Origin of the sequence: Chromobacterium haemolyticum (assembly GCF_002081825.1) — a bacterium.
GTDB lineage: Bacteria > Pseudomonadota > Gammaproteobacteria > Burkholderiales > Chromobacteriaceae > Chromobacterium > Chromobacterium fluminis.
This window is the reverse complement of the sequence record NZ_MUKU01000021.1, coordinates 1-57,671: the sequence shown is the minus strand read 5'-3', so window position 1 is coordinate 57,671 and position 57,671 is coordinate 1. Positions and strand designations below refer to the sequence as shown.

Here is a 57,671-nt window from a genome sequence, read left to right as displayed (position 1 = left end):
ATATCGGCCGCATCACGCTGGAACGCCCGGCTGAATGGCTGGCGTGGGAAAAGCGGGCCAAGGAGTTGGCCGCTATCCGCGCCGCGGAGCGCGAAGCCAGGCAACAGGAGAGGGACAGCAAGAAATCCGGCCGCCGTTGAGTCGGCGTCCCTTCTCGCTCCGCCCATGCGCGGCCCGATTCCGGGCCGCGTTTTTTTGCCGGCTTAGAGCGGTTGGCAGGGCTCGCTGAACCCATAGCCCACGCCCCTGGCCGCCAGAATGGGATTGTGCTGCGGCGCGATGCCGCTGAGTTTGCGACGCAGCCGGCTGATCAGGGTTTCCAGCCGGCGTTCATCGTAGTGCAGGTAATTGACCCCCAGCGCTTCCGCCAATTCGCGGCGGTGCGCCGGTTCCGGCGCGCGCCGCAGCATTGCGCTCAGCACTTGGTGCTCCGCGTGGGTCAGGTGCAACTGCAGGCCGTTGGGCGCGGTCAGCATGCGGTTGGCGGCGTGGTAGCGCCATCCGGCGGCGCGTTCCGCCGCGTCGCCGTCCAGCCGCCGCAGCACGCTGGCCAGCGTGGCCAGCAATTCCGCCAGCGGCGTGGGCTTGACCAGATAGGCGTCGGCGCCTTGCTGCAAGCCTTGAACCTTGTCGTCCAGCGCGCCGCGCGCGGTGAGCATGACTTGTCCCAGGCCGGGGTGGCTGGCGCGCAGCCTCCGGCTAAGCGCCATGCCGTCGATATCGGGCAAGCCCAGATCCAGAATCAGCAAGCGGCAGGGATGCTCGGCCAAGTGCCGCTCCAACTCCTGGCCGCAGGCCAGGCCGGTGGCTTGATAGCCGCAGCGCTTGAGTTGGAACAGCAGCTCTTCGCGCAGGTCTGGATTGTCTTCAAGCAAGGCTATGTGCGTCATGAGCGGCTTTCGGTAGATGCAAGATGAAACTGGCGCCGTGCGGCCAGTTGGGGTCCAGACCCAGTTCGCCGCCGTGCTGAACGGCGATGCGCCGCGCCAGATGGAGGCCTAGTCCCAAGCCGGGACGGTTGCTGGTCTCCGCCAGCCGGGTGAAGCGCTGGAAAATCGCTTCTTCCTGGCCCGGCGCGATGCCGGGGCCGTGGTCGCTGATTTGCCAGACGACGCGGTCGGCTAGGCGGTGGACGCCGATCTGAATGGGCGTGTCCGGGTGCGCGTATTTCAAAGCGTTCTCCATCAGGTTCTGCAACAGCACCGACAGCAGCTGCGCGTCGCCGTAGAGCGGCATGCGCGCTCCGCCGCTTTGCAGCCAGAAACGGCCTTGAGCGTTGTTTTCCAGGTGCTCCAGCGTTTGCCGGGTCAGTTCCAGCAAGTCCAGCGATTGTTTATGCAGCCCGGAGTCGATCATGCCGGCACGGCCATGCTGCTCGGCCAGCAGCATCAATTCCTGCATGCGCTGCAAGGCGCGTTGGATGCGTTCGTGGCGGGCCTGGCGCTGAGCCAGCACCGTCGGCGCCGGCGCGTCCTCCTCCAGCAGGCGCAAGCTGCTGCTGGCGGCGTCGATGATGGCTACTGGAGTGCGGATTTCATGGGTGATCATTGCCAGCAGGTCTGCCTGTTCCTCGCGAGCCTCTCGTTGGCGCAGGCTGTCAGCCTGGGCCTGGCTGGCCTGATGCAGGGCGTCGATGCGCTCGCGCTCCAGCGTGCGCATGCGCAGGAACAGGCCGATGTAGAGCAGGGTGATGGGCGGCAGATCGGCCAGCCGGCCGTATTCCTGGATCCAGGATTGATAAGGAATATGTCCCAGATGCAATAACAGAGCGGGGATGTTGAGCGCCAGATTGGTGGGCAGGTGCAGCGCGATCAGGCGATCGCCGCTGCCGTTGCGCCGCCACAGCCGCCAGCAAACCGGCAGGGTAAGCAGATTGATGACGATGATGGCGTAAAGCGTGACCGGAATGCTGTAGGCCAGGCCAAACGGCCAGAACAGCGCGCACAGCACCGTGGCTGCGCCGGTGGCGGCCTGCAGTTGATATAGCCGATAGGTGCGCGGGTAGTCTCGCTTCAGCTCCAGCAGATGGGCGAAGTAAGCGCAACCCAGGATGACGGCGGCGCCCAGGCCGACGTAATTGCATAGCAGCGCGATCTTGGGCTGTTCCGGAAACAGCAGCAGGCGGGCCATGCCGTCGGTGGCGAATCGATGGCAGGCCACCGCCAGGATGTAGCCGAACAGCTTGGCGTGCTGCGCTTGGCGGGTGATCAGCCAGGCCGCCAGCGCGATCAGCACCATGGTGAGCATATAGCCGTAGATCAGACCCAATTGCAGCAGGCGCTGATTGTTGTGGGCGACCAGATCCGGCTCGCTCCACAGGCGCGGCTGCGCGTTCAGAGCCAGCGACTGGATCTTGATGAACACAGTCTGCTCGCGGGCCTGCAGGGGAAAGCTGGCCGCCATCAACGGCAGCTCCATAGCGGACATCGGCAGCCAGGAACCGATGCGCTGCCCTTGCCAGCCGCCGTTGGGCAGGGGCTGGAATAAGGTTAAGCGCGCCAAATAGCTGGGAATCAATTCCAGCCAAGGTCGTGGCGGTAAATCATGAAGTTCGAGCCGTAGCCAGCAGGTGTCGTGGCCGTAGCCGCGCGCCAGTTTGCCGTCCGGCAGCGGCTGGAAACGCGTCTGCCAGCCGGCGCTGGCGACGCGGTCTATGTCCAGTCCTGCGTCGGCGGAGCAATAGACGCCGGCGTCCCGCTCGCTGAAGGTCTGGAAGCCGGCGTGAGCGGCGCCTCCCATTAACAGCAGGCACAGCAAGAGTATCGACAGCGCGCGTGTCATCGGGACAATAGCTCGAAATACGGGGTTGGGGCGACATTGTGACGGCAATGTCATTTTTTGTCAGTGCTTACGCAAAAAATTAAAACAGGCACCGCTAGCGTAATAAATAATGACTTTGTAATGACATGTCCAGGTGGACAGTTTTAGCGGCGAACAGGGGAGGGGGCTGGTTTTAACGTTGCAGCAGCCATAAGCCGACAAGGGCCACCAGCGCGCCCACGGCTTGCGCCAGCCACGCCGACCAATGTTTGCCCGGCTCCAGGCAGGCTTCTTCGGGATTTTGCGGATTGTAGAACACCTGTACGGCTTGGCCCGCCGGGTAGCGCTGCACGATCTCTAGCGCTTGTTGATCACTGCCGCCGTAGCCGGGGTTGGGAAAGCGCAGCCGCTCGGCGTGGCGTACGCTGCCGGCCACGAGGTATTCATAGCGCACGACGGCGCGGAATTCCCTGCGGTCCGAGCTGTCGCCGCCGCGCGCATGGCGCCAGTCCACTTCGCTGGAGACGATCTTGCCGACGACGCTGGGCCAAGCGGAAGCCTGCTGGGCTTTGGCGGACTGCTGCCACAGATAGACGGAAATGGCCAAGCCGATGGCGATGACCAAGAGGGCGATGACTTTTTCGCTCATGGGGAACGGGCGTTTCGGTGAATGCGTCGGCGCGGCAGCGGCAGCTTGGCCCTAAGCCTATACAGCAGCGCCCAGCCGAACAGCGCGCTCAACGCCGCCAGGATGAATTTGGCGCTGCCGATATCGCTGTCGCCGCCCTTGATCAGTACGGACTCGGCGGGGCTGCGCGGGTTGTAGTAGACGGTGATCGCCTTGTCGGCGGGAAAGCGCCGCGTCAGGTCGTCGGCGTTGCTGCGGTCGCCGGGCAGCGCGTTGTCGACGGCGAACAGCCGGTCGCTGTGATAGACCTGGCCGCGCACCGTGTACAGGTATTGCACATGGGGTTGCCAGTAAAGTTGGTCGGGATGCTCGGGGCTGGACTCCACCAGCATGCGGCTGCTCTCCACGTGGCCCGGCGCGCTGCGCCATTCGCGCAATTGATGGCTGGGCGTCAGCAAGACCGCGATCAAGCCCAGCAGGCTGGCGAGAAAGGCCAGCATCAGCGCGCTGACCCGGGCTTGCGGCGAGAATTTCATGATGGATTCAGACGGCTTGGCCGGGGTGCTCGAACCAGGTTTGCAGGATGGCCTGGGCCGCCACCTGATCCAGCGCCGGCTTCTGCTTGCGGCCGCGCACGCCGGCTTCTTCCAGCATGGATTCGGCCACCACCGAGGTCAGCCGTTCGTCCACCAGCCACACCGGCAGGCCGTAGCGTCCCTTGAGCCGGTTGGCGAAGCGGCGAGCCAGCTGCGTCATCTGGTGTTCGGTGCCGTCGATGTGCATCGGCAGCCCCACTACCAATTGCGCTGGTCGCCATTCCGCGATTAAGGCGGTTATGGCGGCGAAGCGCGCGTCGTTGATTTCCGTGTCTATGGTGATGAGCGGGTGGGGAATGCCGAGCAGGGTGTCCCCGACGGCGACGCCGATGCGGCGCTCGCCGAAATCGAATGCCAGGGCGCAACCTTCAGGCATGGCCGACATCCGTGGACAATAGGGAGGGGTCGAAGCCCAGCAGAGCCATGGCGGCGTCGTAGCGCTCCTCGCAAGGCAGGCCGAAGATGATGTCAGGCCGAGCAGGCACCGTCAGCCAGCCGTTGTCGGCGATCTCCTGTTCCAGCTGACCGGCGCTCCAGCCGGAGTAGCCCAGAGTGATCAGCATGCGGTCCGGCTGCTTGTGGTTTTCGGACACCGCCATCAGCACGTCCTTGGACGTGGTCAGCGCGATGTCGTCGGTGACCAGCAGGCTGGACTGCCAATTGCCCACCGGCATGTGCAGCACGAAGCCCCGGTCCGGCTGCACCGGGCCGCCGAAGTAGACCGGCTCGGCACGGAGCGAGTCGCCGTCCAGCGGCAGATCGATCTGATCGAACAACTGCGCCATGGCGATGCCGGAAGGCTTGTTGATGATCAGGCCCATGGCACCGTGCTCGCCGTGCTCGCAGACGAAGACCAGCGAGCGAGAGAACAGCGGGTCCGCCATATTGGGCATGGCGATCAAGAATTGATTGGACAACGATAGCGGTTCCATGCGGCCATTATGGCATAAGTGGGCTGCCTGGGTAGATGCGGCTGCGCGACGCGCAACAGGTCCGCGCGCGACGCGCGCCTGGCGCGGGCAACTGCTAAAATGCCGATTTTCGCCCAGCCATTGCGAGGACATCTTGCGTCTCACCCACATCAAGCTTGCCGGTTTCAAGTCATTCGTCGATCCCACCAGCATTGCCGTGCCCGGTCAACTGGTGGCGGTGATCGGCCCCAATGGCTGCGGTAAGTCCAATGTGATAGACGCGGTGCGCTGGGTGCTGGGCGAGTCCTCGGCCAAGCAACTGCGAGGCGAATCGATGCAGGACGTGATCTTCAACGGTTCGTCCACGCGCAAGCCGGTCAGCCGCGCCTCGGTGGAACTGGTATTCGACAACGGCGACGGCGCGCTCACAGGCGCCTGGGGCCAGTACGCGGAAGTGGCGATCAAGCGGGTGCTGACCCGCCAGGGCGAATCCAGCTACTTCATCAACAACCAGCAAGTGCGTCGCCGCGACATCACGGATCTTTTCCTCGGCACCGGCGTGGGCGCGCGCGGCTACGCGGTGATCGAGCAGGGCATGATCTCCCGGATTATCGAGGCGCGCCCGGAAGAACTGCGCGCCTATCTGGAAGAAGCCGCCGGCGTGTCCAAGTACAAGGAGCGCCGCCGCGAGACTGAACACCGCATCGCGGACACCCGCGCCAACCTGGAGCGCATCGCGGACTTGCGGCAAGAGCTGGAACGGCAGGTGGAGCGCTTGTCCGAACAGGCGGAGGTGGCGGCCCAATACCACGATCTGCGCGGCGCGCTGACCCATAAGCAAAACCTGTTGGCTCTGGCGCGACGCGAAGAGGCCGCGCGCAACGAGGCGGCGGCGCGCGGGGAACTGGCGCGCATTGAAACCGAAGAAGCGGCGCTGGAAGCGGCGGTCACCCATGTGGAGGCCGAATCCGAAACCGTGCGCGAAAGCCATTTCGCCGCCAGCGACGAAGTGCACGAGGCGCAGCAGCGCTTGTTCGAGGCCAACGCCCAACTGGCGCGGCTGGAAGAGGCTCAGCGCCATCGCGAGCAGAACCGCGCCCGCGTCGACCGCGAACTGGGCGCCGTGCGCACCGAGCGCCAGGTGCTGGCCGAAAGCCGCGGCCAGGTGAAGGCCGAACTGGACGATTGGCTGCCGCGGCGGGAAGAAGCGCAGATGCGGCTGGAAGAGGCGCAGATGACGCTGGAGGACGGCGCCGACGAACTGCCCACCGCCGAGGCGGAATACCGCGCCATCGAACAGCAGTTGAACGGGCTGACCGCGCAGCAGGCCAAGCTCAGCCGGGATCGGGACCTGGCGCGCCAGAACGGCGAGCATCAGCGTCGCAATCTGGAGCAGCTGTCCGGCCGCGAAGACGCTTTGCGCCGCGAACTGAGCGATTTGAATTTGCCGGACCAAGAGCGGCAGCAAGCCGCCGCCGCCGAAGTGGCACGCGCGCGCGGCGCGCTGGAGACGGTGCGAGGCCGGCTGGTGGCCGACGAGGCCAAGCAGGCTGACCTGGCCGCCGAGCGCGAAAAACTGGACGAGCAACTGGCCGCGCTGCGCGGTGAGCAGGCGCGCGCCGAAGCCGAAGCCGCCGCGCTGGCCGGGATGCTGGCGCGCGAGGCGGCCAGCGAGCAATTGGACGGCTGGCTGCAGCGCCGGGGCCTGGCCGAGGCGCCGCAGTTGTGGCAGAGCCTGCAGGTGGAGCCTAAATGGCAAGCGGCGCTGGAAGCGGCGCTGGGCGAGCGCCTGGCCGCGCGCGCCGCCGCGTTGTCCGGCGAATTGCCGCCGGCGGCGCTGGCGCTGGCGGACGGCGCGACAGTGCGGGATTGGGAAGCGGAGCGTTCGTGGCCGACGCTGTTGCAACAGGTGCGAGCCGCCCAACCCTTCCAGGCCGCCTTGCAGGACTGGTTGGCCGGCGTCTACCTGGCCGGATCGTTGGATGAGGCGCTGGCCTTGCGCGAACAATTGCCGGCCGGCGCTTGCCTGCTGACGCCGGAAGGCCACCGCGTTTACGCCGCCAGCCTGTGCCTGCACGCCGAAGCCGGCGGCGACGGCCTGATGGCGCGCAAGGCGCTGCTGGAAGCGGCCCAGTCGCGCTTGGAGACCTTGTTGCCGGAAATCGACGCCTTGCAGCGGCGTCGCGAATCATTGCAAAGCCGCGGCGGCATGCTGGCCGAGGCGGTGCGGGCGCAAAAGGGCGCGCTGACCCGCTTGGAGGCGGAACTGAACGCGGCAACCCTGGAGCACGTCAAGCTGGACCAGGCCGCGCGCCAGGGCGCGGCGCGGCTGTCGGCGATCGAGGCCGAGCGCCGGCGCATCGCCGACGAGGGCGAACTGGCCCGCCAGAGCATCGCCGAGGCGGAAATGCTGGGCGAGGAGACGGCGCTGACGCTGGAAGAGCTGACGGTGCAGTTGGAAGACATGCGCGTGGATCGGCTCAACGCCGAGACCGGTTTGCAACTGGCGCGCAACAAGACCCGCGACGCCGAGCGCATGCTGCATGAGATCAAGCTGGAAATGAGCACCGCCGAGCAGAAGGTGGCGGAGCTGGCGCGGCGGGGCCGCGAGCTGGACGAGCGCGATCAGCAACTGGCCGAGCGCTTGGAGACTCTGGCCGAGGAAGCCGAGGCAGTGGAGGAAGCGGTGCCGGAGGAGGCCTTGCAGCTGGCCCTGGCCGAACGCGAACAACGCGAGCACAGCCTGGGCGCGGTGCGCGACCGGCTCAACGGCCTGACCGAGAAGCTGCGCGAATTGACTCATCAACAACAGCAAGCCAACGCCGCCTTGCCGGCGCTGCGCGAAGCGCGTTCGGACTGGCTGCTCAAGCACCAGGAAGCGCGGCTGGCGATGGAGCGTTTCGCCGAAGAGCTGGCCAGCGCCGGCGCCGACGAAGCCGCGCTGATGGCCGATCTGAGCGAGGCGGTGAAGCCGAACGCGCTGGCGGCCGAGATTGCCCGGCTGGCGCGCGCGTTGGAAGGGCTGGGCGCGGTCAACCTGGCGGCTCTGGAGGAACTGGATGAAGCCAGAAAGCGCGGCGACTATCTGGCCAACCAGTCCGAAGACCTGAATCAGGCGATGGCCACCTTGGAAGAGGCGATCGCCAAGATAGACGGCGAAACCCGCGAGATGCTGCAAGCCACTTACGATGCGGTCAACACCAAGATGCGCGAGTTTTTCCCCACGCTGTTTGGCGGCGGCCGCGCCGAACTGGTGCTGACCGGGGAGGACCTGCTGGACGCCGGCGTACAAATCATCGCCCAACCGCCGGGCAAGAAGAACAGCACGATTCACCTGCTGTCCGGCGGGGAAAAGGCGTTGACGGCGATGAGCCTGGTGTTCTCGCTGTTCTCGCTGAACCCGGCGCCGTTCTGCCTGCTGGACGAGGTGGACGCGCCGCTGGACGACGCCAATACCAGCCGTTTCTGCGATCTGGTCAAACAGATGTCGGAGCGAACCCAGTTTCTCTATATTTCCCATAACCGCCTGACCATGGAAATGGCCGAACAACTGGTGGGCGTGACCATGCAGGAGCAGGGCGTCAGCCGCATTGTGGCGGTGGACATCGTGGAAGCGTTGAAAATGCGGGAAACCGCCTGAGAGCCTGTTTAAAGTCTGCTGTGTGTCAGCGGGATGGATGGAGAAAGGGCGTTGAAACCGGCTTCGAAATGCTCATGTGCCAGTTGATCATTCCGCTTCCTCAGCCGTTTTCGCCTTGTCTCGTCTAGTTTTAGCTTTCCGCAAACTGTTTTCGTCAGTTGCAATTTGACGGCGCGCAAACAGGAGCGCGCGCGCGAATGGCATACTGCGCAGCTTCCCGGCGGCAGCGGCCGCCGGGCGATATCATTGCTGGATGAATGGGCATGACCGTAAGCATCAAGCGTTGGGAACCTGAAAACCCTATTTTCTGGCTGCGCCGCGGGCGGCGCATCGCCAATCGCAATCTCTGGCTGTCCATCCTGTCGCTGCATCTGAACTTCAATATCTGGATGATGTGGAGCATGGTGGTGGTCAACCTGCCGGCGGTTGGGTTCGCGCTCAGCAATCAGCAGCAGTTCCTGCTGGTGTCGATTCCGCCGCTGGTCGGCGCCTTGATGCGGCTGCTGTACTCATGGATATGGAGCTGGGTGGGCGGCGGCCTGTGGCTGGGTATTTCCACCTTGCTGCTCTTGCTGCCGGCTTTGGGCGTGGCCGCGGTGGTGCAGGATATTTCGACGCCGTTCCCCATGTTGTTGCTGGTGTCCGGCTTGTGCGGCATTGGCGGCGGCGCCAGCGCTTCCCATCTGTCCAATACCAGCTTTTTCTTCCCCAAGGCGGCCAAGGGGCTGGCGATGGGGCTGAACGCGGGCCTGGGGAATTTGGGCGTGTCGGTGGCGCAGCTGGCGATTCCGGTCGCCATTCTGCTGCCCTTATTCGGCGGCATGCCGCAGATCTGGGGCGTCGGCGGCGCCGTGCACCCGGTGTGGCTGCAAAACGCTGGCTATCTGTGGCTGCCCTTCATCGTCGTCATCGCGCTGACCTGCCTGTTGTACGCGCATGATCTGCCGAAACTGCGCATCACGCCGCATGACCAACTGGACGCGATGCGCGATCCGCACACTTGGTATATCTGCCTGCTGTACATGGGCAGCTACGGCACTTTCCTCGGCTTCGCCGCCGCCTTCCCACTGCTGGCGCGCAATATGTTTCCGCTGATCGACGTCACGCCCTACGCCTTTATCGGGCCCATGGTCTGCGCCTTGTCGCGGCCGCTGGGCGGCTGGATGGGAGACCACATCGGCGGCGGCATCGCCACCATGCTCAGCAACGGGGTGATGGCGCTGGCCACCGTCGGCGTTTATCTGAGCATGCCCTCCGCCGGCAACGGCGGTTCGTTCTGGTTGTTCCTCGCCATGTTTCAGTTGATTTTCTTCGCCGCAGGCGTGGGCAACGGCTCGTCTTTTCAATTGGCGCCCAAGGTTTTTCTGTTGCAGGCCGGCCAGCGGGCCAAGGCCGCCGGCCTGGACGTTGCGGAAGCTTATGCGCGCGGCGGCCGCCGCGGCGCGTCGGCGATGAACGTCAGCTCGGTGATGGCGGCGTTCGGCGGCTTCGTGATTCCCAAATCCTTCGGCAGCGCGCTGGCCGCCTTCGGCAGTTTCCTGCCGGCTTTCGGCATGTTCTTTGTGTTTTATCTGGTGTCCATGCTGGTGGCTTGGTGGCATTACAGCCGGTCGGACAGCCGGATGCGCTGTTGAGGCGAGAGATGGGCGCGCGCCCTGTATGCTGGGCCCTGCTGGCGTCGCTGGCGCTGCACGCTTTGTTGTTGTTTGCTTGGCAAGGCCGTCCGCCGCCGCCAAGCGTTGCCGCGTTGACGCTGAGACTGGCGCAGCCCGCCGGCGGACCATCGCCCGCCATCGCTCAGAAGGCGGCCAAGGCCGGCAATAAGGCCGGCGACAAGCTTGACAATAAAGCGGCGGCCAGGCCAAGCGCCAAACCAAGCGTCCGTTTTACGGCGCCTTCGCTTTTGCCGGAGGCCGGCCTAGCCGCGCCGGCGGCAGCCGCCGTTGAGTCAGCAGGCGTCGAGGGGGCGAAGAGCGGGGCCGGCGCGCGGTCGGGAGGCGGCAGTGCGTCGCAGGGCGGCGCGGACAGCGTGGCATTGTACCGCGCGGAATATCTGAACAATCCGCAGCCGGAATACCCGGAACGCTCGCGGGAAAACGGCGAGCAGGGCACGGTTTTACTGCGGGTGGGCGTTAGCGCCGCCGGCCGCGCCGGCGAGGTGACGGTGGCCGTCAGCAGCGGTTATCCGCGGCTGGACCGAGCGGCCAAGGCCGCGGTGGAGCGCTGGCGCTTCGCGCCGGCCAAACGCAACGGCCAGGCGGTGGATTCGGTGTTGATTGTGCCGGTGCGTTTTCAGAGCCATTGAGCCGCGAGCGCGGCCGGAGTTTAAAACGCAATGGCGGCGAGGGCGCGGGCCGCATCGCGGGGCCGCGTCTCGCCGCCGGGTAAAGGGCGGTGACGGCTAGGGGATCCTAAGCCGTGACTTCTTCCTGCTCCTCCAGGGCCAGGCTGAAGCCTTCGCGCAGGCGGCCCAGTTCCTGGCAGAAGCCGGACAGGTCGTGTTCGCCAAAGCGTTTGAAGGCGATCTGCATATAGTCGATATGAGCGGGGAAGGCCTGATCGAACAGACGTTCGCCGTGTTGGGTCAAGGAAACGAACACGCTGCGACGATCGTTGGGCTGCATGGTACGGGTAACCAGACCCTTGTCTTCCAGCCGGTCGATGACGCCGGTCAGCGTCCCTTTGGTGATCAACGTACGGTCGGACAGCTCCTTGCAATTCATGCCCTTGCTATGGCCCAAGGTGGCGACCACGTCGAATTGCGGCGGAGTCAGGCCCAGCTGACGAATGTGCTGGCTGGCAAACTGTTCGAATGCCTGGTAGGTGCGCGCCAGCTCGTGGACCACCGGAAGGAAACTGGCTTGAGAAGTGTTTTTCATCGATCTATCCCTTGCTTTCCTAAGCAGTGTTTAAGACGATTTGGAATCATTCATTTGCATGAACACGAAATATTCTGGCACGAGATATTTCAGAGCGCCCCTGTCAGAAATGTCATCTGCCGGACCTTCCAGCACTGAAAATGACGTTCCGCTTCCATTTGGCCCGCTTGCGGCGGGCCTGATTCGAGACGTTGAACGGCCGGCTGGAGCCGTTCTACGCGGTCCGATGGAACCAGCAGGGGCGATTCGGCATCCAATTCAGGTTGCGAACCCGGTTTGAAGCACCAAATTGCCCGCATCAGCTATCGCCCCGGCTTGGTTACGCTGGCGGCAAGGCATTTACGGCTAAATTGCCGCCAAATGATGCGCAAGCTGAGGCTTTCGTTATAATAACCGTGGTCTATCACCGTTCTCGACTGGCCGAAACGCCAGATTCGAACGGTTTTGTTGCCGAATACTTAAAGGGAGGCTGTCGGCCTGGCTATTGCCGAAAGACGCCGCATCGCGCATTGAAAGATGCGTCGGCGCGCGGCGAGGAGGCTGCCGACGGCTTCGATTATTCGCCTTAATGCGGACTGGCTGATGAGCGAATTACAGATTGGTGTATTGATACTGGGCGGCGCGGTGATCGCTCTGGTGTACGGATTCAATGCTTTTCAGGAATGGCGTTTTCGCAAGAAGACTCGCCAGGCCTTCACGCGCGGCCACGACGACGTGTTGCTGGACGTACCCAAGAACAATGTGCGCGACGGCGTGAAGCAGGACCGGATGGAGCCGGTGCTGGTGGACGCCTCGCCGGAGCCGGACGACTACGCCGCCGCTTACTTTGAGCCGCAAATCCCCGCGGAGCCGGCGCGAGCCGAGTCCGACCGGCCGCGCGAGGCGGTTTTTGACGCGGTGCCGGTGATGGAGGACGAGGACGAGGACGAGGCACCGCGTATGGACTCCGCCGATCACCAGGCGCTGGTGGTGGCGATGCTGGACCCGTCGCTGGACTTCATCGCTGAAGTGGTGTTCCACGCGCCGCACGAGCTGGCGGCGATTCCGCGCTTCAACGTGGGCAAGCGCACCCAATTGATAGGCCGCACGGAAAAAGGTCTGTGGAAGCCGGCCGAAGCCTTGCCCGGCACCCGTTACAAGCAGATCAACGTCAGCATGCAGATGGTGGACCGCAGCGGCGCGGTGACTGAGCAGGAACTGGCTGGTTTCTGCCAACAGGTATCGCGTTTCGCCGAGGAGCACGACGCCGCGGTCAGCTTCCCGCAACGCCAGCAGAAGCTGGTGGCTGCGCGCGAACTTGACCGCTTCTGCGCCGACGTGGACGTGTTGATCGGCATCAACATCGTGCCGCAAGGGCCGATAGAAGGCACGCGTCTGCGCAGCTTCGCCGAGGCCGCCGGCCTGCAGCTGGAGCCGGACGGCGCCTTCCACTACCTGGCGGACTCCGGCAACACCCTGTATTCGCTGATGGCGGCTGACCAGATGCCGTTCACCTTCCACACCTTGCTGGACAAATCCTTCCCGGCGCTGACTCTGTTGTTCGACGTGCCGCGCGTGGCCGGCGGCGTCGAGGTGTTCGACCGAGCCGTGTATTTCGCGCGCCAGTTGGCGCAGGAGTTCGACGCCCAACTGGTGGACGACAACCGCCGCCCGCTGTCCGACGCCGGCCTGACCCGCATTCGCGAGCAATTGCTGCACATCTACGGCAGCATGGACGACCGCGGCATCGCTCCGGGAAGCGTGGCCGCCTTGCGACTGTTCGCCTGAGGCCGGCCCTAGGCCCCGGTGTTGCCTTGCCGTTCAGCCGCTACACTGGGGTGATCGGCCCGTTTGACCATCTACCGTTTCCAAGGCCGGCACCATGCCGGCTTTTCTTGTTTGAGCCCGATTGAACATGACCACCCTCATTCCGCAACAGCGCGTAGCCGAACTGCATCAACTGCTGAATCGCTACGGCCACGAATACTATGTGCTGGACGCGCCCACGGTGCCGGACGCCGAATACGACCGCCTGTTCCGGGAGCTGCAGCAGCTGGAACAGGAGCACCCGGAACTGGCGAGCGCGGATTCGCCTACCCGCCGCGTCGGCGGCGCGCCGCTGGACGAGTTCCAGCAAGTGACCCACAGCGTGCCCATGCTGTCGCTGTCCAACGCGTTTTCCGATATGCAGCTGAACGAGCGCGAACTGCGCCATGAGGAGCTGCTGCAGTTCGACGAGCGAGTGCGCAAGGGCCTGGACGCCGCGGAGGTGGAGTATGCCACTGAGCCCAAGTTCGACGGCCTGGCGATCTCCCTGCTTTACCGCGACGGCGTGCTGGTCCAGGCGGCCACCCGCGGCGACGGCGTGACCGGCGAGAACGTCACCGAGAACATCCGCACCGTGCGCGCGATTCCGCTGCGCTTGCCGGCGGGGGCCGCCGTGCCCAGCCTGCTGGAAGTGCGCGGCGAAGTGCTGATGCTGAAACAGGACTTCGACAAGCTCAATGCCGAGCAGGCGGCGCGCGGCGACAAGACTTTCGCCAATCCGCGCAACGCCGCGGCCGGCAGCCTGCGTCAGCTGGATTCGCGCATTACCGCCCAGCGCCGGCTGTCCTTCTTCGCCTACGCCATCGCCCAGGTGGCAGGCGCGGACTGGCCGGCCAGCCACAGCGCGGAAATGGCCTGGTTGCGCGAACTGGGCTTCCCGGTGGTGGCCGAGGATTTGCGTCCGGTGGTGCGCGGCGTGGACGGCTTGATCGCCTATTACGAGCAGGTGCAGCAGCGCCGCCCCGGCCTGCCTTTCGATATCGACGGCGTGGTGTACAAGGTCAACCAGCGCAACTTGCAGGACGAGCTGGGCTTTGTGTCGCGCGCGCCGCGCTGGGCCATTGCTCACAAATTCCCGGCCGAGGAAGCGCTGACCCAGATTGAGGCGATTGAGGAGCAAGTGGGGCGCACCGGCGCCATCACCCCGGTGGCGCGCTTGAAGCCGGTGTTCGTCGGCGGTGTCACCGTCACCAACGCCACTCTGCACAATGAGGACGAGGCGCGGCGCAAGGATGTGCGCGTCGGCGACACCGTGATTGTGCGCCGCGCCGGCGACGTGATTCCGGAAGTGGTGTCCGTGGTGATGGAGCGCCGGCCGATGCAGCCGGCCGCGGATGGCGGCTTGTTCGATGAACCGCAATATCCGGCCTACCGGCTGCCAAGCGCCTGTCCGGTATGCGGCAGCCATGTGGTGCGCGAAGAGGGCGAGGCGGTGGCGCGCTGCTCCGGCGGCCTGTCCTGCCGCGCGCAGCGCAGCCAGGCGATTCAGCACTTCGCCGGCCGTCGCATGATGGACATCGACGGCCTGGGCGAACGCTATATCGACAAGCTGGTGGAGTACGACTATGTGCGCGGCGTGGCCGATCTGTACCGGCTGACGCTGGAAGACTTGCTGGAGATGAAGCGCCGCGCGGACGAGGACGAGGGCGCGACGCCGGAAACCGTCAAGGCCGGCAAGGTGGCGAGCAAGTGGGCGGAGAACCTGATCGAGGCGATCGCCGCCAGCCGGCGGCCGCCGCTGGCGCGGCTATTGTTCGCGCTGGGTATTCGCCATGTGGGCGAATCCACCGCCAAAACCCTGGCCGATTGGCTGGGGACGATGGCCTTGATCCGCCGTTCGCCGGCGGCCTTGTTCGCCGCGCTGCCGGACATTGGCGGCGTGGTGGCGGAATCGCTGGCGGACTTCTTCGCCGAAGCCAATAACGAAGCCGCGCTGGACGCCCTGTTGAGCCATGTGGCGCCGGCCGACGAGCACGCGCCGTCGCCACGCCTGGCCGAGCGCCTGCAAGCGGCGGCCCTGTTGGCGCGGCTGGACATCCCGCGTTTGACCGAGGTGCGCAGCCAGCAGCTGGCGGCGCAGATCGACGGCCTGGCCGCGCTGGCCGGGCGCGAACGGCGCGCTTTGCTGGACCTGGAACTGCCGGCCGAGGTGATCAACGCGCTGGCCGACTGGCTGGACCTGCCGGGCAAGCGCGACAGCCTGCGTGCGCTCGCCGCCCTGGTTGACGAGATCCTGGCGGCGCTGCCGACGCAAGCGATGGCGGCCGGCGTGCTGGAAGGCAAGACCCTGGTGTTGACCGGCACCTTGCCGACGCTGAGCCGCGACCAGGCCAAGGAATTGATAGAAGCCGCCGGCGGCAAGGTGTCCGGCAGCGTGTCCAAGAAAACCCATTACGTGGTGGCGGGGGCGGAGGCCGGCAGCAAGCTGGCCAAGGCGGAAGAGCTGGGCGTGGCGATTCTGGACGAGGCCGGCTTGCAAGTTTTGCTGGCCGGAGACTAAGCCAAGGAGCGGATATGGCGGACCAAGCCTTCGAACAAGGCAACCGATTGGCGGCGGAGGGCCGCTGGCGCGAGGCGGAGCAGGCATTTGATCAATGTCTGAGGCGGAACGCCAAGGATTGGCAGGCGCTGGCCAACCGCGCCAACGCCCGCCTGCGCCAGGGCGACAACGCGCGCGCGCTGGACGACTACTTGGCCGCCGCCGCCCTCAATCCGCAGTCCGTCAACATCAAGTGCAATCTGGCGGTGCTGCTCAAGGAGCTGGGCGAACTGGAACTGGCGGAAGCGCTGCTGCGCGAGGCGCTGGCGGCGGAGCCTGAGCATGTCGACGCCTGGAGCAATCTGGGCGTGGTCTTGCAACATAGGCTGCAATACCAGGACGCCATCGCTTGCCATCTGCGCGCCATCGAGCTGGCCGGCGCGAGTCCGGCGCGATGCAACAACCTGGGCTACGCCTGCACCTGCGCCTTATTGCTGGACGACGCCATCGCCGTGTTGCAAGGGGGTCTGGAACTGGACCCGGACGACGCCAATCTGCGTTTCAGCTTGTCTATCGCGCTATTGCTGGCCGGCCGCTACGCCGAGGCCTGGCCGTATTACGAGGCGCGCTGGGAGTCCATCCTGCAGCCGCGTCACCGCGATCGGCGCTGGCAAGGCCAGGCGCTGGGCGCGTCCACCTTGCTGCTGTGGGCGGAACAGGGCTTGGGCGACAGCCTGCAGATGGCGCGTTTCTTGCCGCGGCTCCGGGCCGAGCATCCGCGGGCGCGCCTGCTATTGGCCTGCCCCAAAACCTTCCATCGCCTGTTCGCCCAATTCGATGGCGTCGAGCTGCTGGCGCCGGAGGCCGCGCCGGCTTTCGATTGGCAACTGCCTTTGATGTCCTTGCCCGGCGCGTTGGGCGTGACGCTGGACAATCTGTCCGGCCAGCCTTATCTGAGCGCGGTGCCGGCGGCCGCGGTCCCGGCGCGCGGCGGCGGCCGGCCGCGCGTCGGCGTGGTGTGGGAGAGCGGGCAATGGGGCGTGGGCAAGGCCGATCACTGGCGCCGCCATAAATCCGTGCCGCCGGAGGACTTCGCCGTTTTGTGCCGGCTGCCCGGCATTGATTTCGTGTCCTTGCAGCCGGGAACGACGCCTTCGGCTTTGCAAGGTTTGTTGAGCACGCCGGCCTTGAACGACTTCGCGGACACCGCCGCCTGGGTGGCGGCGCTGGATCTGGTGATCACCGTCGATACCGCCGTCGCCCACCTGGCCGGGGCGATGGGCAAGCCGGTTTGGGTGTTGATGCGCGCGGAAAGCGCGCCCTTCTTCCTGGCCGCCGGCGAGCGCGCGCCGTGGTACGACTCAATGCGGGTCTGGCGCCAGACCGAGGCCGGCGTCTGGGGGCCCGTGCTGGAAAACGCGGCTCAGGAGTTGGCGCGGCGTTTTCCCGCCGGTTTGTGAGGCTGGGACTTTCACCCGCGGACCGAGGCGCGGTAGAATGCGCGCCTGTCAACGCTTGTTAACGAGAATGGGCATGAAAAAAATCACGAAAGCGGTCTTTCCCGTCGCCGGCCTGGGCACCCGCTTCCTGCCGGCCACCAAGGCCAGCCCCAAGGAAATGCTGCCGGTGGTGGACAAGCCGCTGATCCAGTACGCGGTGGAAGAGGCGATCGCCGCGGGCATGACTGAGCTGATTTTCATCACCGGCCGCAACAAGCGTTCGATCGAAGACCATTTCGACAAGGCTTACGAGCTGGAAACCGAGCTGGAAAACAAGAACAAGCAGAAGCTGCTGGAAACCGTTCAGGGCATTATTCCGCCGTCGGTGTCCTGCATCTTCATCCGTCAGACCGAGGCGCTGGGTCTGGGCCACGCGGTGCTGTGCGCGCGGCCGGTAGTGGGCAACGAGCCGTTCGCGGTGATCCTGGCCGACGACCTGATCGAAGGCGCGCCGGGCGCGATGGAACAGATGGTCAAGCTGTTCGATGAAACCCATGCTTCGGTGCTGGGGGTGGAAACCGTGGCGCCGGAGGAAACCAGCTCCTACGGCATCGTCAAGGTGGCGCCGGACGCGCGCGGCCATCAGCAAGTAGAGCACATCGTGGAGAAGCCGCGTCCGGAAGTGGCGCCGTCCAATCTGGCGGTGGTGGGCCGTTACATCCTGACCCCGCGCATCTTCGACAAGCTGATCAACACCACGGCGGGCGCCGGCGGCGAAATCCAGCTGACCGACGGCATCGCGGCGCTGATGAAGGACGAGCCGGTGTTGGCGCTGCCGTTCAAGGGCGTGCGTTACGACTGCGGCTCCAAGCTGGGCTATCTTAAAGCCACGGTCAATTACGGCTTGCAGCATCATGAGGTGGGCGCCGAGTTCGCCGCCTATCTGCGCTCGCTGGCCAAGAACTAATCGTTTTTTCAATCACGCCGCTCCTGTTTTTTGATGATATGGGCAAGAGCGGCGTTTGCGTGTGTGAATCAAGGAGTCATCATGCCCAATATTGCCGAGGCCCGTGGCCTGATCAACAGCTCCGACGTGCTGTTTACCGCCGAGGAAGTCAGCGCGGCCGTTGACCGCATGGCGGTGGAAATCACCGAGGAGCTGGGCGAAACCTATCCGCTGGTCTTGTCCGTGATGGGCGGCGCCGTGGTGTTTACCGGCCAACTGCTGCCGCGCCTGGCCTTCCCGCTGGACTTCGACTACGTTCACGTGTCCCGCTACGGCGACAAGACTCAGGGCGGCGAGCTGGTGTGGAAACAAGCGCCCAAGGAAGACGTGCGCGACCGCGTGGTGCTGGTGCTGGACGACATCCTGGACGAAGGCCACACCATGGCGGCGATCCGCGACAAAGTGATGGCCATGGGCGCCAAGGCCTTCTACAGCGGCGTGTTCGCCAACAAGCTGATCAGCAAGGAAAAGCCGATGCTGGCGGACTTCGTCGGCCTGGACGTGCCGGACCGCTATGTGTTCGGCTACGGCATGGACGTGCGCGGCGCCTGGCGCAATCTGCCGGCGATCTACGCGTTGAAATAAGCGCGGCCAGATCGCGAAAAACCCCCGGCTCGCGCAAGCAAGCCGGGGGTTTTTATTTTTGGACTCTGGTCTCAGAGTCTGTTCAAAGCCTCGCGAGCTAGGGCGAGACAAGGCGTTGCAGCTGAGAAAGCGGAATGGTCATACGGTACATGAGCATTTCGAAGCTAGTTTCAACGCCCTTTACCTATCCATCCCGCCGACGCGCAGCAGGCTATGAACAGGCTCTCAGGCCCCGGACGCCAGCGCCGCGGGCTTCTGCGCCTGCGCCAGGGCTGCATTGACCTGCCAGTCGTTGCCGTTGCGCTGCAAACGCACCGGCCAGCGGTAGACCGCCAGCAGGCGCTCCGGCGTTAGCACCTGTTCCGGCGCGCCGGCCACCACCAGCCGGCCCTGTTCCAGCAAGGCCACGTGATCCGCGTAGCTGGCCGCCAGCGCCAGGTCGTGCAAGACCTGCACCACGGTGCGGCCCTGGCGCGACAATTCCAGCAGCAGTTGTTGCAAGCGGTGCTGGTGGCGCAGGTCCAGGTGATTGGTGGGCTCGTCCAGCAGCAGCACCGGCGCTTGCTGCGCCAAGGCGCGGGCGATGGCCGCGCGCTGGCGTTCGCCGCCGGACAACTGATCCAGCCGCTGGTCGGCGTAATCGTCCAGCTCCACCGTGCCCAGCGCGTCCGCCACCGCGCTTTTGTCCTCAACCCGCGGGCGAGAGAAGGCGCCGAGGTAGGGCACGCGTCCCAGCATCACGAACTCGCGCACCGTCAACGGAATGCCGGAGGGGATGTGCTGCGGCACCCAGGCGATGCGGCGGGCGCGCACCGCCGGTTCCATGCGGCCGACGCACTGGCCGGCCAGACGCACCGCGCCGGCGCTGGGCGTGTTCAAACCGGCCAGCAGCCGCATCAGCGTGGTTTTGCCGGCGCCGTTGGGGCCCAGCAGCGCGCTGACCCGGCCGGTGGGCAAGTCCAGGTTGATGTCGTCCAGAATCCGCTTGCCGCCGATATCGCAGGCCAACTGGCGCACGCACAGGGTTGTGGTTTCAGCCATTGATCAGACTCCTTTGTTGTCGCCGGAACAGCCATACGAAGAACGGCGGCCCGGCGAATGCCGCCATCAGGCCCACAGGCAGATCGATGGGCCAGGCGACGGTGCGCGCCAGGGTGTCCACCGCCAGCAGGAACAAGGCCCCGGCCCAAGCCGACAGCAGGATCAGCCGGCGGCGGCAGCCGCCCATCAGCAGCGCCAGCGCATTGGGAATCATCATGCCGACGAAGCCGATCACCCCGGACAGCGCCACCGCGCCGCCGGTGGCCAGCGCCGCGCCGACCGCGGTGAGCCGGCGGGTGCGGCGCACGTCTATGCCAAGGGATTGGGCGGCATCCTCGCCCAGCAACAGGCAGTCCAGATCGCGGCCCACCGCGATCAGGATCAGCAAGCCCAGGCCGGCCACGCCCAGGCAGGCCAGCAGCCGTTCCGACGAAGCGGAGGACAGATTGCCGGCCAGCCAGCTGGTGGCGGCGCGCAGGGTCAGGTCGTCGGACATGAAAATCATCAGGCTGGTGACCGCGCCGCAGAAGGCGCCCACCACCAAGCCCATCAACAGCAGACCGGCCAGGCCGCCGCGCACCAGCCGCGACAGCAACAGGATCAGCCAGGTGGCCAGCAGGCCGCCGCCAAAGGCGGCCAGCGGCAAGGACAGGCCGGCGGCGCCGACGGCCAGCATGCCGACCACCGCCAACGCCGCGCCGCTGGAGGTGCCGATCAGGCCGGGATCGGCCAGCGGGTTGCGGAACAAGGCCTGCAAGGCCGCGCCGCTGGCGGCCAGCGCCGCGCCCACGCCCAGCGCCGCGGCGATGCGCGGCAGCCGCAGCTGGGTCAGCAGCGGATCGCTGAAGTCCGGCCAGGCCAGGCCGTTGCCGCCGCTGGACAAGGCCAGCAAGGGCAACAGCAGGCTGGCGGCGATCAGGCCCAGCAACAGCCAGCGGCCGCGATTGGGCGCGGCGGCGTCCAGGGTCAGCGCGCTCACATCTTCACCATCTGATCGACCACCGCCGGGCTGTTCAGGCCCACCATCATCGCGTCCTTGGCCGGCAGCAGGTAGATGCGGCCTTGTTTTCCGGCCGGCGTGGAGGCGATTTCCGGCCGTTTGGAGAAGACCTCCTTGCCGCCGTGCACCGTGCCGGTGTGGCTGCCCAGAATGATCACGTCAGGCTGCAGGCTCTGCCAGGCGTCGCGCGCCATCGGCTTGAAGCCGGACAACTGGCTGGCGACGTTGACGCCGCCGGCGGCGCGGATCAGGGTGTCGGCGGCGGTGTCGCGGCCGGCCACCAACTGGCCGTCGTAGCTGACCAGGTAGCGCACGCCGCGCGCCGGGCGCGGCGTCATCTCGCGCTGCCAGCGGCTGGCCAGTTGCTGGGCGTGGGCGTCGCGGCCCAGGAGTTGCCCCACTTTGCGGATCGCGTCGGCGAAATCCGCGCCGTCCTCGCGGCGCGTCACTTCCTCGGCGCGCACCTGCAATTGCCGCAGCTGGGTCCACACCGTCGGCGGTTGCGCCTCGGCGCTGCCCAGCACCAGGGTGGGCTTGAGCCGGGCGATGGTTTCGGCGTTCAGCGCGCGGGAGAAGCCCACCACTTGCGCCTGAGCCAAAGCCGGCGACTTGCTGGAACGGTCGCGGCCGACGACTTCCTTGCCGGCGTCCAGCGCCACCACGATGTCGGCGATGTCCGGCGTCATCACCACTATACGTTGGCTGGCCCAGGCGGGCAGCGCGGCGGCCAGGCCCAGCAGGGCGGCGAAGGCGAATTTAGGCGACATCGGCGCGCTCCAGTGCCGGCAGCTCGCCCAGCAGTTTGATCCATTCCACGCGTTCCGCCTGGCCCGGCTTGCGCTCGCCAAAGAAAGTGGCCAGCGACAGGCCCTGGTCGTCGAACAGTTCCAGCGAGGTCACCACGCCGTGGTCGCCCGGTTTGCGGGTGACCCAGGCTTCGGCGATCAGATCGGTGCGCAGATGCAGGTTGAAGTGAGGGTCCAGCACATTGAGCCAGTTGCCGACGATCTGCACATTGCGCACCGGCCCGGTGTGGATTTGGATCATGCCGCGGTTGCCGGCGAACACCATGATGGGGGCTTCGATATGGGCGGCGCGGCGCAGCAATTGCTCCACCGCTTCCGGCAGCACGCGCCAGGCCTGGCCTTCCGGCGCCAGGCGGAAGCCTTGCTGGCGGGACACGCCCCAGCGGCGCAGGAAGGGATGGAAGGCGTGTACGTCCTGCAGGCTCTGCCATTCCTGCTGGAAGCCGGCCTTGTCGATGACCTCGTCGTCCAGCTCCGCCGCTTCGGCTTCCAGCGGGTCTATGCTCAGCGCGGTCTTGGGCGCGGCGAAGGTTTCCACCAGGCGTTGGTAGGCGGCCGCGTCGCTATTGGCGGTCAGATAGATCTTGTGCACCGCTTCGCCGAAACGGTCGAAGAACTGCAGGCTGCGCTGCTCGCCGCGCGCGCCGGCCGTGGTGACGGCGAAGGCGTGCTGCCAATGGAATAGGAAGATGCGCAGGTCGATGACCGGGTTGATGGCCAGGCCGATCTTGCCGTCGATTTGCACATTGCGGTAATCGCCGGTGGTTTCATGCACGCAGGCGTGATTGCGCGTTAGCGCCATCACCGGGCCCAGGCGGGAGATCTGGCTCAGGATGTCGTTCCAATGCGGCTGCAAGGCCTGGCTGGCCGGATCGGCGGCCACCAGTTCGGCTTCGCTGACGCCCAGCGCGTCGGCGGCGTCGCGCGCGCGCAGTTTCGGCTGGCTGGCTTTCAGGATTTGGTAACGATCCCACAGCTGGCTGAAGTCGGTCATGTTTGGATTCTCCTTGGGACGATCAAAAACGGGCGCCCGCCAAGGGGCGGGCGCTCGCGGTTAGAAGGTGTATTCGACGCTGGCGCTAATGTTGCGGCCAGGCTGAGTGAACAGATCCAGCGCGCGCTCGCTGCTAGACTTGCCGCGCACATCGGCGGCCTTCCAGTATTTCTGGTCGAAGACGTTGAATACGCCGGCGCGCAGCGTGGTGTTCTTGGCCGGCTTCCAGTAAGCGGTCAGGTCCAGCACGGCGTAGCCCGGAGCCTTGAACGGCGGCGAGGTCTGGCTGCTGCCCAGTTGCTCGATATTGGGCAGGCGGTCATTGGCGCTGGCCAATTTCAGCAAGGCTTCGGCGCCGAAGACGGCTTGGTCATAGCGCAGGCCCAGCGTGGCGTTCAGCGGGGTGATGCTGGCCAAGGGTTCGTTCTTCTGCTTGTTCTGGCCATGGGTGTAGGTGATGGACGCCATCGCGCGCCAGCTCGGCGCGAAGCGCCAGGCGGCGCGGCCTTCCACGCCCTTGATCTCGACTTCGCCGATGTTCTGGTATTGGAAGGCGGACAAGCCGTTGATCATGCCGATGTCGGCACGATCGATGAAGTCCTTGTAGCGGTTGGCATAGGCGGTGACGCCGAAGTCAACGCTGTCCCACTGGCCTTTCAGCCCCAGTTCCACGCCGCGGCTGCTTTCGGACTTGAGATTGGGGTTGGGCAGCACTTGATAGCGTTGAATCAGGTTGGTGAAGGCCATATTGGCGTCGTCGAACGGCGGCGCGCGGAAGCCGGAGGAGAACTGCAGGAAGCCGGTGTAGTGATCGGCGAACGGCAGGCTCAGGCCCAGCTTGGGCGAGAAGGCGCTGTCCTTGAAGGTGGGTACCTGGTAGTTGTTGGAGTTGCCATTGGCGAAAGCCTGGTCCGGCTGCGGCGTCATCTTGTAGTGATCCCAGCGCAGAGAGGGCGAGGCCACCAGGCCGTTGCCGAACTTGATCTCGTCCTGGACAAACAGGCCGATGCGCTCGGAGTGGCTATCCGGGAAGGTCTTGTTGGGGTAGGTTTCCCCGTCGACGATATTGCTGGTGCTGCCGTTCGGATTGTATTGGGTCTTGATGCGCGGACGGCTGGTGTCGGTGCGGCTTAAGTCCGCGCCCCACAAGAGCTGGTGTTTGGCGGACAGCGCCTGGAAATTGTGCTCGGCTTCCAGGGTCAAGCCATAGCTGTCCTGCTTGAAGCCGTAGTCGGACAAGATGCGCAGACCGTTGCTGCGCCATTCCGTGTTGGTGTCGGCGTTGTCCAGCTTCTGGTAATAGGCCTTCACCGCCAGGCGGTCGAAAGCGCCCAACTGCTTGCCTTCCCAGGCCAGTGACGCGCGGTCGCGCTGGGTGCGGTCTTTGGCCTGATTGTTGGTGACGACGTAGGCATTGCGCGGGCCGGGGCCCAAGGCGTTCAGCAGATGACTGTCGGTGTCGCGCCGGTAGTGCTCCAGCGTCAGCTCCAGCCGCTGGTTGGCGGCCGGCTTGAAGCCCAGCTTGGCCAGCACATTGTCGCTGTCCCAGCTTTGCGGATTCGGCTTGGTGCGCAGCGTGCCGCTGCTGTCGTTATTGCCCTGGTTGTCGGTTTCGTGGCCGTTGCGATGGGTGTAGAGCAGCATCAGATCGGCGTGCTCGCCCTTGACGCCCACGCCGGCACTGCTGCCCCAGCCATTGTTGGCGGTGCCGCCAAAGCCCTTGACGCTGCCGCCCACGCCTTGTTCTTCCGGCACGAAGTCGTCCACGGTCTTGGTGCGGTAGCCCACCACGCCGCCGATGGCGTCGGAGCCGTACAGGCTGGAAGTGGGTCCCTTGACGATGTCGATGGCGCGCAGGGTTTCCAGTTCCACGTAATCGCGGCCGGAAACGGCTCCGTTATTGCTGCCGCCGCCGGCATAGGATTCCGGCAGACGGATGCCGTCGATCAGCATCAGGATGCGGTTGCCGTCGATGCCGCGGATGGTGTAACCGGCGTTGCCGCGGCGCGCCGGATCGGTGGCCACTTCCACGCCGGGCTCATATTTGACCGCGTCGGCGATGTCGCGCACCAGTTGATCGTCCAGTTTGTGGCGCGAGATCACGCTGGCGTTGGGGGCGGTTTCCGCCAGCGGCTTGCTGCTGCGGTGAGCGGTGACCTGAACGGTCTCCAGTTCCGCCGGCGTCGCCGCCAGCGCGGGCCAGGCGGCGGCCAGGCTCAGAACCAAGGGGGTGGCGCGAAATAAGGCCATGGAAACTCCAAACTTCCTAAGGTTGGGTGCTTCCGCTGGCTGGCTGATTTTGGCTGGCTTGCGGTGTGTAGTGGTCTAGGACCTATTTGATCAGGATGAGCTTGCCGTTGCGGGTCAACTGCAAGCGGTACATCTCGCCCTGATGTTCGATCAGGATTTCCTTGCCTTTGGCGAACAGCTCGCAGCTGCGCAGCACCGGGGACAGGCTGGCAGCGCCGGTTCCGGAGCCGGACTTGGAGGCGGTGTGGGCGTGCATGAATTTATCCATGGCCAAATGGTAACGATTCTCATTATCGAATTCAACCTGGAAAAGGCCTTCAGGCGAACGAAAAGGGCGGGGCTGTGGCGCGGGGGTCACAAAACGGCGTGGCCGAGCCGGCGCAGGCCGGGGATAATGGCGGTTTTGCGCGGAGAGGCGGATGGAACTGAACGCTTTGATCAAGCCCTTGCCTTGCCCGGCGGGCGCGCCGCAGGCCTTGAGCTTGTACCGCGTGAGGCTGGATGTGGATTGGCCGGTGGACGAGGCGCTACTGGCGGGTTTGAGTCAGGACGAGCGCAAGCGCTGCCTGCGCTATCTGCGCGCCATCAATCAGTTGCAGTTCGCCCTGACCCGGCTGGCCTTGCGGCGGCTGTTGGCGCAAGAAACCGGCCTGGCGCCGGACGCGCTGATGTTTGAGCTGGGAGCACACGGCAAGCCAGTCTTGGCTTGGCCCGGAGCGCCTGTCTTCAATGTGTCCCATTCCGGCGCTTACGCGCTGATCGCCATCGCGCGCGGCGGGCAAGTGGGGGTGGACATCGAAACGGTGCAGCCCATGCGCGACGTGCCGGCGCTGGCGGAGCAGACCTTGCTGCCGGGGGAGTTGGAACTATGCGGACACGGGCGGGATGTGGCGGCTTTTTTCCAGTTGTGGACCATCAAGGAGGCGGTGCTGAAAGCCTGGGGCGTGGGCATTGCCCAGCACCTGTCCGCGTTCGAGGCCTTGGAACTGACGGATAAGGAACTGCCGTTGCGGATTGCCGCGCCCGAACGTTGGCCGGCGACAAGGGCCTGGGCGCTGGAGGCGCCGGAGGGGTATAGGGCGACGCTGGCCTGGGCGGAGGGGTAAGCCGGGGCGGCCGGATGGCCGCCTGGCGGAAACAACAAAAAACCCGTCATGTTGCCATGACGGGCTTCTTGAGAAAGCTGGCGTCCCCACGGGGAATCGAACCCCGGCTACCGCCGTGAAAGGGCGGTGTTCTAACCGCTAAACTATAGGGACTTAAATTGTGGCGCACCCGGAGCGATTCGAACGCCCGACCCTCTGGTTCGTAGCCAGATACTCTATCCAACTGAGCTACGGGTGCTAGTGGCGTCCCCACGGGGAATCGAACCCCGGCTACCGCCGTGAAAGGGCGGTGTTCTAACCGCTAAACTATAGGGACACTAGTGTGGCGCACCCGGAGCGATTCGAACGCCCGACCCTCTGGTTCGTAGCCAGATACTCTATCCAACTGAGCTACGGGTGCGCTGTTTCGCGAGACGTTGTGTCTTGCGAGAAGCGGAATAATATAGATCCGGCTTTTGAGCGTCAAGCACTTTTGAAAAAATTTCACATGGCCGCGAGCGGGCGGATTCAGGATGTTGCTTCATGCCAACATGCTAATCCCAGCCTTCCCACCAAAGCCCCTACTGGGGCTTTGGGCGTTTATAAGGCTTAAGCCAGTTCCTGTATCTGCACTGTGGTCTGTCGCAAACGGCGGGCGAAGGGTTCCAGCAAGCAATACACCTGCTCGCATTCCAGCATGTCGAGCTTGGATTGCTCCAGCATGGCCGTCAGCGCGCTTAGGGCGGTGCTGGTCTGGTCGAGTTCCAGGCTGATCAGCCGGGCGTTGTGTTCGAATTGTTCGCAGTACTCGTCGAGCTGCCGTAATAGTGGGTCGATTGGGTGGAGCGTGGCATCCTGCTGGCGCAAGTTTTTCAGTTGGAACAGCAGGGTGGAGAGTGATGGGGTGTGATGGAGATGAACGGGGCTAGTCATGACGATGACTCCTTACTGAGCATTAAACCTGCCCCCTTCGCTGCCAAGCGTGGAGACAGGCGCGTGGCAGGGTTGGCAGACCGGCAGTAAGGACCCGGCGCGTGCAAGCACGCCCCCACCACGGCCAGCCTTAGCGTAAGACTTACCCTGTGGTGTGTAACGGACGTAAAAATGCCGCGTGCGGCGGCTGTCCGCCTTACTGATTCGAGCTGCCAAGCCCGGTGCTGATGCACAGCACGGCCGGATTATCACGTGCTTGCAGCGGGGAGGCAAGGGGCGGGCGTCCGCTATGGCGGCGCAGCGAGGCCGGGCGCGCTTGCGCCCGGCGTTTCGTCGGGCGGCTGCGGCTTAGAGTCTGTTTACGATCTCGCGCGCAAGAGCGAGACAAGGCAAACACATCGTGTAACGCTCCACAACGCGCAGCAGATCGTAAGCAGGTTCTTAGAGCCGCTAACAAAACCTCGCAGAGAACCTGAGCCAAGGCGCGCCGACGCAGGCAGTACAAGTAGTACGGCAAGGAGGCGCAACGCAGGATCAGGGGTTTTATTAGCGGGTCTTAGGCAAGGTCCGGCATGGCGGCGGCAGGGCTGGACAGCGTCTCGGCGAGTTCGCTGTTAAGGCGGGCGAGCACGGCGTCCCGGGCGCTGGCGATGAAGAAGTGGTCGCCGTCGAACCAGTGGACGCGCGCGGGTGCGGCGGTTTCCCGTTGCCAACCTTCGGTTTGTTCCGGCAGGCGTTGACGGTCGTTGCGCCCGGCCAGCACGGTGATGGGCAGGGAGAGCGGCGGGGCCGGCTGGTAGCGATAGGTTTCCACCAGTTCGAAATCGGTGCGCAGGGTGGGCAGCAGCAGGTCCATCATTTCCCGGTGGGCCAGGATCTCCGCGGGCGTGCCGTTGTAGTCGCGCAGCGCGTCGATGAAGCCGTCGTCGTCCATCCGGTGCAGCATGCGCGGCGGCTGGCGGTGTTGCGGCGCGTCGCAGCCGGACACGATCAGCCGCTGCGGCAGGGGCCGGCCTTGGGCGCGCAGTAGCCGCGTCAATTCGAAGGCGATCAGCCCGCCCATGCTGTGGCCGAAGAAGACGAAGGGTGGGGCGTCGTCCAGCGGGAGCTCCCGCGCCAGCGCGTCCACCAGCGGCGGCAGCGCCTTGAAGCCGGCTTCGCGGAAACGGGCGGCGCGGCCGGGCAGTTGCGCGGCGCAGACTTCCACTTCAGGAGGCAGGCGGCTTTGCCAGCCGGCATAGGCGCCGGCGTGGCCGCCGGCGTAGGGAAAGCAATACAGGCGCAGCCGCGGCGGCTGGCTGGCGGACTGGCGCTGGAGCCAGGGTGAGGGGTGCATCGATTCAGTCTCCTGTTTGCAGGGAAGGGTTGGGGTGGAGCTTCGCCGGGCCTGAGCCGCCGGGCGCGCCGATGGCGCGCAGCCGGGGGCTGCACAGCGCCAGCACGGCGACGCCGATCAGCAGCAGGCCGGCGCCGGCGAACAAGGCGCGCACCGGCGCGGACGCCAGGCTCACGCCGGCCAGCGTGGTGGACAAGGGCGTGACCGCCGCCATCATGAACATCAAAAAACTCATGACCCGGCCGCGCATTTCCGCCGGGATGCGGGCCTGGATCCAGGCCATCAGCCGGACTTGCACCAGGCCGCCGAAGAGGCCGATCAGGAACATCATCGCGCAACTGGCGGCAAACGCGGGGGACAGGCCCAGGCCGATGATCAGCGCTCCCATCAGGGCGTCCGCGCAGAATACCATCCATCCCAGCCGGCCCAGGGCCTTGAGCGGCAGCAGGCTGAGCAAGGCCATGCCCAGCAGGCTGCCCGCGCCTTGCGCGGACAGCAGGGTGCCGAAATGGCCGGCGTCCAGGCCCATCGCGGTTTTGACCAGCAGCGGCAGGCCGATCTGGATGGGGCCGGCGGTCAGGAAGGCGATCACCGCCCAGTAGAAGAACAGCGCGCGCAGGGTGGCGTCGCCCCAGGTCCAGGCGGCGCCGCGGCGGATGGCGCGCAGGATGCCGGCGGCGGATTGCGCCGATTGCACTTGCGCGGCGGCGGCGCGGGGCCGCAGCCGGCTGAGCATCAGGCCGGCGCTCAGGAAGCAGGCGGCGCCCAGCAGGAAGGCGAGTCCCAGGCCGCCGCCGGCGCGGACGCCGGGCAGGGCTATCAGCGCGCCGGCCAGCATGGGGCCGGTCAGCAAGGTGAGCTGGTTGACCGCCATGAACACGGAGTTGGCCTGTTGCAGCTTTTCTTCCGGCACGGTGTTGGGCAGCAGCGCGGCGGCGGACGGCCCGGTGAAGGCGGCAACCACGCCCATCGCCGCGGCGAAGGGGTAGAGCCAGGCCAGCGGCAGGCCGCCGCGGTAGGCGGCGTAGCCGAGCAGGGCCAGCAGCGCCGCGCAGCACAGCAGCGAGCACTGAAACACCCGCCGCGGCGAGTACCGGTCCGCCACTGCGCCGCCGACGATGATGAACACCGCGCGCGGCAGCTCCATCGCGGTGACGACCAGGCCGAGGGCGAGGCCGTCGCCGCCCAGCTGCAGCACCAGCCAGGGCAGGGCGATCAGCGCGGTCTGCTGGCCCAGGATGGCGCAGAACCAGGCGGCGGAGAGCCAGAGAAAGCGCCGGTCGCGCCAGAGCGAGGACTGCGGGGCGGCGAGGGCGGCGGACATGGGCTTAGACATGGCGTTCTCGCATCGCGCGCTCCAGGCTGTCCGCCAGCCCGGCCACATGCGGTTCGCGCAGCATGTCGGCGTGTTCGCCGGCGGCGCGGAACACCTGGACGGGGCCGGCGGCGTAGTCGGACCAGCCCAGGTCGGCCGGTCCGGCCGTGGCGGCGGCCAGGCCGTCGGTGATCCACACCGCCACCGGGCAGGGCGCGGTTTGCGGCTGGTGGCCGCGCAGGCTGAGCAGGTTGGCGCGGTAGACGTCGAACATGGCTTCCACCCGGCGCGGGTCCATGCCCTGGGGGAACAGGCCGGAGGCCTGTACCTGCCGGCTGAGCAGCGCGAAGCGGCCGGCGCGGTCTAGCGGCCGCAGCATGTCCTCCGAGACGGCCAGCGTTTTGCCGGTGGCGATTTCCACGGTGCGGGCCATGTAATGCAGCAGCCCGGCTTCGTCCTGGGGCAGCTCGTTCAGGAAGCCGGCGTCCGGGCGCGGCGGCGCGTCCAGCGCCGCCAGCAGGCTGACTTCAACGCCGGCCTCGACCAGCCGCCGCGCCAGTTCCGCCGCCACCGCCGCGCCGAAGGAATGGCCGGCCAGGATCAACGGTCCGGTCAGGCCGGCTTGCAGCACGGCGGCGGCGTAGCGCGCGGCCATGGCCGTCACGCTGTCGTCGGACGCGACGGTCGGGTCCAGTCCCGCGGCTTGCAGGCCGTAGACGCGCCAGCGCGGCGACAGCTGCTCCACCAGTTTTTGATAGCCGATGATCTGGCCGGAGCCGTCGTGGACCAGCAGCAAGGTGGCTTCGTCGCCATCGGTCCGGATTGGCACCAGCACCGACGGCGCGGCGGTTTGGCCGGCCTCCTGAACCAGCCGGGCGAACTCGGCGACGGTGCCGGAGGTGAATAGCGAGGCCAGCGGCAGCTCCACGCCCAGTTCCTCGCGGACGCGGGACAGCAGTTGCAGCGTTAGCAGCGAGTGGCCGCCCATGTCGAAGAAGCTATCGTCCACGCCTATGTTCGGCAGGCCCAGCGTGGCGGCGAACAGCGCGGCCAGTTGTTTTTCCAACGGGGTGCTCGGCGCGCGGTAGGCGCGTGCGGCCAGTGCCGGCGCCGGCAGCGCGCGGCGGTCCAGCTTGCCGTTGGGCGTCAGCGGCAGCGCCGTCAGGCTAACCCAGGCGCTGGGAATCATGTATTCCGGCAGTTGTTCGGCCAGCGCGCGGCGCAGCGCGGCGGTGTCCGCCTCGCCGTCCGTCGGCACCAGATAGCCCACCAGCCGCGCGGCGGCGGGCGGCGCGTGGTGCAAGGCCACCGCGGCGGCGGCGATGCCGGGCTGCGCGCTGAGCGCGGCTTCGATTTCGCCGGTTTCGATGCGGTAGCCGCGCAGCTTCAGCTGTTGGTCGCCGCGACCCAGATATTCGATGCGGCCGTCGGCCAGCCAGCGGGCGCGGTCCCCGGTGCGGTAGATCCGCTCGCCGTCCCGGAAGGGGTTGGGGAGAAAGCGTTCTGCGGTCAGCCGCGGGCGGCGCAGATAGCCGCGGGCGACGCCGGGGCCGGCGAGATAGAGTTCGCCGGCCAGGCCGGGCGCCGTCGGCTGCAAGGCTTCGTCCAGGATATAGGCGCGGTAGCCGGGGATGGCGCGGCCGATGTCGACGGGCTGGCCGTCGCGCAAGGCGATTTCCGTCGCGGTGCCCCAGACGGTGGCCTCGGTGGGGCCGTATTCGTTGTAGAAGCGTCGGCCCTCGCCTATCAGGTCGCCGGCCGTTACCGCTTCGCCGCCGAACAGCACCGCGCGCAGCGATCCGCCCCAGCCGGTGGGCTGGGCTTGCGCCACGGTCCGGTACAGCGAGGGCAGGCTGAGCCAGACCTCGGCCCGCTCGCGTTCCACCAGGCCGGCCAGGTAGCCGGGTTCCAGTTGGCCGCCGGCGCGGCTGACGATCAGCCGGCCGCCGCAGGCCAGCGACCAGAACAGCAGGGCCACCGAGCTATCGAAGGAGAAGGAGGGCAGCAGCAGGAAGGCGGTGCCCGGGCGCGACAGCTCCGCAGGATAGAAGGCGAGCCGGGCGGCGGTGGAGGCGTGTAGATTGCCGTGCTGGATCGCCACGCCCTTGGGGGCGCCGGTGGAGCCTGAGGTGTAGATCAGGTAGGCGGGGTGGCTGGGCCGCAGCGGGCGGACGCGCTCGTGGTCGGCGGGGTTGCCGTCAGGCAGCGAGGCCAGCTGCGCTTGCAGGGCCGGGTCGTCAAAATCCAGCCGCGCCGCGCCGTTCGGCAGCGTGGCGTCGCTCAGGGTCAGCACGCAGCGCGGGGCGGCGTCCTTCAACATGAAGGCGATGCGGGCCGGGGGGTAGTCCAGGTCCAGTGGCAGATAGGCCGCGCCGGCTTTCAACGCTGCAAGCAAGGCCACCACGGTGTCGGCGGAGCGCGGCAGCGCGATGGCGACGATGTCCTCCGGGCCGACGCCGAGGGCGATCAGGCGTCGCGCCAGTTGATTGGCGCGGCGGTTGAGTTCGCCATAGCTCAGGCTGCGGCGCTCGTCGCTCAAGGCCGTCGCTTCCGCCGCGGCGGCGGCGCTGGCCTCTATCAGGGGCAGCAGGGTGGCCGGTGCGGACGCCGCTTCATCGTCTTGTTCCAGCAGCCGCCGGGTTTCGTCCGCGTCCAGCAGCGCCAGGCGCGACGGCGCTTGCTCCGGCTGCGCGGCCATGGCCAGCAGCAAGCGTTGCAAGCGGGAGGCCAGGCGGCGCGCGCCGGCTTCCTCGAACAGGTCGACGTCGTATTCCAGTATCGCCTGCAAGCCGCCGTCGGCTTCGTGCAGGGTCAGGGTCAGGTCGAAGCGCGGGGAGCTGTCGTCGCTGGACAGGGTTTCCAGCTCCAGCCCCGGCAGGCGCAGCGTGTCCAGCGGCGCGTTTTGCAGCACCAGCATGGTCTGGAACAGCGGGTTGCGCGTCAGCGAGCGATCCAGCCGCAGCGCGTCGACGATGGTTTCAAAGGGCAGGTCTTGCAGTTCGTAGGCTTCCAGCACTACATCGCGCACCCGCGCCAGCAATTGCAGCGCGCTGGGCGCGCCGCTCAGATCGACGCGCAGCGCCAGGGTATTGACGAAGCAGCCGATCAGGCCCTCCAGGTCCGCGTGCTGGCGGTTGGCGATGGGGCTGCCTATCACCAGATCGCGCTGGCCGCTGTAGCGCGACAGCAGTTCGGCGTAGCCGGCCAGCAGCACCATGTACAGCGTGCCGCCGGCGCGCTCGGCCAGCCGGCGCAAGCTCTGGGTTTCCGCCGGCGAGAAGCTGAAGCGGACGAAGCGCCCGCGGCGCGGGCGGCCGATGGCGCCCATGCCGCGCGGCCGGTCGCCCAGCAGCTCCAGTTCCGCCGGGGCGTCGGCCAGGCGCGTTTTCCAGCGCGCCAGCATGTGTTCGAAGCGCTCGCCGGCCAGGGCGTCGCGTTGCCATTGGGCGAAGTCGCCGTATTGGATGGGCAGGGCGGGCAGGCGGGGCGGGCGTTGCTCCAGCGCGGCGGCGTACAGTTCGCCGAACTCCCGCACCAGCACCCCCAGCGACCAGCCGTCGGACAGAGCATGGTGAAGCGCGATCAGCAAAGCGGCGTCGTCCGGCGCGATACTCAGCAGGGCGAAGCGCAGCGGCGGCGCGGCCTCCAGGTCGAATTTGGGCCGGGCGAAGGCTTCGGCGGCGCGATTCAGCGCCGCGTCCAGGCTCTCGCCGGCGGCCACGCGCAGCGTCTGTTCTTGCAGTTCCGGCCCGTCGCCGTTTTCGACGATTTGCCGCAGCTCGCCGTCGCTCAGTGCGAAACGGGTGCGCAGCGCCTCGTGGCGGCGGACCACGCCGGCCAGCGCGGCGCGCAGCGCGGCGTGGTTCAGGCGGCCGCGCAGGCGCAGGCCCTGGGCGATGTTGTAGACGCCGTTTTCGCTCTGGTCCAGCCGCTCCAGGAACCAGAAGCGCTGCTGGGCGAAGGAGGCCGGCAGCGGCCGCGAGCGGTCCGCCAGGGGGATGCGGCATTCCGGCGCGGACGCCGGCGCGACCGGGTCTTCCAGCTCGACGCGTTCCGCCAGGGCAACGGCGAATTCGGCCACCGTCGGGTGTTCAAACAAGGTGCGCAGGGGTAGTTCGACGCCGAATTCGGCGCGCAGCCGGGACATGACCCGGGTGGCCAGCAGCGAATGGCCGCCGGCTTCGAAGAAGTTTTGTTCGCGGCCCAGGCCGCCGGCGCCCAGCACTTCGCCCCAGATGCGGGCCACCTCGCTTTCGGCGCGGCTGCGCGGCGGCGCACCGGCATCGACGCCGCCTTGTTCGGACTGGCCGGGTTCGGGCAGCGCGCGCCAATCCAGTTTGCCGCTATGGGTCAGCGGCAGCTTGTCCAGCGTGACGAAGGCGGCGGGCAGCATGTAGTCGGGCAGGCGCGAGGCGAGATGACGGCGCAATTCCGGCCCCAGCGCGTCGCGCGGCTGGCTTTGCGCCGGGGTGTTGAAGCAGTCGGCGGGCTCGCCGTCGTCGCCGCCGTCCAGCCGCTCCAGCGGCAGCGCGGGCAAGGCGTCGGCGGTGGCGGCCAGCGCCAGGTCGAACCGGCCGTCGGCGGCGTTTTCGCTCCAGCAGAGGCGCGCGGCCAGGCCGTCGGCGGCGGCCGCCGCCAACAGCTCCGCGGGCTCGGCGGTGTCGGGCAGCGCTTGCGCCCGCCAGGGCTGACCGTCGGCGGTTTCGTCGTCGGCCGTGCTGTTGACCTGATCATGATCCAGCCAGGCGAGGAAGCGGTTGACCTCGGCGGCGCGGCGGTTGGCCAGGCCGGACCGCGGGCGCCGCGCATCAGGGGCGGGAGCGGCGTTCGGCGCGCCCTTGCTCAGCACCACGTCGTAGCGATAGGTGGTCAGTTCGCAGTCGCCGCCGTCTTCTTTCAGGCGGATTTCTATCGCGGCGATGTCGCCGCGGCGGCGCGCCAGCCGGCGGAACAGCGCCGGGTCCACCAGCAGTTCCTTTTCTTCCGCGATCAGCGCGTCCAGTTGACGGCGCAGTTCCGCCCGCGTCGGGCGGGCGGCGGCGGGCAGGCGGTGCAGCAGGCGGCTGGCCTGGAAGTGCCGCAGCATGCCCAGGTGGCGCAGGTCGCCCAGCAGCAGTTTGCCGCCCGGACGCAGCCGCGCCAGCGCCTGGTCCACCACGTCCAGGAAGTAGGCGGCGTCGGGGAAGTATTGCGCCACGGAATTGATGATCACGGTGTCGAAGTCGTCCGGCAGGCCGGCCAGGTCGCGGGCTTCGCGCCGCTCCAGCTTCACCTGGTTCAGGCCGCGCGCCGCCACGGTGCGGCCCAGGCGCTCCAGCGCGCGGGCGGAGAAGTCCAGGCCGTGGTAGCGCTCGCTGTCCGGGGCGACGGCGAGCAACAGCATGCCGCTGCCGACGCCGATTTCCAGCACCCGGCGCGGATGCAACGCGCGGATGCGGCTCAGGATCTCGTCGCGCCAGCGCCGCATGTGGGCGGCGGGAATCAGGGCGTTGTCGTAGGAGTCGGTCCAGCCGACCAGATCGAGGTCGGCGTCCTCGGCCGGCGCGTCCTCGTAGATCATGTCGAAGGCGGGCAGCCAGCCCTTTTCCTTGTCCTTGGCGGCGGCGGCTTCCAGGCCGCTACGCTTGGCGACATAGGCGACCAGACGCGCCTGATCGCCTTCGCCGCGCACCACCACGGCGGCTTCCGCCACCGCCGGGTGCTGGCTGAGCAAGGCCTGGATTTCGGCGGTTTCGATGCGGAAGCCGCGCAGCTTGACCTGTTGGTCGGCGCGGCCGCGGTATTCCAGTTCGCCGCGCGGGGTGACGCGGGCCAGATCGCCGCTGCGGTAGAAGCGCAGGCCGCTGTCCAGGTGCGGATCCGGCATGAAGCGTTGGGCGCTCAGCTCCGGCTGATTGACGTAGCCCAGCGCAACGCCGGCGCCGCCGACGTGGATTTCGCCCACCATGCCCGGCGGCACCGGCTGCAGCGCATCGTCCAGCAGGCGGATGCACAGGTCGGGGAGAGGCGCGCCGATCACGCTGCCCAGCTTGCGCTTGATCTCGGGCAGGCCGATGCGGCGGAAGGTCACGTGCACGGTGGTTTCGGTGATGCCGTACATATTGATCAACCGCGGGTAGTCGTCGCCGTGACGGTCCAGCCAGGGCTCCAGGCTGCTGAGGTCCAGCGCCTCGCCGCCGAAGACGACGTAGCGCAGCGCCAGATCGCCTTCGCGCGGGTTTGCCTCCTCGGCGGCCATCAATTGGCGGAAGGCCGACGGGGTCTGGCTCAGCACGGTGACTTTTTCCTCGCACAACAGCTGGTAAAAGGCGTCCGAGGAGCGGGCCAGCAGTGGCGGCACAATCAGCAGCACGCCGCCGTGGGCCAGCGCGCCCCAGATTTCCCATACGGAGAAGTCGAAGGCGTAGGAGTGGAACAGCGTCCACACTTCGCGCGGGCCGAACTGGAACAGCTCGGCGCTGCCGGAGAACAGCCGGGCGCAGTTGCGGTGGCTGACCGCCACGCCTTTAGGCCGGCCGGTGGAGCCGGAGGTGTAGATGATGTAGGCCAGGCCGTCCGGGTCGTCGCCGGCCGGCAGCGCGGCCGACGGCGCGGGCTCCGCCGCGTCCAGAGTCAGCAGCGGGCCGGCGAAGGGCGGCAGCGTAGGCGCCAGCGCCTCGGTGCTGAGCACGGCGCGCGCGCCGCTGTCCTCAAGGATGTAGCGGATGCGGTCGGCCGGATAGGCCGGGTCCATCGGCACATAGCCGGCGCCGGCCTTGAGCGCGGCCAGCACGCCGATCATCAGTTCGAACGAGGGCGTCAGCCACAGGCCGACGGGATCGCCGGGCCGCACGCCGGCAGCCGCCAGCCGCCGCGCGGCGGTGTCCGACAGCCGTTCCAGTTCGCCGTAACTGAGCTCTCGGCCGTCGCAGCGCAGCGCTGCGGCGTCGGCTTGCATCGCGGCGAAACGGCTGAAGGCGCGGTGCACCGGTACGCCATCGCGCGCGGCGGCGCGCAGCGGCAGCGTCAGCAGGGAGGCGGCCTGTTGCGGCGTGGTCAGCGGCAGCGCGGCCAGCGGCGCGTCCGGCTGGCGGCCGGCGGCGTCCAGCAGCAGGCTAAGTTGTTCGGCGAGGCGCTCGACGGAGAGCCGCTCGAACAGCGCGGTGTTGTAGGAGAAGGCGCCGGACAGGCCGTCCTCGGTCTCGCGCATGAACAGCTCAAGGTCGAAGCGGGCGGCCTCCTGGCTGAGCACCGGGGTCAGCCGCAGCCCGTCCAGCGTCGGCATCGCCGCCGGGATGTTGAGCAGGGTGAAGGCGACCTGGAACAGCGGGTTGCGGCTGGGATCGCGGCTGGCCTGGCCCAGCGCGCCGACCAGTTGGTCGTAGGGCACCGCGGCGTGTTCGACGGCGTCGCGCATGACGTCGGATTGCCGGCGGGCGAACTGGCGGAAGCTGTCTTCCGGGCCGATGCGGGCGCGGATCACCAGCATATTGGCGAAGAAGCCGATCAGCCCCTCGGTTTCCACCCGCTCGCGTCCGGCCAGCGAGGTGCCGATGGCCAGGTCGTCCTGGCGCGCGTGGCGGGCCAGCAGCGCCTGGAAGGCGGACAGCAGCAGGCAGAACAGCGTGGTGCGCTCGGCCGCCGCCAGCCGGCGCAGGCGCTCGGCGGTATCGGCGCCGATGTCGAAGCCCACGGTGGCACCGTCGAAGCTTTGCACCGGCGGGCGGGGCTTGTCGGTGGGCAGTTCCAGCGTGGGCAGGCCGGCTAGCTGGGCTTTCCAATAGGCGAGGTCGGCGTCCCAGCGATCTTGTCGGCCGCAGGCATGCTGCCAGCGCGCGTAGTCCAGGTACTGGATGGGCAGCTCTGGCAGATCCGGCGCGAGGCCGCGGCTGAGCGCGGCGTAGGCGCTGGCGGCTTCGTCCATCAGCACCGCCAGGGACCAGGCGTCGCCGACGATGTGGTGCAGGGTCAGCACCACCGCGTGCTCGTCCGCCGCCAGCTTCACCAGCGCGATGCGCAGCGGCTGGCCGGAGGACAGGTCGAAGGCGTGAGCGCTTTCCCGGCGCGCCAGCGTTTCCAGCCGGGACGCGGCTTCTTCGGCCGGCAAGGCGGACCAGTCCAGTCGATCGATAAAGGCGCGGCCGGCGGGCTGCGGGATTTGCGTCGCCACGCCGTCCACTTCGCGAATGGCGGTGCGCAGGGAGGCGTGGCGCGTCACCACGCAATCGAAAGCCCGGCATAGCGCGTCCGCCTGCAAGGCGCCGCTGAGGCGGAAGGCGGAGCAGATATTGTAGGCGGCGGCGCCGGCGCTGAGCTGGTGTAGAAACCAGAGCCGCTGCTGCTGAAAGGACAGCGGGCCGGAGGCGGCGTCGCCGCGCGGAATCCGTCCGCCGTCCACGGGCGCGGGGGACGGGGGCAAGACGTCCAGCTCTTGTTCCAGCAAATGGTCGAGAAGGTCCAGATCGTTATCGTTCCAATCGCTAACGCTCATTTCAATGGCTTTCCAGGTGATGTGTTGTCGTCGCCCATCGGGCTGCGCGTTTATCGCGCCCGATTTGATTTCGATTATTTTTCGAGGTCTGTAAAAATATTCAATTTGTGCGGTATATTCTTTGGCGGGTTTTGTGGGTCGGTATTCTCCGATTTAAACAATTCCAATTAGCAATGTTTTGGTTGAATAAATTATTTGTTTGGAACTGTCTTAATTTTCTAGCGACGGCATGGAGGTGCTTATGACGCAGGACGCAATGAATGAAACCAAATACATCGTGGTGATGAATCATGAAGAGCAATATTCGATATGGCCGGAATATCGCGAAATACCCGCCGGCTGGCGTTCTCTTGGCGTCAGCGGAGGAGAACAGGAGTGTCTGGACTATATTGAAAAGAATTGGACGGATATGCGTCCGTTGAGCCTGAGACAATTCATGCAGGAAAATCAAACGGCTTCCCCTTCCGCTAATTAATGGTTGTTATGTGTTGTTTTTGAAGTCGCCGCCTTGCGGCGACTTTTTCATTGCAAAGGCAGCCGCCGCGTCAGCCAGGGCAACAGCAGCCGGTTCAGCCGGGACAACAGCCGGTGGCGCAGGCCCAGCCAGTTAAGGTCCATGTGGTGACGGGCATAGCCGCCGTCGGGATCGTTGGCCGGCGGCCAGGAGCTGCCGTCCGACGTGGGCGAGCCGGGTTCGAAGTAATAGCCGGGGCAACACAGCGTGGCCGGGTCGTCCAGACAGCCGCTTTGCTGCGCGCACCAGGTGAAGAAGCGCGGGCCCACGGTGACGGCGGTGCGCATCGCCGGCGACTCGCGCAGCCTGGCCGGCATGGCCGGGTCCAGCGGCGCGGACTGGCCGGCCGCCAGCCGGCCCAGCACGGTGTCCCACAAGGGGTGGCCGGGCGCGCTGCCTATCAGCGCGTTGTTGAAACCGTGGGTGCGCGACAGGATGAGTCGCCTTCCAGGCAGCAGCGGGTCTATGGGCCGCAGGTTTTCGATGTCCATGTCGATGTAGAAGCCGCCGTGCAGCGCCAGGAACAGGTAGCGCGCGGAGTCTATGCGTTGGATGTCGCGCTCGAAGCTTGCGTAGCGAGCGGCGAACCAAGGGTAGTGCTCGTCAACCAGCGCTTGCATCCGGGGCGCGTCCCAGAACACGAACTCCCAGTCTGGATGCCGCCGCATCCAGGTGTCGCGATAGCGGCGATATTTGTCCGGCAGCGCGGCGGCGCCTTGATACCAGATCTGATGGATGCGGCGCGGAATGTCCGCGGCCGGGGTGGCGAGTGTCGGGTTCACGAGAAGGTGGCTCCGCCGTCGATCGCGATGATGCGGCCGTTGAAGTAGTCGCATTCGATGATGAATTTCAGCCCCTGCCAGATTTCGGCCGGCTCGGCCATGCGCCGCAGCGGCACCTGGGCGATCAGTTCCTCGCGGGTGGCCGGCGCCAGGCCGGCGGCCATCGGGGTGTCGGTCAGGCCCGGGGCGATGCCGGCCACGCGAATGCCGAAGGGCGCCAGCTCCAGCGCCCAGGTCCGGGTGAGCGCGTCCAGGCCGGCCTTGGACGCCGCGTAGTTGGACTGGCCGGGATTGCCGGCGCTGGTGACCGAGGAGACGTTGACGATCAGGCCCGGCGTTTTGAGGCCGGACTCCACGCGAGCAGCGGCGAACTCGCGGCTCAGCAGATAAGGCGCGGTCAGGTTGGTTTCCAGCACCGACCGCCATTGCGCGGTGGGCAGCTTGCGGACGAAGCCTTCCACGTCCAGCCTCACCAGCCAGCCGTCGCGCAGGATGCCGGCGTTGTTGACCAGCAGATTGGCCGGCTCCGCCTGTTCCGACGCGGTTTTCAGAAAAGCGCGGACCGCGGCCTCCTGGCTCACGTCCAGCACCGAGCCGCGCACAGAGCCGGGCAGGCCGGCGGCGTCTTCTTCCAGCCGGCGCAGGCCGGCGGCGTCCAGATCCGCGGCGTGGACCCGAGCGCCGGTGCGGGCCAGCTCCAGCGCGAAGGCGCGGCCGATGCCGCTGGCGGCGCCGCTGACGATGGCGTTGATGTGTTCCAGTTTCATTCTGCGGTTTCCATGGTGGAGGGTTGAGCGGCGGCCCGGCGCAGCGCGTCGCGCTCGGCGTCGGACATGCCGCGCAGCTTCAGGTAGACGGCGGCGATCTTGGCGGCCAGGCCGGGCGCGGACTCGCGCTCCGCCAGCAGCGCGGCCAGGGCGCGCGGGGTTTGGGCGTGGAAGGTGGCGCGCAGCGGCAGCGTTTGCCGGAAGATTTTGTTGACGCGCACCTGGATGCGGGTGGCCAACAGCGAATGGCCGCCCAATTCGAAGAAGTCGTCGTCGGCGGCGATGCCGGCGCGTTCGAACACTTCTTCCCACAATGCGCACACCGCTTGCTCCAGCGCGCCCTGGGGGGCGCTGCCGGCGCGGGTCGGCGCGCTGGCGGCCGGTTCGGGCAGGGCCTTGCGGTCCAGCTTGCGGTTGGCGGTCAGCGGCAACTGTTCCAGGGTGACAAAGCGGCTGGGCAGCATATAGCCGGGCAGCGCGGTGGACAGCTGGGCCCGGACCCGCTGCAAGGCGGCGGGATCGGCTTCGTCGCCGGCGCGCCAGGCGTCGCCGCCGTCCGGCACCAAGTAGGCCACCAGCCGCGCGTGGCCTTGCGGGTCGCGGCGGACGGCGGCCGCCGCCTGGCGCACGCCGGGCAGTTGGCGCAGCCTGGTTTCCACTTCCTCCAGCTCCAGCCGGAAGCCGTTGAGCTTGGCTTGGCCGTCCAGCCGGCCCAGCACGCGGACGCTGCCGTCCGGCCGCAGGCAGGCCAGGTCGCCGCTGCGATAGACGCGGGCGCCGGGCCGGCCGGCCAGCGGGTCGGGTCGGAAACGGGCGGCGGTTTGCGCCGGCGCGCCCAGATAGCCCAAAGCCAGGCCGTCTCCGCCGATCTGCAGTTCGCCCGCCAGTTGCGGCGGCAGCGGCTGGCCGTGGTGGTCGGCCACCCACAGCGTGGTGCGGCGGACGGCGTGGCCGGCCGGCGGCGGCAGTTCCGCGCCGTCGACCCGGTGCAGCGCGGACCAGATGGTGGTTTCGGTGGGGCCGTAGACGTTCCACAGCGCGGCGCCGGCGTCCAGCAGCTCGCGGGCCAGGTCGGCGGGCAGCGCCTCGCCGCCGCACCAAGCGCGCAGCCCGGGCGCGGGCTTCCAGCCGGCTTCCAGCAGCATGCGCCAGCTGGCCGGCGTGGCCTGGATCACGCCGGCGCCGCGGCGCGCGGCCTCGGCGGCCAACGCCGGGCCGTCGCCGCTGGCCGAAGCCGGCGCGATGGCGACCGTGCCGCCGCGGACCAGGGGCAACAGCAGTTCCAGCGCCGCGATGTCGAAGGACCAAGTGGTGACCGACAGCAAGACGTCGTCCGCGCCGAAGCCGGGTTCGGCGCTGAAATGCCGCAGGATGTTGGCCAGCGAGCGATGGGCGATCTGCACGCCCTTGGGCCGGCCGGTGCTGCCGGAGGTGAACAGGGTGTAGGCCGGCGCTTCCGGGTGGAGCGCGTCGCCGGGCAAGGGAGCGTCGTCGACGTCGGCTTGAGGCAGAGGCGTCGGCAGCGTCAGCAGTTTGGCGGACGCGGGCCAGCCGGTCTGCTCGCCGTCGACGAGGACCAGGCCGGGGCGGGCGTCTTCCAGGATGGCGTCGCGCCGCAGCGGCGGCAGCGCCGGGTCCAGCGGCAGGTATTGCGCGCCGGCCCACAAGGTGGCCAGCAGGGCGGTCAGCGCGCGTCCGTCCGGCGGCAGGGCCAGCGCCACGGTGTCGCCGGGAGCGACGCCGCGCTCCGCCAACCGGCGCGCCAGCGCGCGCGCGCCGTTCACCAGTTGGCGGTAGCTCAGCTCGCCGTCCTCGGCGGCGACCGCGATCTTGTCCGGGTTGAGCCGCGCGGCGGCGATCAACATGGCTAGCACATTATCGCCGCGCTCCGGCGGCGGGAAGGCGGCCGGAGGCGTCGGTTCGGCCAGACGCAACTCGCCTACGCGGGCCGCGCCGCCGGCGATCTGCCTCAGCAGCCGCGGCAGCGCTTCCAGCAGCGCCGCGACGCGTTCCGGTTCGATGCGGCCGGCGTCGAATACGCCGTCCAGCTCAATGGTGTCGGCGTCTGGCTTGACGTAGAGGGTCAGCGGATAGTTGGACTGTTCGCGCGCGGAGGCCGCGCCCACGCGCAGCGCTTGGGCGGCGTCGCCGACCGAGGCGCGAATCGGGTAGTTCTCATAGACCAGCACCACGTCGAACAGCGCCTGGCGCGCGGACAGGCCGCTCCAGCGCTGGATGTCCACCAAGGCGCTGGACTCGAAGGGGCCCAGACGGCTCTGGGCGTGCTGCAGCCGGTGGAGAAAATCGTCCACCGCTTGAGCGGCAGAGCAGTCGGCGCGCAAGGGCAGGGTGGAAATGAACAGGCCGACGGCGGCGTCGCAGCCGGGCAGCGATTCGGGCCGGCCGGCCATGGTGACGCCGAACACTAGGTCGTCGCAGCGGCCGACGCGGGACAGAGCCACCGCCAGCGCGCCCTGGAACAAGGTGTTGAGCGTGACTTTGCGCTCTCGCGCCGTCCGCCGCAACTCAGCGGTCAGCGCGGAGTCCAGCCGCAGCGAATGGGCGCGCGGCTGGGGCGGGCCGCCGGCCGGCAGCAAGGCCAGATCGGCCGCGGCGGCGTAGCCGCTGAAGTAGTCGCCCCAGAAGGCTTGCTGGGCCTGGCGGTCGCTGTGCGCGCGCAGCCATTTGATGAAGCGTCCGAAGGAGGGCGCCGGCGGCAGCGCCGCGTTCTGGCCCTGGCTCAGTCCGCGGTACAGGGCCAGCGCCTCGTCGAAGACGACGGCCATGGACCAACCGTCCAGCAGCGCGTGGTGATGGGTCCAGACCAGCCGCCAAGGCGCGCCGTTCCGGGTCAGCAGCGCCAGGCGCATCAAGGGCGGGGCGTCCAACGCGAAGCCGGCGGCGCGGTCGGCGGCCAGATAGCGTTCCAGCGCGGCCTCATCCGGCGTTTCGCAGATGGAGAACGGCAGCGCGGGCGCGCGATGGACCCGCTGCAGCGGCGCGGCCAAGCCTTCCCAGGCGAAGCTGACGCGCAGCGCGTCGTGCCGGGTCAGCACCTGCTCCCAGGCTTGGCGCAGCAAGACCGGATCCACCGCGCCGTCCAGTTCGGCGACCACTTGTTCTATGTAGACGCCGGCGGGGCCGGAAGAGGCTTCCATTCGCGAGTGGAACAGCATGCCTTCCTGCACCGGCGTCAGCGACCACAGGTCGACGATGTCGCCGCGCTCGCCCAGCGCCGCGGGCAGGCCGGCTTCGTCCAGCGCGGCCAGCGGGAAGTCGTCCGGCGTCAGCGCCGCCGCCGCGGCGTCCGCGTCCAGGCTCAGCAGCGCGAGCAGCCGCTGCCGCATTTGCCGGGCGAGGGCCTCCACCGTCGCGCGCGGCAGCGTGGCGCGGCCGTAGTTCCAGCGCAGGGACAGTTTGCCGTCGCTGACCAGGGCCACGATGTCGATCAGCCGGGGGCGCAAGCCATCCGGGTCTTCCATCGCGCCCACGGATTCCGGCGCGGGCGCCAGCGCGCCGTCGGCCGGCAGGCTGGCGTCGAACTGGCCCAGATAGTTGAAGGCGATTTGCGGTTCCGGCATGGCGGCCAGCGTGCGGGCGTCGGCGTCGTCCTTCTGACGCAGCGCGCCGTAGCCGGCGCCGCCGGCCGGCACCGCGCGCAAGGCTTGCTTGACCCGGCGCAGCAGCCGCGGCGGCGAAGCCTCGGCCAGGCCGGTCACGGTCAGCGGATACATGGCGGTGAACCAGCCCACGGTGTGGGAGAGGTCCAGCGCCTCGTCGTCTCGGCCGTGGCCTTCCATGGTGAGGACCAGCGCGTCGGCGTCCAACCAGTCGCGCAGCGCGCCCAGCGCCGCCGTCAGCAGCATTTCCTCGGCGCTGGCGCGCAGCGCTCCGCCGCGGAGCAGGGCGGCGGTTTCGCCGCCGTCCAGCGACAGCTCCACGGTGTCGGTCGCGCCGTAGCGGTTGTCGCGTGCCGCCTCCGCCGTCAGCGGGATGCGGACCGCGTCGGCGGCCAGCCGCGCCTGGTCTAGCCAGTAAGCGCGTTCTTCGGCGGAGGGCGCGAGCGGGCGCAGCGCCCAATGGCCGAAGCCGACGTTCGCCGGTATGGGGGCGACGCCGGCCAGCAGGCCGGCGAGATCTTGCAGCAGCACGCGCCAGGACACGCCGTCCACAATCAAATGATGAATGACCAGCAGCAGCCGGCCGGCTTCGCCGTCGCCGCAGTCGAAGTGCACGGCTCGCAACAGCGGCCCGCGTTCCAGATCCAGCTCGCGCTGCGCCGCTTCGGCGCGGGCCTCGATGGCGGCGGCGCGTTCAGCGGCAGGCAGCGCGCTCAGATCGACGCGTTCCAGCCAGTCTTCTTCGTGCAAGGCCTCGCGCGGCGCGTAGTGTTGGCGCCAGCCGTCGGCGCCGGCGGCGAAGCGCAGGCGGAAGGCGTCGTGGCTTTGTTCCAGCCGCAGCAGGGCGCTGCGCAGCGTCGGCGCGGCAATGCCGGCGGCCACGCTCAGCAGCAGCGCCTGGTTCCAGTGGCCGGGACGCGGCAGGGTGTTTACGCGTTCGAAGAACCAGCCTTGGGCCGGCGTCAGCGGAAGCGGAGCGCCGGGTGGAATGTCCTCCAGCTTGGCTTCCTGCCGCGCCGGGCGCGCTTGGGCGGCCAGCTCGGCGATGGTGGGGTGGCTGAAGATGTCGCGCGCGGCCAGCGTCAGGCCGGCCTGGCGGGCCTGAGCCACGATTTGCAGGCCTAGGATGGAGTCCCCGCCCAATTGGAAGAAGTTGTCGTCGGCGCCGATGTCCTCGCGGCCCAGCGTTTGCCGCCAGATCGCGGCCAAAGTCTGTTCCTCAGGGGCATTGGGCGCGCGGCTGCGCATTGGGGCCGCCGCGTCCGCCTGCGGCGCGGGCAGCGCGGCGCGGTCGGTTTTGCCGTTGGCGCCGACCGGCCATTGCCGTAGCGCGATCAATTGCGCGGGCAGCATGTATTCCGGCAGACGCAGGCGCAGCGCCGCCAGGATGGCGGCTCGCCAGTCTCCGGCCTCGGCCTCCGGCGTCAGCCCTACGTAACCGGCCAGCTTGTCCGCGCCGGAGCGGTCGCGGTAGAGCGCGGCGGCGGCTTGGCGCACGCCGGGGCAGGCGGCGAGGCCGGCTTCGATCTCTTCCAGTTCCACGCGCTGGCCGCGCAGCTTGACCTGGTCGTCGGCGCGGCCCAGGTATTCCAGCACGCCGTCCGGCAGCAGGCGCACGATATCGCCGCTGCGGTATAGGCGGCCGCCGGGCAACGGCGACAGCGGGTCCGGGATAAAGCGCCGCGCGGTCTGCGCCGGCTGGCCCAGATAACCGCGGGCCAGGCCGCAGCCGGCGATGTACAGTTCGCCGCGCACGCCGGGGGGCACCGGATTGAGGCGGGCGTCCAGCACATGGAAGACGGCGCCGTCTATGGGGTGGCCGATGCTGATGGCGGCCGCGGGCGGGTCCGAGCGCAGGTATTCCGCGCTGGAGGCGTCGATGGCGGTTTCGGTGGGTCCGTAGAGGTTGACCAGCGGGATGTCCAGCGCGGCGTGGAAGCGGGCCAGGGTGGCGGCCGGCAGCGCTTCGCCGCCGACGAAGACCCGGCGCAGCGCGCGGCAGCCGGCGAAGTCCGGCATCGACAGCAGCACGGCCAGCAGGCTGGGCACCAGCTGCAGCACGGTGACGCCTTGTTCGCGCACGGCGCGGATCAGGTAGTCCGGGTCGCGGTGTCCGTCCTCCGCCGCCAGCAGCAGCCGCGCGCCCTGTGTCAGCGGCGCCCAGAACTCCCAGACCGAGGCGTCGAAACCCACCGGGGTCTTCTGCAGCACCGCGTCGTCCGCGTCCAGCGGGTAGCGGCGGTTCATCCAGGCCATGTGGTTGTCCAGCGCGGCGCGGCCGACGGCGACGCCTTTGGGGCGACCGCTGGAGCCGGAGGTGAACAGCAGATAGGCCAGCGCGTCGCCATGGACGGGCGCGGCGGGGGCCGCCGCGTCTTCGTCGTTCAGATCGTCGGCCAGGTTCGCCTGCAAGACGGCACAGCCGGGCGGCGCGTAAGCGGCGGGGTTCAGGCTGAGCAGCAGCGCCGGGGCGGCCTCCTGCAGGATGTCGCGGCGGCGTGCCTCGGGCTGGCTTCGGTCCAGCGGCAGATAGGCGGCGCCGGCCTTCAAGGTCGCCAGCATGGCCACCACCTGTTCGGGCGAGCGCGGCAAGTCCAGCGCCACCACCGCGTCCGGGCCAAGGCCATGCGCCAACAGCCGGCGCGCCAGCCGGTTGGCCTGGCCGTCCAGCTGGGCGTAGCTCAGCGCCTCGCCGTTTCCGGCGACGGCGGGCGCGTCCGGTTGCCGCCGCGCGATGGCGGCGACCGCCTGCGGCACCGAGAAGGCCGCGAGACCGGCGGACGGTCCGCGTAGCGGCTCGACAGCGGTCTCCGTCAGCGCGGCGTCCAGGCAGAGGGCGTCGGGGTCTCGCGCCAGCGCGGCGGCGGCGGCCAGGTAGAGCCGGCCGATGGTGGCCACTTGCTCGTCGGGGAAGGCGGCGCGGTCGTAGGAAAAGCCCAGGGTGACGGCGCCCTCGGCGCGGCTGGCGCTGAAGGTGACGGCCAGCGGGATGTCCACCGCTTCCAGGCGGCTGCTGTCCAGCACCTCCAGGCCGCCGCTCTCGCTCAGTTCGCGGTAGACGTGGAAATCCACATAGTTGAACGAGGCGTCGAAGCGGGCGGCCTCGTCCAGTTTGAGGATTTCCGCCAGCGGGAAGAAGCGGCGGGGCAGGCTGTTTCCCTCCGCCGTCATGGTTTCCGCCAGCAGCGCGCGCCAACTGCCGCCAACGCGGACGCGCAGCGGCAGGGTGTTGAGGAAGAGGCCCAAGGCTTCGGCGCCGTCGGCGTCCGCCGGGCGGCCGTTGCTGACCAGGCCGGTGACGATTTCGTTCTGACCACACAAGCAAGCCAGCACGCGGGCGTGCACGGCCAGCAGCAGGGTTTTCAGAGGCATGCCGCTGTCCGCGGCCTGCCGGATCAGCGCCGCGGCGGTGGCGTTTGGCAAGCGCGTTTCCTGCGATCCCACCCTGGCCTTGCCCGTCGGCGCAACGCGTTGAGGCCAGCGCGGGATGGCGGCGGACGGCAGGCCTTTCAGCTGCGCGCGCCAGTAGTCTCGTTGCGCCGGATCGGCCAACGCCGCCCGCTCGGCGGCGACGAACTCTCGGAAGGCCGCGCGCGGTGCCCGCGCGGGGCCGCCTTGGTCGCGCATCCGTTTGAACAAGGCCGAGCACAAGGTGGCGACGCTCCAGCCGTCCAGGATGGCGTGGTGGAAAGCCAGCGTCAGCTGCCACTCGTCGTCGGCCAGCCGCAGGCAGCCGACGCGCAGCAGTGGCGGCCGTTCCGGCGCGAAGCGCTGTTCGCTTAGCTGTCGCAGCTGACTGGCGACGGCGTCGTCCCTTTGCTGCGGCGACAGGCCGCGCAGGTCGTCGATTTCCAGGCTGGGCGTCAGATCGCGCCAAACCAGTTGCAGCGGCTGGGAGTAGCCGGCCAGCGCGAAGCCGGTGCGCAGCAACGGGTGTTCGCGGCTCAGCTCCGCCAGCGCCCGGCGCAGGCGCTCCGGGTCGATGTCGGCGCGCAGCCGGTGGGAGAACACGTCGTGGTACAGGTTGCGGCCGTCGTCGTATTCATTGTGGAACAGCATGCCGGCCTGCAGCCTGGCCAGCGGCAGCGCGTCTTCCACCTCGGGCGGCAGCCGCGCGCGGTCCGCGGCGTCTATCAGCGCGAACGGGGGCAGTGCCGCGTCCGGCGCGGCCGTGCTTTCGGCTTCGCCTATCGCTTCGACGATGGCTTCAATGGTGCCGTGGCGGAAAATGTCCTGGATGTTCAAGGGGCAGCCGCGCTCCTTGGCCAGCCCGGCGATGCGCACGCTGCGGATGGAGTCTCCGCCCAGCGTGAAATAGTTGTCTCGTATGCCTACGCGGGGCAGGTCCAGCACCTGGCGCCAGATATCCGCCAGCAGTTTTTGCCTGGGGGTGGCCGCTTCGACATAGGGCGTGTCCAGCGCCGAACGCGCGCCTTGCGGCGACGGCAGCGCGCGCGCGTCCACCTTGCCGTTGAGGGTGAGCGGAAACTCGGCCAACGCGATGAAGACCGCCGGAATCATGTGGGCCGGCAAGCGCGCGGCCAGATGGCGGCGCAGGGTTTCGGCGCCGGCCGCGGCGGGGTCATCGGCGAGCAGATAGGCGATGAGTTGGTCGTCGGCGGCGACGAGATGGACGTCGCGCACCGCCGGGTGGCTCAGCAGCGCCGCGCGTACTTCGCCCAGTTCGATGCGGAAGCCGCGAATCTTCACTTGATGGTCGATGCGGCCGCAGTAGAGCAGTTCGCCGTCGGCGGTTCGCCGCGCCAGGTCGCCGGAACGGTAGCGCCGTTCCGCGCCGACGCCGGGAAAGTGTTCGGCGTTGAGTTGCGGGCGGTTCAGATAACCGAGGCTGACGCCGGCGCCGCCGACCAGGATTTCACCGGGCGCGCCCAAGGGAACGGGATGGCCGCAGGGGTCCACCAGTTCCAGGCTCAGGTCGTCCAGCGGTTCGCCTATCGGGCTGAGTTCGCCGCCGGCCTTAAGATCGGCGGCGAGGATGCGGCGGAAGGTGACGTGAACGGTGGTTTCGGTGATGCCGTACATATTGGCCAGCCGCGGACTGTCGTCGCCGTGTCGCTCCAGCCACGGGCCCAATTCCGCCAGCCGCAGCGCCTCGCCGCCGAAGATCACCCAGCGCAGCGCGGACGGCCGCGGCAGCGGGGCGGCGGCTTCGGCCGCTATCGCCAGCTTGAACGCCGACGGGGTTTGGTTCAGCACGGTGACGCCTTCGCGGCCCAGCAGTTCGACGAAGGCGGCCGGATCGCGGCTGAGCTCGCGCGGCACCACGACGCAGCGGCCGCCGTGCAGCAGCGCGCCCCAGATTTCCCATACCGAGAAATCGAAGGCGAAGGAGTGGAAATAAGTCCAGACGTCGCTTTCGTCGAAGGCGAAGTGGCGGGCGCTGGCGGAGAACAAGCGCAGCACGTTGCGGTGGGAAACCAGCACGCCCTTGGGCTGGCCGGTGGAGCCGGAAGTGTAGATCACGTAAGCGCCGTGCCCAGCTTCCAGGCCGGTGGGCGGCCGCGCCGCCGGCCTGGCGCCGCAGCCTATCTCCGCCAACGACAAGCAGCGGTGCTCCGCCGGCAGCCGCGGCTTGAGTTCGGCGTCGGTCAGCGTGAGCAGCGCTTGGCTGTCGGCCAGTTGGTAGGCCAGCCGCTCTGCCGGATAGTCCGGATCCAGCGGCAGATAGACGCCGCCGGCCAGCGTCACCCCCAGCATGGCGGCGATTTGTCCGGCGGAGCGCGGCAGGCAAATGCCCACCCTGACGCCGGGCGCCACGCCGTCCTGGCGCAAGCGTTCCGCGATGGCGGCGGCCTGGGCGCGCAATTGCCGGTAGCTTAGTGTCGCGGGGCCGTCGCTGACGGCTATGCGGTCTGGAAAGCGTTCGGCGGCGGCCAGGAAGCCTGCGGCCAGGGTGTCCGGCCCGCCGCGGCTAGCCAGCGAGGCCGATGCGGGCGGCTGGATCGCGCTTGGCCGGACCAGGCCCAACTCGCGCAGCGCAGCGTCCGGCCGCGCGGCGATCTGGCGCAGCAGTTCCAGATAGGCCTCGGCCAGCGCCGCGGCCGGAGCGTCGTCCACTCGAGCGCGGTCGAAGCCCAGCTTCAAGCTCAAGCCGTCCGCGCCCGGCACCAGGGTCAGCGTCAGCGGATAGTGGGTGCGCTCGCGCTGGGAAACGTCGGAAATCCGGAAGCCCAAGCCGTCCGAGGGCAGGGCGTCGCCTATCGGGAAGTTGTCTATCGCCACCAGGGTTTCGAACAGCGGCTGGCCGCGCGGCACGCCGCTGTGGCGCTGGACTTCGGCCAGATCGCTGTGCGACAGCGATTGCAGCTCCAGCTGAAGGCGTTGCACCTCGGCCAGCCATTGCGGCAGCGCGGCGTCGGCCGGCACCGGCAAGCGCAGCGGCAGGGAGTTGATCAAGAGGCCCACCATGCCGTCCACGCCGGGCAGATCAATGGCCCGGCCGGACAGCGTAAGACCGAAGACCACGTCGTCCTGGCGGCTGTATCGGCTGAGCAGGATGGCCCAGGCGCCCAGCAGCAGGCTGCCCGGCGAGACCCGGCAGCGTTCGGCGGCGGCCGCGAGGTCGCCGTCGGCGCGGTAGTCCAGCCGCATCTCGATCTGGCCGACGTCGGCGCCGGCCAGCGCGCCTGGCAGCGCCGGCCGGTCCAGGCCCAGCGGCGTGGGCGCGGCCAGATCGCCCAGCGCGGCGCGCCAGCGCTTGGCGGCGTCGTCCTGGTCCTGGTGGCCCAGCCAGCTCAGGTAGGCGGCGAAGGGCGGTGGCGCCGAGGGCAGCGCCGCGCCGGACAGCAACGAGAAGTAATCGCGCATCAGGATGGGTAGCGACCAGCCGTCTAGCAGGATGTGATGGTGGCTCCAGATCAGCCGCCATTCCTCCTGCCCGTAGCGCAGCAGGGTCAGCCGCATCAGCGGCGGCCGGTTCAGCTGGAAGCCGCGGCGGCGGTCTTCGTCCAGCAGCGCTTCCAGCCGCCGTTCGCGCTCGGCGGGGTCGTCCCGGCTCCAGTCGTGGACGTCCAGCGGCGTTCGCGCGTGGCGAAACACCACTTGGCGGGGCTCGGCCTGGCCCTTGGTGACGAAGGCGGTGCGCAGGATGGGGTGGCGCTCGGCCAGCCGCTCCAGCGCGTCGGCCATGGCGGCGGGATCCACCGCGCCGTCCAGCCGGCAGATCAATTGCTCGAAATAGACCGGGGAGCCGGGCGCGAACAAGGTGTGGAACAAGACGCCGCGCTGCAGCGGGCTCAGGGGCAGGATGTCCTGGATCTGGTCTTTGAGGTTCGGTGTGCTTGTCATGTTCATTCGATGTCGGTGAGGTCGTCCAGCAAGGCGGCCAATTCGTTCTCCTCCAGCGCGACGCCGGCGAAGTCCGAGGTGTGGTAGGCGACGGCGGGCAGGCCGCCGGCGCGGCAGAGCGCGGCCAGTTCTTCCAGCGCCAGCCGGCACTGTTCGGCCAGCGCCGGGGTGTCGTGGGCGTGGGCGTAGTCGAAGTCCAGCCGCAGGCGGCCCTTCTCTATGCGGGCGTTGACGGCGATGGCGTGCGGCAGCCGCTGGCGCGGGTCTTGCGCCGGCCCGGCCTCTAGCGTCGACAGCCGCGCCCGCAGCCGCGGCAGCACGCCGTCGGCGGCGTCGTCCAGCCGGCCCAGGTAGTTGAAGCTGAGCGGCCGAGGCGGCGCCTGGTCCAGAGCGGCGGCCTGGGCCGGATCGCCCAGATAGCGCAGCACGCCGAAGCCGATGCCGCCGCCGGGCACGCCGCGCAGCGCGGCCTTGGCCGCCGCGGCCGCCGGCTCCCAGCCGTCGCCGGCCGGCTCTATGCGCAGCGGGTGCAAGCAGGTGAACCAGCCCACGCTGCGCGACAGATCGGGCGCGGGGCCGGCCGCCGCGTTGCGGCCGTGGTTTTCCAGGTCCAGAGCGAGCGCGGGCAGGCCGCTCAGCCGGCGCCAGGCCAGGGTCAGAGCCGCCAGCAGCAGTTCCTGCGGCTGAGCGCGGTAGCGTTCGGCGCCGCCCTCCAGCAGCGCGGCGCTGGCGTCGGCGTCCAGGCTGACCGTCGCGCGGCGGCGTTCCTCCACGCGGCCGACGGCGGCAAGTCCCGGCGGCGCGGCCAGCGGGGAGACGGCGCGGCGCCAGTAGTCGAACTCGCCGGCCAGCGCGGGCGCGTCGTCCGCCAGAGATTGCGCCCAGGCCCGGTAGCTGACGGGCACGGGAGGCAGCGAGGGTTCGGCGCCGTCCATGGCCTGGCCGTAGGCCTGGTCCAGGTCGTCCAGCAGAATGCGCCAGGACACCACGTCCACTACCCAGTGATGGGTGATCAGCAACAGCTCGGCGCGGCCGCCCGGCCCGACCTCGATCAACACGGCGCGCAGCAGCGGGCCGCGTTCCAGGTCCAGCGAGGCTTGCAGCCGCGCGCCGTGGGTTTGCAGTTCCGCCTCGCGGGCGGCCGCTTCCGTCGCCCGCAGCGTCAGCGTTTCAAGCGGCGGCGCTGCGCGCGGTCCGTAATGCTGGCTCCAAGCGCCGTCGGGGGAGCGGCGCAGTCTCAGGCGCAGCGCGTCGTGCCGCAAGGCCACGGCCGTCAGCGCCGCCTGCAAGGCGACGGGGTCCGCGGCGGCGTCCAGGCTCAAGCGCAGGCTGAGGTTCCAGTGCTGCGGCGCGGGCCAGTCTTGTTGCAGGAACCAGCGCTGGATAGGCGCCAGCGGCGCCTCGGCCTGTTCCGGCTCCTCGATGTGCGCCCGCCGCGCGGCGGCGCCGGCCACGGCGGCCAGTCCGGCCACCGTGGGATGGGCGAACAGCGCGCGCGGTTCGATGTCGAAACCGGCCTGCTTGGCGCGAGAGACGATCTGCAGGGCCAGAATGGAGTCGCCGCCGACGGCGAAATAATTGTCGTGAACGCCAATTCCGCTCCGCCCCAGCGCCAAGCGCCAGATCTCCAGCAGCGCGGCCTCGGCCGGGTTCAGCGTCTTGTCCGCGTCCGGCGAGTCCGGTGCGGCCTCCTCCGGCGACGGCAGCGCCGCGCGGTCTATTTTGCCGGCGGGGGTCAACGGCCATTGCCGCACGCCGACGATGGCTTGCGGCAGTTCGTGGGCCGGCAGGCGGGCGGCCAGGTGCTCTCGCAGCGCGGAGGCGTCGAAGCCCGCTTCCGGCTTGAGCCGCGCGTAGGCCACCAGTTGGCGGCGCTCGCCGTCCAGGCGGATCAGCGCCAGCGCTTCGTCCACGTCCGGATGGGCGCTGAGCGCGGCGGCGACGCCGTCCAGTTCGATGCGGTAGCCGCGGTGTTTGACCTGGCCGCCAGCGCGGCCGAGGAAGCGGATGCCGCCGTCGGGTAGGTATTCGCCGAGGTCGCCGCTGCGGTACAACCGCGCGCCGGGCAGGCCGGACACGGCGTCCGGTACGAAGCTGGCGGCGGTGCGGCCGGGCTGGCCGATATAGCCGCGCGCCAGCGCCTCGCCGCCGATGTGGATCTCGCCGGGCACGCCGGGCGGCACTAGCGCGCCCCAGCGGTCCAGCAGATAGAGGCGGACGCCGGCCATGCCGCGGCCTATGGACGGCAGCGGCTCGACGGCGTCGCAGACCTGCATGCTGGCGCAGACCGTGGCTTCGGTTGGGCCGTAGGCGTTGACCACGCGGTGAGCGGCGGCCCAGCGCGCCAGCAGGCCGGGTGAGGCGGCTTCGCCGGCGGCGATCAGGGTGCGCAGGCCGGGCAGATCGTCTTGGTCCAGCGCCGCCAGCAGCGCCGGGGGCAGGGTGGCGTGAGTCAGGCCGTGGCACCGCGCGGTGCGGCGCAGGGCGCCGGCCGGGTCTTGCGCGGCGTCGGCCTCCGGCAGGCACAGGGCCGCGCCGCTGCCCAGCGCCATGAAGATTTCTGACACCGAGGCGTCGAAGCTCAGCGGGGCGAACTGATAGACCCGGCTACTGGCGTCCACCTGGAAAAATTCGCATTGGGCGCGGCAGAGATTGGCGACGCCGCGATGGCTGACGCCCACGCCCTTGGGCCAGCCGGTGGAGCCGGAGGTGTAGATGAGGTAGGCCAGGTTGTCGACGCCGGCGGCGCAGGGCGGGGCGGAATCCTGCGCGGCGTCCGGCGAGTCGGCGGCTTGGTCCAGCAAGAGCAGGCTGGCCGGCAGCCGGCTCAGCGTCGGCAGCAGGCGGGTTTCGCTGAGCAGGATGGCGGCGCGGCTGTCGGCCAGCATGTAGTCCAGCCGCTCGGCCGGGTAGGCCGGGTCCAGCGGCAGATAGACGGCGCCGGCCTTCAGCGTGGCCAGCAGCGCGGTCACCGCGGCCGCGCCGCGCGGCAGCAGCACGCCCACCACGGTTTCCGGGCCGGCCCCCAGCGCTTGCAGCCGGTGGGCCAACTGGTTGGCGCGGGCGTCCAGCCCGGCGTAATCAAGCGCGCCGTTTTCGTCCAGCAGCGCCGGCGCGCGCGGCGCGGCGGCGGCCTGGTCTTCGAACAGGCGCTGCGCCAGTTGCGGCGAGGCCAGCGGCTGCCGGGCGGCGTCGGCTATCCGCGCCCGCCGAGTGTCCGCGGGCAGTAGCTCGATGGAGGCGACGGCGGCGTCCGGCGCGGCGACGATGGATTCCGCCACGGCGAGCCAGCGTTGCAGCAATTCCTCGGCCGCCACGTCGGCGACGCGGCTGCGGTCGAAGGTGAGCTTGACGGTCAAGGCCGCGCCCGGGATCACGGCCAGCGTCAGCGGATAATTGGTGTGCTCGCTGAAGCGCGGCGTTTCAAAGCCCAGGCCGGCGGCCTCGTCGCGCAGCAGCGCGTCGGCGGGGTAGTTCTCGAAGACCAGCAGCGAGTCGAACAACTGGGCGTTGTCGCGGCCGGCCCAGCGCTGGACGTCCACCAGCCGGTTGTGGGCGTAGTCCTGCACCCGGGCTTGATTGGTCTGTACCTGGGCCAGCAGCGCGCGCGCGTCGGCGGCGGGGTTGAGCCGCACCCGCAGCGGCAGGGTGTTGATGAACAGCCCTATCATTTCGGCTATGCCGGGCAGATCGCCGTTGCGGCCGGACAAGGCGGTGCCGAAGACGATGTCCTCGCCGTGGCCGCTGCGCGCCAGGGTCAATGCCCAGGCGGCCTGGAACAGGGTGTTCAACGTGCTGGAGCAGGCCTGCATTGCGGCGGCGGCGCGCGCGCTCCATTCCGGCGACAGCCGGATTTCCCGTTCGACGAAGTCGGCGTCGCCGTCGGCGGGGCCGGCGAGCAGGGTGGGGTGTTCCAGCCCGGAAAAGTAACGACGCCAGAAAGCTTCGTCCGAGCGGGCGCGGCGGCCGGCGCGGTCCAGCCAGCCGATATAGGCGGAGAACGGCCGCGCCGGCGGCAGGGCCGGAGTTTGGCCGCGGCTGAGCGCGCGGTATAGGGTCAGCAGTTCGCGGAAGAATAGCGGCAGCGACCAGCCGTCCAGCAGCAGGTGGTGATAGCTCCAGATCCAGCGCCAGCGGTCCTGGCCCAGCCGGATCAGCGCCAGCCGCATCAGCGGCGCGGCGTCCAGAGCGAACGGCCGCGAGGCGTCTGCGGCCAGGTAGTCGGCCAGCGCGGCCTCGGGCTCGGCCAGATCGGACCAGTCCAGCCGGCTGATCGGCAGCGACGCCGTGCGCATCGCCGCCTGCAGCGGTTGGGCCAGGCCCCGCCAGTGAAAGCTGGAGCGCAGCAGCGGATGGCGCGCCAGCATTGCGCGCCAGGCCTCGGCGAAGGCGTCCGAGTCCAACGCGCCGTTGACCACGCTGCTGAGCTGTTCCAGATAAGCGCCGTCGGCGGCGTCGGCCACGCTGTGGAACAGCATGCCCTGTTGCAGCGGGGACAGCGGATAGAGATCGTCGAAGGGGCCGGTCCGGCGCGCCAGCTCGTCGACGGCGGCCTGCTCCAGACGGGCCAGCGGGTAATCGGCGGCCAGCAGCGGCGCGGCTTCGATCTCGCCCAGCGCCAGCGCCAGTTCGCGGGCGAAGGCGTCGGCCCAGCCGGCGACGGTGGCCGCTTCGAACTGGCTGACGGGGTAGCGCCAGTCCACGCGAAGCCTGCCGTCCAGCACCACCAGCACCAGGTCCAGCGCGAAGGGGCGCAGGTTGCCGGCGGCGCGTTCTCCGGTAATCAACTCGGGCCGTAGTTGGAACCAGGCCTTGTCGACGCCGCGAGGCGCGCCCAGGTAGTTGAAACTGATTTCCGGCAGGCCGGCCGCGTCCAGTTGCCGGCGCGCGTCCAGGTCCGGCCCCAGCCAGCGCGCCTGGCCGTATTCAGGCGCGACGGGGGTTAGCCGCGACAATTGCGCGGCGATGGAAGCCAGGAGTTCGGCCGCGCCGGCGGCGGCGTCGCCGGCCACGCTCAGCGGATACAGCGCGGTGAACCAGCCCACGGTGCGGGACAGGTCCAGGCCGGATTCGGCGTCGCGGCCATGGTGTTCCAGCGTCGCCGCGAAGCGCGGCGCGTCGAGCCGGGACGCCAGCGCGCGCCACAGCGCCAGCAGCAGCAAGGCGCTGACGCGCTGGCCAGCGGCGCGGGCGCCGGCGCGCAGCAGGCGGCCGGTTAAGGCCGCGTCCAGTTCGCGGCTGAGCAGCCGCGAGGCGGCTTCGGTATTGGCCGTCGGGGCGGCGGCGTCGCGGCGCAGCGTCGGGAAGCCAGCCGCGGCCTGGCTGAGCCAAGGCGCGGGGTCCGCTTCGGCGGCCTCGGCCCGTTGCAGCTCCGCCCAGCGGCGCCATTGGGTTGGCACGGCGGGGAGTCGCGGCGTTTCGTCGCGCGTCAGCGCGTCCAGCGCCTGGTTCAGATCGTCCAGCAGAATGCCCCAGGACACCGCGTCCACCGCCAGATGGTGGATGATCAGCGCCAGCACCGGCGCTTGTCGGCCGCGGCGCAGCAAGAGCGCGCGGGCCAGCGGGCCGGCGCTTGGGTCCAGCTCGCGCTGGGCTTGTTCCAGCGCCGCGCGCGCGGCTTCGTCGCCGTCGTCCGCCAGTTCCAGTTCGCGGCAGGGCCAGCCGCCGGTCTCTTCGCTTAGCGTCGGCTCCGGCGTGAAGCGCAGGCGGAAGGCGTCGTGGCGCGCGGCCACGGCGTCGAGCGCGGCTTGCAGCCGGACCGCGTCCACGGGGCGAGCCAGTTGCAGCGCCAGCGCCTGGTTCCAGTGTCGCGGCTCGGCCAGACCCAGGCCGGCGAACCAGCGCTGGATGGGCGTGGCCGGCAGCGGGCCGGCGGCCGCGGCTTCCTCCTCGATCGCGGCCGTGCCGAGCGCGGCGGCCAACTGGCGGATGGTGGGCTCCAGCAGCAGCTGACGCGGACTCAGCGCCAGGCCTTGCGCCCGCGCCCGGGCGACCACTTGCAGGGAGAGGATGGAATCGCCTCCTAGGGCGAAGAAATTATCGTCGATGCCGGGTAGGGGCACGGCAAGGACGTCGGCCCAGATGTGGGCGAGCGCGCGTTCCGCGTCGGAGCGCGGTTCGACGCGGGGCGCGTCGCTGGCGGCTTGCGCGGCCGGCAGGGCGGCGCGGTCGATCTTGCCGTGGTGGGTCAGCGGGAAGCGCTCCAGCGCCACGATGACGGCGGGCAGCATGTGTTCGGGCAACTCGGCAGCCAGCGCGGCGCGCAGGGCGGCGGGTTCGGCGTCGCCGACGGCGTAGGCCACCAGCCGCGGTTCGCCGGCGGCGGGACGGTCCAGCAGGACCAGCGCCTCGCGCACGTCGGGCAGACGGCACAGCGCGGCTTCGATCTCGCCTAGTTCGATGCGGAAGCCGCGCAGCTTGACCTGATGATCGGCGCGGCCCAGGTATTCGATTTCGCCGTCGGCGCGGCGGCGGGCCAGATCGCCGGAGCGATACAGGCGGGAGCCGTCGGCGGCGAAGGGATTGGGCAGGAAGCGGGCGGCGGTCAGCGCCGGACGGTTCCAGTAGCCACGAGCGACGCCGGGGCCGCCGACGTAGATCTCGCCGGGCACGCCGATGGGCACCGGCTGCAGGAAGCGGTCCAGCAGATGGAAGGCCAGATCGGGAATCGGCGGGCCGATGACCTGTCCTTTGCGAGCGTCGAGATCGGCCTGGCGGATGG

At 68.5% G+C, this 57,671-nt stretch carries 32 protein-coding genes and 4 tRNA genes (1 of these 36 running past the window's edge); 11 read left to right on the top strand and 25 right to left on the bottom strand.

Going from position 1 to position 57,671, the window contains the following annotated elements; translation table 11 throughout:
- Window positions 1–140, top strand: the final stretch of a protein-coding gene (gene ylqF / locus B0T39_RS15820; protein ID WP_081548231.1) for a ribosome biogenesis GTPase YlqF. Its footprint begins 796 nt before the window's first position; only the last 140 of its 936 coding nucleotides appear in the window; its start codon lies beyond the left edge, outside the window; the stop codon is at window positions 138–140.
- Between the two features lie 63 nt (window positions 141–203).
- Here the strand turns inward: ylqF and B0T39_RS15815 are convergent, their stop codons facing one another.
- The 6 genes from B0T39_RS15815 to B0T39_RS15790 all read right to left on the bottom strand — a co-directional run bounded on the left by B0T39_RS15815 (window position 204) and on the right by B0T39_RS15790 (window position 4,916).
- Window positions 204–890 carry a response regulator transcription factor gene (locus B0T39_RS15815; protein ID WP_081548229.1) on the bottom strand — a complete coding sequence of 229 codons (687 nt, stop codon included), beginning with the start codon at window positions 888–890 and terminating at the stop codon, window positions 204–206.
- On the bottom strand, window positions 868–2,781 hold the full coding sequence (locus B0T39_RS15810) for a sensor histidine kinase (RefSeq protein ID WP_176219574.1): 1,914 nt from the start codon (window positions 2,779–2,781) through the stop codon (window positions 868–870). The genes B0T39_RS15815 and B0T39_RS15810 overlap by 23 nt, the downstream gene beginning before the upstream one ends.
- 172 nt (window positions 2,782–2,953) lie before the next feature.
- Window positions 2,954–3,409, bottom strand: coding sequence for a DUF3592 domain-containing protein (locus B0T39_RS15805; RefSeq protein WP_081548225.1), 456 nt, complete (start codon window positions 3,407–3,409; stop codon window positions 2,954–2,956).
- Entirely contained in the window at window positions 3,406–3,924 is a 519-nt protein-coding gene (locus B0T39_RS15800) for a DUF3592 domain-containing protein (RefSeq protein WP_081548223.1), read from the bottom strand. Before B0T39_RS15800 ends, B0T39_RS15805 begins: the two co-directional genes overlap by 4 nt.
- Before the next feature lie 7 nt (window positions 3,925–3,931).
- Entirely contained in the window at window positions 3,932–4,369 is a 438-nt protein-coding gene (gene ruvX / locus B0T39_RS15795; RefSeq protein WP_081548221.1) for a Holliday junction resolvase RuvX, read from the bottom strand.
- On the bottom strand, window positions 4,353–4,916 hold the full coding sequence (locus tag B0T39_RS15790; protein ID WP_081548219.1) for a YqgE/AlgH family protein: 564 nt from the start codon (window positions 4,914–4,916) through the stop codon (window positions 4,353–4,355). The genes ruvX and B0T39_RS15790 overlap by 17 nt, the downstream gene beginning before the upstream one ends.
- Here B0T39_RS15790 and smc point away from each other — a divergent pair.
- The 3 genes from smc (at window position 4,915) to B0T39_RS15775 (ending at window position 10,840) form a co-directional block, all read left to right on the top strand.
- Window positions 4,915–8,535 carry a chromosome segregation protein SMC gene (gene smc, locus B0T39_RS15785; RefSeq protein WP_439896893.1) on the top strand — a complete coding sequence of 1,207 codons (3,621 nt, stop codon included), beginning with the start codon at window positions 4,915–4,917 and terminating at the stop codon, window positions 8,533–8,535. The two genes, B0T39_RS15790 and smc, sit on opposite strands and share 2 nt — an antisense overlap.
- A gap of 263 nt (window positions 8,536–8,798) precedes the next feature.
- Window positions 8,799–10,169 carry a nitrite extrusion protein gene (locus B0T39_RS15780; RefSeq protein ID WP_081548215.1) on the top strand — a complete coding sequence of 457 codons (1,371 nt, stop codon included), beginning with the start codon at window positions 8,799–8,801 and terminating at the stop codon, window positions 10,167–10,169.
- Window positions 10,170–10,177: 8 nt separating this feature from the next.
- Complete coding sequence (locus B0T39_RS15775) at window positions 10,178–10,840, top strand: energy transducer TonB (protein ID WP_081548213.1); 663 nt, start codon at window positions 10,178–10,180, stop codon at window positions 10,838–10,840.
- Window positions 10,841–10,946: 106 nt separating this feature from the next.
- Here B0T39_RS15775 and B0T39_RS15770 read toward each other — a convergent pair whose 3' ends face one another.
- A complete protein-coding gene (locus B0T39_RS15770; protein WP_019103187.1) occupies window positions 10,947–11,414 on the bottom strand; it encodes a MarR family winged helix-turn-helix transcriptional regulator in 468 nt (155 codons plus the stop codon).
- Between the two features lie 582 nt (window positions 11,415–11,996).
- Here B0T39_RS15770 and B0T39_RS15765 point away from each other — a divergent pair.
- The 5 genes from B0T39_RS15765 to B0T39_RS15745 all read left to right on the top strand — a co-directional run bounded on the left by B0T39_RS15765 (window position 11,997) and on the right by B0T39_RS15745 (window position 18,729).
- A complete protein-coding gene (locus B0T39_RS15765; RefSeq protein WP_081548211.1) occupies window positions 11,997–13,181 on the top strand; it encodes a cell division protein ZipA C-terminal FtsZ-binding domain-containing protein in 1,185 nt (394 codons plus the stop codon).
- Window positions 13,182–13,308: 127 nt separating this feature from the next.
- Window positions 13,309–15,720, top strand: a complete 2,412-nt coding sequence (gene ligA / locus B0T39_RS15760) for an NAD-dependent DNA ligase LigA (protein ID WP_081548209.1) — start codon at window positions 13,309–13,311, stop codon at window positions 15,718–15,720.
- Window positions 15,721–15,734: 14 nt separating this feature from the next.
- Window positions 15,735–17,159 carry a tetratricopeptide repeat protein gene (locus tag B0T39_RS15755; RefSeq protein WP_081548207.1) on the top strand — a complete coding sequence of 475 codons (1,425 nt, stop codon included), beginning with the start codon at window positions 15,735–15,737 and terminating at the stop codon, window positions 17,157–17,159.
- Window positions 17,160–17,232: 73 nt separating this feature from the next.
- Entirely contained in the window at window positions 17,233–18,105 is an 873-nt protein-coding gene (galU, locus tag B0T39_RS15750) for a UTP--glucose-1-phosphate uridylyltransferase GalU (protein WP_081548260.1), read from the top strand.
- A gap of 81 nt (window positions 18,106–18,186) precedes the next feature.
- Window positions 18,187–18,729 carry a hypoxanthine-guanine phosphoribosyltransferase gene (locus B0T39_RS15745; RefSeq protein ID WP_019103182.1) on the top strand — a complete coding sequence of 181 codons (543 nt, stop codon included), beginning with the start codon at window positions 18,187–18,189 and terminating at the stop codon, window positions 18,727–18,729.
- Between the two features lie 225 nt (window positions 18,730–18,954).
- On the opposite strand, the gene B0T39_RS15740 is transcribed toward B0T39_RS15745, so the two are convergent.
- The 6 genes from B0T39_RS15740 to hemP all read right to left on the bottom strand — a co-directional run bounded on the left by B0T39_RS15740 (window position 18,955) and on the right by hemP (window position 25,076).
- The gene (locus B0T39_RS15740; RefSeq protein ID WP_081548205.1) at window positions 18,955–19,770 is read right to left on the bottom strand and encodes an ABC transporter ATP-binding protein; all 816 of its coding nucleotides are present in this window, start codon (window positions 19,768–19,770) and stop codon (window positions 18,955–18,957) included.
- Window positions 19,763–20,749 carry a FecCD family ABC transporter permease gene (locus B0T39_RS15735; protein WP_166454384.1) on the bottom strand — a complete coding sequence of 329 codons (987 nt, stop codon included), beginning with the start codon at window positions 20,747–20,749 and terminating at the stop codon, window positions 19,763–19,765. The genes B0T39_RS15740 and B0T39_RS15735 overlap by 8 nt, the downstream gene beginning before the upstream one ends.
- Window positions 20,746–21,537 (bottom strand): heme/hemin ABC transporter substrate-binding protein, encoded by a 792-nt coding sequence (locus tag B0T39_RS15730; protein WP_081548203.1) that lies wholly within the window; start codon window positions 21,535–21,537, stop codon window positions 20,746–20,748. The genes B0T39_RS15735 and B0T39_RS15730 overlap by 4 nt, the downstream gene beginning before the upstream one ends.
- Window positions 21,527–22,570, bottom strand: coding sequence for a hemin-degrading factor (locus B0T39_RS15725; RefSeq protein ID WP_081548201.1), 1,044 nt, complete (start codon window positions 22,568–22,570; stop codon window positions 21,527–21,529). Before B0T39_RS15725 ends, B0T39_RS15730 begins: the two co-directional genes overlap by 11 nt.
- 60 nt (window positions 22,571–22,630) lie before the next feature.
- Window positions 22,631–24,820 carry a TonB-dependent hemoglobin/transferrin/lactoferrin family receptor gene (locus tag B0T39_RS15720; protein WP_081548199.1) on the bottom strand — a complete coding sequence of 730 codons (2,190 nt, stop codon included), beginning with the start codon at window positions 24,818–24,820 and terminating at the stop codon, window positions 22,631–22,633.
- Window positions 24,821–24,902: 82 nt separating this feature from the next.
- Window positions 24,903–25,076, bottom strand: a complete 174-nt coding sequence (gene hemP, locus B0T39_RS15715; RefSeq protein WP_141111256.1) for a hemin uptake protein HemP — start codon at window positions 25,074–25,076, stop codon at window positions 24,903–24,905.
- Between the two features lie 163 nt (window positions 25,077–25,239).
- Between hemP and B0T39_RS15710 the strand changes: the two genes are divergently transcribed.
- A complete protein-coding gene (locus B0T39_RS15710) occupies window positions 25,240–25,926 on the top strand; it encodes a 4'-phosphopantetheinyl transferase family protein (protein WP_081548194.1) in 687 nt (228 codons plus the stop codon).
- Window positions 25,927–26,004: 78 nt separating this feature from the next.
- On the opposite strand, the gene B0T39_RS15705 is transcribed toward B0T39_RS15710, so the two are convergent.
- From B0T39_RS15705 to hmlG, 8 genes are all read right to left on the bottom strand, one after another.
- Window positions 26,005–26,079: transfer RNA gene (locus B0T39_RS15705), tRNA-Glu, on the bottom strand.
- Window positions 26,080–26,087: 8 nt separating this feature from the next.
- Window positions 26,088–26,164, bottom strand: a tRNA-Arg gene (locus tag B0T39_RS15700).
- Between the two features lie 3 nt (window positions 26,165–26,167).
- Window positions 26,168–26,242: transfer RNA gene (locus B0T39_RS15695), tRNA-Glu, on the bottom strand.
- 7 nt (window positions 26,243–26,249) lie between these two features.
- Window positions 26,250–26,326: transfer RNA gene (locus B0T39_RS15690), tRNA-Arg, on the bottom strand.
- 188 nt (window positions 26,327–26,514) lie between these two features.
- A complete protein-coding gene (locus tag B0T39_RS15685; RefSeq protein WP_081548192.1) occupies window positions 26,515–26,838 on the bottom strand; it encodes a hypothetical protein in 324 nt (107 codons plus the stop codon).
- Between the two features lie 556 nt (window positions 26,839–27,394).
- Complete coding sequence (locus B0T39_RS15680) at window positions 27,395–28,174, bottom strand: thioesterase II family protein (RefSeq protein ID WP_081548190.1); 780 nt, start codon at window positions 28,172–28,174, stop codon at window positions 27,395–27,397.
- A gap of 4 nt (window positions 28,175–28,178) precedes the next feature.
- Complete coding sequence (gene hmlH / locus B0T39_RS15675; protein ID WP_439896894.1) at window positions 28,179–29,498, bottom strand: jagaricin export MFS transporter HmlH; 1,320 nt, start codon at window positions 29,496–29,498, stop codon at window positions 28,179–28,181.
- A 4-nt stretch (window positions 29,499–29,502) separates the two neighbouring features.
- A complete protein-coding gene (hmlG, locus tag B0T39_RS15670; protein WP_081548188.1) occupies window positions 29,503–37,959 on the bottom strand; it encodes a jagaricin-like haemolysin non-ribosomal peptide synthetase HmlG in 8,457 nt (2,818 codons plus the stop codon).
- A 241-nt stretch (window positions 37,960–38,200) separates the two neighbouring features.
- Between hmlG and B0T39_RS15665 the strand changes: the two genes are divergently transcribed.
- Complete coding sequence (locus B0T39_RS15665; protein WP_043594131.1) at window positions 38,201–38,434, top strand: MbtH family protein; 234 nt, start codon at window positions 38,201–38,203, stop codon at window positions 38,432–38,434.
- A gap of 47 nt (window positions 38,435–38,481) precedes the next feature.
- Here the strand turns inward: B0T39_RS15665 and B0T39_RS15660 are convergent, their stop codons facing one another.
- The 4 genes from B0T39_RS15660 to B0T39_RS15645 form a co-directional block, all read right to left on the bottom strand.
- A complete protein-coding gene (locus B0T39_RS15660; protein WP_176219571.1) occupies window positions 38,482–39,255 on the bottom strand; it encodes a glycosyltransferase family 32 protein in 774 nt (257 codons plus the stop codon).
- A complete protein-coding gene (gene hmlD, locus B0T39_RS15655; protein ID WP_081548186.1) occupies window positions 39,252–40,022 on the bottom strand; it encodes an SDR family oxidoreductase HmlD in 771 nt (256 codons plus the stop codon). The genes B0T39_RS15660 and hmlD overlap by 4 nt, the downstream gene beginning before the upstream one ends.
- Entirely contained in the window at window positions 40,019–50,956 is a 10,938-nt protein-coding gene (gene hmlC / locus B0T39_RS15650; RefSeq protein WP_081548184.1) for a jagaricin-like haemolysin non-ribosomal peptide synthetase HmlC, read from the bottom strand. The genes hmlD and hmlC overlap by 4 nt, the downstream gene beginning before the upstream one ends.
- A partial coding sequence (locus B0T39_RS15645; protein WP_081548182.1) for a non-ribosomal peptide synthetase occupies window positions 50,953–57,671 on the bottom strand: 6,719 nt, incomplete at its 5' end. The genes hmlC and B0T39_RS15645, both read right to left, overlap by 4 nt.

Coding starts and splice junctions, on each gene's coding strand:
- B0T39_RS15765 (WP_081548211.1), top strand. CDS start 11,997: ATGAGCGAATTACAGATTGGTGTATTGATACTGGGCGGCGCGGTGATC.
- hmlG (WP_081548188.1), bottom strand. CDS start 37,959: ATGAGCGTTAGCGATTGGAACGATAACGATCTGGACCTTCTCGACCAT.
- B0T39_RS15720 (WP_081548199.1), bottom strand. CDS start 24,820: ATGGCCTTATTTCGCGCCACCCCCTTGGTTCTGAGCCTGGCCGCCGCC.
- B0T39_RS15755 (WP_081548207.1), top strand. CDS start 15,735: ATGGCGGACCAAGCCTTCGAACAAGGCAACCGATTGGCGGCGGAGGGC.
- B0T39_RS15685 (WP_081548192.1), bottom strand. CDS start 26,838: ATGACTAGCCCCGTTCATCTCCATCACACCCCATCACTCTCCACCCTG.
- B0T39_RS15725 (WP_081548201.1), bottom strand. CDS start 22,570: ATGACCGACTTCAGCCAGCTGTGGGATCGTTACCAAATCCTGAAAGCC.
- galU (WP_081548260.1), top strand. CDS start 17,233: ATGAAAAAAATCACGAAAGCGGTCTTTCCCGTCGCCGGCCTGGGCACC.
- B0T39_RS15780 (WP_081548215.1), top strand. CDS start 8,799: ATGACCGTAAGCATCAAGCGTTGGGAACCTGAAAACCCTATTTTCTGG.
- B0T39_RS15740 (WP_081548205.1), bottom strand. CDS start 19,770: ATGGCTGAAACCACAACCCTGTGCGTGCGCCAGTTGGCCTGCGATATC.
- B0T39_RS15745 (WP_019103182.1), top strand. CDS start 18,187: ATGCCCAATATTGCCGAGGCCCGTGGCCTGATCAACAGCTCCGACGTG.
- hmlH (WP_439896894.1), bottom strand. CDS start 29,498: ATGTCCGCCGCCCTCGCCGCCCCGCAGTCCTCGCTCTGGCGCGACCGG.
- B0T39_RS15800 (WP_081548223.1), bottom strand. CDS start 3,924: ATGAAATTCTCGCCGCAAGCCCGGGTCAGCGCGCTGATGCTGGCCTTT.
- B0T39_RS15770 (WP_019103187.1), bottom strand. CDS start 11,414: ATGAAAAACACTTCTCAAGCCAGTTTCCTTCCGGTGGTCCACGAGCTG.
- B0T39_RS15665 (WP_043594131.1), top strand. CDS start 38,201: ATGACGCAGGACGCAATGAATGAAACCAAATACATCGTGGTGATGAAT.
- hemP (WP_141111256.1), bottom strand. CDS start 25,076: ATGCACGCCCACACCGCCTCCAAGTCCGGCTCCGGAACCGGCGCTGCC.
- hmlC (WP_081548184.1), bottom strand. CDS start 50,956: ATGAACATGACAAGCACACCGAACCTCAAAGACCAGATCCAGGACATC.
- B0T39_RS15810 (WP_176219574.1), bottom strand. CDS start 2,781: ATGACACGCGCGCTGTCGATACTCTTGCTGTGCCTGCTGTTAATGGGA.
- B0T39_RS15790 (WP_081548219.1), bottom strand. CDS start 4,916: ATGGAACCGCTATCGTTGTCCAATCAATTCTTGATCGCCATGCCCAAT.
- B0T39_RS15815 (WP_081548229.1), bottom strand. CDS start 890: ATGACGCACATAGCCTTGCTTGAAGACAATCCAGACCTGCGCGAAGAG.
- B0T39_RS15680 (WP_081548190.1), bottom strand. CDS start 28,174: ATGCACCCCTCACCCTGGCTCCAGCGCCAGTCCGCCAGCCAGCCGCCG.
- smc (WP_439896893.1), top strand. CDS start 4,915: ATGCGGCCATTATGGCATAAGTGGGCTGCCTGGGTAGATGCGGCTGCG.
- B0T39_RS15805 (WP_081548225.1), bottom strand. CDS start 3,409: ATGAGCGAAAAAGTCATCGCCCTCTTGGTCATCGCCATCGGCTTGGCC.
- hmlD (WP_081548186.1), bottom strand. CDS start 40,022: ATGAAACTGGAACACATCAACGCCATCGTCAGCGGCGCCGCCAGCGGC.
- ligA (WP_081548209.1), top strand. CDS start 13,309: ATGACCACCCTCATTCCGCAACAGCGCGTAGCCGAACTGCATCAACTG.
- B0T39_RS15730 (WP_081548203.1), bottom strand. CDS start 21,537: ATGTCGCCTAAATTCGCCTTCGCCGCCCTGCTGGGCCTGGCCGCCGCG.
- B0T39_RS15710 (WP_081548194.1), top strand. CDS start 25,240: ATGGAACTGAACGCTTTGATCAAGCCCTTGCCTTGCCCGGCGGGCGCG.
- ruvX (WP_081548221.1), bottom strand. CDS start 4,369: ATGTCGGCCATGCCTGAAGGTTGCGCCCTGGCATTCGATTTCGGCGAG.
- B0T39_RS15775 (WP_081548213.1), top strand. CDS start 10,178: ATGGGCGCGCGCCCTGTATGCTGGGCCCTGCTGGCGTCGCTGGCGCTG.